Origin of the sequence: Streptomyces glomeratus (assembly GCF_021462825.1) — a bacterium.
Lineage (GTDB): Bacteria > Actinomycetota > Actinomycetes > Streptomycetales > Streptomycetaceae > Streptomyces > Streptomyces glomeratus.
Genome location: NZ_JAKEEB010000020.1, coordinates 1 through 56108, shown reverse-complemented (window position 1 = coordinate 56108; position 56108 = coordinate 1). Strand labels below are relative to the sequence as shown.

General features: G+C 72.1%; 53 protein-coding genes and 2 pseudogenes (1 of these 55 running past the window's edge). 18 read left to right on the top strand and 37 right to left on the bottom strand.

Annotated elements, in window-relative coordinates:
* The 6 genes and pseudogenes from cobT to LZ604_RS22405 form a co-directional block, all read right to left on the bottom strand.
* Positions 1-466, bottom strand: partial view of a nicotinate-nucleotide--dimethylbenzimidazole phosphoribosyltransferase gene (cobT, locus tag LZ604_RS22430; RefSeq protein WP_234517227.1) — the beginning only. It extends 3194 nt beyond the left edge of the window; only the first 466 of its 3660 coding nucleotides appear in the window; the start codon lies at positions 464-466; its stop codon lies off the left edge, out of view.
* Between the two features lie 343 nt (positions 467-809).
* Positions 810-2021, bottom strand: coding sequence for a precorrin-6y C5,15-methyltransferase (decarboxylating) subunit CbiE (gene cbiE / locus LZ604_RS22425; RefSeq protein ID WP_234517226.1), 1212 nt, complete (start codon positions 2019-2021; stop codon positions 810-812).
* Between the two features lie 129 nt (positions 2022-2150).
* On the bottom strand, positions 2151-2789 hold the full coding sequence (locus LZ604_RS22420; RefSeq protein WP_234517225.1) for a GNAT family N-acetyltransferase: 639 nt from the start codon (positions 2787-2789) through the stop codon (positions 2151-2153).
* Positions 2790-2933: 144 nt separating this feature from the next.
* A pseudogene (locus LZ604_RS22415) lies at positions 2934-3764 on the bottom strand (MetQ/NlpA family ABC transporter substrate-binding protein); the annotation flags it as partial.
* Between the two features lie 63 nt (positions 3765-3827).
* Complete coding sequence (locus LZ604_RS22410; RefSeq protein ID WP_234517224.1) at positions 3828-4565, bottom strand: methionine ABC transporter permease; 738 nt, start codon at positions 4563-4565, stop codon at positions 3828-3830.
* Entirely contained in the window at positions 4562-5605 is a 1044-nt protein-coding gene (locus LZ604_RS22405; protein WP_234517223.1) for a methionine ABC transporter ATP-binding protein, read from the bottom strand. The genes LZ604_RS22410 and LZ604_RS22405 overlap by 4 nt, the downstream gene beginning before the upstream one ends.
* A gap of 651 nt (positions 5606-6256) precedes the next feature.
* Here LZ604_RS22405 and LZ604_RS22400 point away from each other — a divergent pair.
* Positions 6257-6616 carry a hypothetical protein gene (locus LZ604_RS22400; protein ID WP_234517222.1) on the top strand — a complete coding sequence of 120 codons (360 nt, stop codon included), beginning with the start codon at positions 6257-6259 and terminating at the stop codon, positions 6614-6616.
* A gap of 1 nt (position 6617) precedes the next feature.
* Complete coding sequence (locus LZ604_RS22395; protein WP_234517221.1) at positions 6618-7046, top strand: hypothetical protein; 429 nt, start codon at positions 6618-6620, stop codon at positions 7044-7046.
* A 49-nt stretch (positions 7047-7095) separates the two neighbouring features.
* Here LZ604_RS22395 and LZ604_RS22390 read toward each other — a convergent pair whose 3' ends face one another.
* From LZ604_RS22390 to LZ604_RS22380, 3 genes are all read right to left on the bottom strand, one after another.
* Positions 7096-7599: a GNAT family N-acetyltransferase gene (locus LZ604_RS22390; RefSeq protein ID WP_234517220.1), complete on the bottom strand. Its 504-nt coding sequence runs from the start codon at positions 7597-7599 to the stop codon at positions 7096-7098.
* A gap of 45 nt (positions 7600-7644) precedes the next feature.
* Positions 7645-8151, bottom strand: coding sequence for a sigma-70 family RNA polymerase sigma factor (locus tag LZ604_RS22385; RefSeq protein WP_234517219.1), 507 nt, complete (start codon positions 8149-8151; stop codon positions 7645-7647).
* Positions 8152-8225: 74 nt separating this feature from the next.
* Positions 8226-9401: a glycerophosphodiester phosphodiesterase gene (locus tag LZ604_RS22380; RefSeq protein ID WP_234517218.1), complete on the bottom strand. Its 1176-nt coding sequence runs from the start codon at positions 9399-9401 to the stop codon at positions 8226-8228.
* A gap of 348 nt (positions 9402-9749) precedes the next feature.
* Here LZ604_RS22380 and LZ604_RS22375 point away from each other — a divergent pair, with 348 nt between their 5' ends.
* The gene (locus tag LZ604_RS22375) at positions 9750-10439 is read left to right on the top strand and encodes a lysophospholipid acyltransferase family protein (RefSeq protein ID WP_234517217.1); all 690 of its coding nucleotides are present in this window, start codon (positions 9750-9752) and stop codon (positions 10437-10439) included.
* Positions 10440-10481: 42 nt separating this feature from the next.
* Here the strand turns inward: LZ604_RS22375 and LZ604_RS22370 are convergent, their stop codons facing one another.
* The 5 genes from LZ604_RS22370 to LZ604_RS22350 form a co-directional block, all read right to left on the bottom strand.
* Positions 10482-12005 carry an MFS transporter gene (locus tag LZ604_RS22370; RefSeq protein ID WP_234517216.1) on the bottom strand — a complete coding sequence of 508 codons (1524 nt, stop codon included), beginning with the start codon at positions 12003-12005 and terminating at the stop codon, positions 10482-10484.
* On the bottom strand, positions 12002-12553 hold the full coding sequence (locus tag LZ604_RS22365; RefSeq protein ID WP_234517215.1) for a TetR/AcrR family transcriptional regulator: 552 nt from the start codon (positions 12551-12553) through the stop codon (positions 12002-12004). The genes LZ604_RS22370 and LZ604_RS22365 overlap by 4 nt, the downstream gene beginning before the upstream one ends.
* A gap of 84 nt (positions 12554-12637) precedes the next feature.
* Entirely contained in the window at positions 12638-13648 is a 1011-nt protein-coding gene (locus tag LZ604_RS22360; protein WP_372482180.1) for an aldo/keto reductase, read from the bottom strand.
* A 73-nt stretch (positions 13649-13721) separates the two neighbouring features.
* Entirely contained in the window at positions 13722-15155 is a 1434-nt protein-coding gene (gene argH / locus LZ604_RS22355) for an argininosuccinate lyase (protein WP_234517213.1), read from the bottom strand.
* A gap of 110 nt (positions 15156-15265) precedes the next feature.
* Complete coding sequence (locus LZ604_RS22350) at positions 15266-16459, bottom strand: argininosuccinate synthase (protein WP_234517212.1); 1194 nt, start codon at positions 16457-16459, stop codon at positions 15266-15268.
* A 345-nt stretch (positions 16460-16804) separates the two neighbouring features.
* Between LZ604_RS22350 and LZ604_RS22345 the strand changes: the two genes are divergently transcribed.
* On the top strand, positions 16805-17392 hold the full coding sequence (locus LZ604_RS22345) for a pyridoxamine 5'-phosphate oxidase family protein (protein ID WP_234517211.1): 588 nt from the start codon (positions 16805-16807) through the stop codon (positions 17390-17392).
* Between the two features lie 3 nt (positions 17393-17395).
* Positions 17396-18103 (top strand): L,D-transpeptidase family protein, encoded by a 708-nt coding sequence (locus LZ604_RS22340; protein WP_234517210.1) that lies wholly within the window; start codon positions 17396-17398, stop codon positions 18101-18103.
* On the opposite strand, the gene LZ604_RS22335 is transcribed toward LZ604_RS22340, so the two are convergent.
* A complete protein-coding gene (locus LZ604_RS22335; protein WP_234517209.1) occupies positions 18090-19559 on the bottom strand; it encodes a sensor histidine kinase in 1470 nt (489 codons plus the stop codon). The genes LZ604_RS22340 and LZ604_RS22335 overlap by 14 nt on opposite strands.
* A 26-nt stretch (positions 19560-19585) precedes the next feature.
* A complete protein-coding gene (locus LZ604_RS22330; protein ID WP_308283619.1) occupies positions 19586-20326 on the bottom strand; it encodes a response regulator transcription factor in 741 nt (246 codons plus the stop codon).
* Positions 20327-20555: 229 nt separating this feature from the next.
* On the opposite strand from LZ604_RS22330, the gene LZ604_RS22325 reads away from it, so the two are divergent.
* From LZ604_RS22325 to LZ604_RS22305, 5 genes are all read left to right on the top strand, one after another.
* Positions 20556-21902 (top strand): ferredoxin reductase family protein, encoded by a 1347-nt coding sequence (locus LZ604_RS22325; RefSeq protein ID WP_234517208.1) that lies wholly within the window; start codon positions 20556-20558, stop codon positions 21900-21902.
* A 7-nt stretch (positions 21903-21909) separates the two neighbouring features.
* Positions 21910-22416 (top strand): FMN-binding protein, encoded by a 507-nt coding sequence (locus LZ604_RS22320; RefSeq protein WP_234517207.1) that lies wholly within the window; start codon positions 21910-21912, stop codon positions 22414-22416.
* 124 nt (positions 22417-22540) lie between these two features.
* Complete coding sequence (locus LZ604_RS22315; RefSeq protein WP_234517285.1) at positions 22541-23878, top strand: ferredoxin reductase family protein; 1338 nt, start codon at positions 22541-22543, stop codon at positions 23876-23878.
* Between the two features lie 28 nt (positions 23879-23906).
* Positions 23907-24707 (top strand): FMN-binding protein, encoded by an 801-nt coding sequence (locus LZ604_RS22310; RefSeq protein ID WP_234517206.1) that lies wholly within the window; start codon positions 23907-23909, stop codon positions 24705-24707.
* Between the two features lie 63 nt (positions 24708-24770).
* The gene (locus tag LZ604_RS22305; RefSeq protein WP_267971686.1) at positions 24771-25508 is read left to right on the top strand and encodes an FAD:protein FMN transferase; all 738 of its coding nucleotides are present in this window, start codon (positions 24771-24773) and stop codon (positions 25506-25508) included.
* 54 nt (positions 25509-25562) lie between these two features.
* Here the strand turns inward: LZ604_RS22305 and LZ604_RS22300 are convergent, their stop codons facing one another.
* From LZ604_RS22300 to argC, 5 genes are read right to left on the bottom strand one after another with little or no spacing between them, the layout of a single operon-like run.
* Entirely contained in the window at positions 25563-26099 is a 537-nt protein-coding gene (locus LZ604_RS22300) for an arginine repressor (protein WP_234517204.1), read from the bottom strand.
* Between the two features lie 7 nt (positions 26100-26106).
* Positions 26107-27351: an acetylornithine transaminase gene (locus LZ604_RS22295; protein ID WP_234517203.1), complete on the bottom strand. Its 1245-nt coding sequence runs from the start codon at positions 27349-27351 to the stop codon at positions 26107-26109.
* Positions 27348-28265 carry an acetylglutamate kinase gene (argB, locus tag LZ604_RS22290; protein ID WP_234517202.1) on the bottom strand — a complete coding sequence of 306 codons (918 nt, stop codon included), beginning with the start codon at positions 28263-28265 and terminating at the stop codon, positions 27348-27350. Before argB ends, LZ604_RS22295 begins: the two co-directional genes overlap by 4 nt.
* Positions 28262-29413 carry a bifunctional glutamate N-acetyltransferase/amino-acid acetyltransferase ArgJ gene (argJ, locus tag LZ604_RS22285; RefSeq protein ID WP_234517201.1) on the bottom strand — a complete coding sequence of 384 codons (1152 nt, stop codon included), beginning with the start codon at positions 29411-29413 and terminating at the stop codon, positions 28262-28264. Before argJ ends, argB begins: the two co-directional genes overlap by 4 nt.
* Positions 29410-30438 (bottom strand): N-acetyl-gamma-glutamyl-phosphate reductase, encoded by a 1029-nt coding sequence (gene argC, locus LZ604_RS22280; RefSeq protein WP_234517200.1) that lies wholly within the window; start codon positions 30436-30438, stop codon positions 29410-29412. Before argC ends, argJ begins: the two co-directional genes overlap by 4 nt.
* Positions 30439-30800: 362 nt before the next feature.
* Here argC and LZ604_RS22270 point away from each other — a divergent pair, with 362 nt between their 5' ends.
* On the top strand, positions 30801-31253 hold the full coding sequence (locus LZ604_RS22270; protein WP_234517199.1) for a DUF6314 family protein: 453 nt from the start codon (positions 30801-30803) through the stop codon (positions 31251-31253).
* Here the strand turns inward: LZ604_RS22270 and LZ604_RS22265 are convergent.
* Positions 31250-31834 (bottom strand): histidine phosphatase family protein, encoded by a 585-nt coding sequence (locus LZ604_RS22265; RefSeq protein ID WP_234517198.1) that lies wholly within the window; start codon positions 31832-31834, stop codon positions 31250-31252. The genes LZ604_RS22270 and LZ604_RS22265 overlap by 4 nt on opposite strands.
* 66 nt (positions 31835-31900) lie before the next feature.
* Positions 31901-33400, bottom strand: a complete 1500-nt coding sequence (locus LZ604_RS22260) for an aminotransferase-like domain-containing protein (protein WP_234517197.1) — start codon at positions 33398-33400, stop codon at positions 31901-31903.
* On the opposite strand from LZ604_RS22260, the gene LZ604_RS22255 reads away from it, so the two are divergent.
* Both LZ604_RS22255 and LZ604_RS22250 read left to right on the top strand, forming a co-directional pair.
* Entirely contained in the window at positions 33399-34349 is a 951-nt protein-coding gene (locus LZ604_RS22255; protein WP_234517196.1) for a DMT family transporter, read from the top strand. The genes LZ604_RS22260 and LZ604_RS22255 overlap by 2 nt on opposite strands.
* Before the next feature lie 96 nt (positions 34350-34445).
* Positions 34446-34652 carry a DUF1918 domain-containing protein gene (locus tag LZ604_RS22250; protein WP_234517195.1) on the top strand — a complete coding sequence of 69 codons (207 nt, stop codon included), beginning with the start codon at positions 34446-34448 and terminating at the stop codon, positions 34650-34652.
* 79 nt (positions 34653-34731) lie between these two features.
* On the opposite strand, the gene LZ604_RS22245 is transcribed toward LZ604_RS22250, so the two are convergent.
* Positions 34732-35952 (bottom strand): glycoside hydrolase family 10-like protein, encoded by a 1221-nt coding sequence (locus tag LZ604_RS22245; protein ID WP_234517194.1) that lies wholly within the window; start codon positions 35950-35952, stop codon positions 34732-34734.
* Between the two features lie 219 nt (positions 35953-36171).
* Between LZ604_RS22245 and LZ604_RS22240 the strand changes: the two genes are divergently transcribed.
* The gene (locus tag LZ604_RS22240) at positions 36172-37032 is read left to right on the top strand and encodes a 3-hydroxybutyryl-CoA dehydrogenase (RefSeq protein WP_234517193.1); all 861 of its coding nucleotides are present in this window, start codon (positions 36172-36174) and stop codon (positions 37030-37032) included.
* A 199-nt stretch (positions 37033-37231) separates the two neighbouring features.
* Positions 37232-37489: a hypothetical protein gene (locus tag LZ604_RS22235; RefSeq protein WP_234517192.1), complete on the top strand. Its 258-nt coding sequence runs from the start codon at positions 37232-37234 to the stop codon at positions 37487-37489.
* 16 nt (positions 37490-37505) lie between these two features.
* Here LZ604_RS22235 and LZ604_RS22230 read toward each other — a convergent pair whose 3' ends face one another.
* The 10 genes from LZ604_RS22230 to infC form a co-directional block, all read right to left on the bottom strand.
* The gene (locus LZ604_RS22230) at positions 37506-38051 is read right to left on the bottom strand and encodes an NUDIX domain-containing protein (protein WP_234517191.1); all 546 of its coding nucleotides are present in this window, start codon (positions 38049-38051) and stop codon (positions 37506-37508) included.
* Positions 38052-38235: 184 nt separating this feature from the next.
* Positions 38236-39576, bottom strand: coding sequence for an NsdA family TPR-like regulatory protein (locus LZ604_RS22225; RefSeq protein ID WP_234517190.1), 1341 nt, complete (start codon positions 39574-39576; stop codon positions 38236-38238).
* A 272-nt stretch (positions 39577-39848) separates the two neighbouring features.
* A complete protein-coding gene (locus tag LZ604_RS22220) occupies positions 39849-41006 on the bottom strand; it encodes a PP2C family protein-serine/threonine phosphatase (RefSeq protein ID WP_234517189.1) in 1158 nt (385 codons plus the stop codon).
* A gap of 252 nt (positions 41007-41258) precedes the next feature.
* A complete protein-coding gene (gene pheT / locus LZ604_RS22215) occupies positions 41259-43778 on the bottom strand; it encodes a phenylalanine--tRNA ligase subunit beta (RefSeq protein WP_234517188.1) in 2520 nt (839 codons plus the stop codon).
* Positions 43778-44899, bottom strand: a complete 1122-nt coding sequence (gene pheS / locus LZ604_RS22210) for a phenylalanine--tRNA ligase subunit alpha (protein ID WP_234517187.1) — start codon at positions 44897-44899, stop codon at positions 43778-43780. Before pheS ends, pheT begins: the two co-directional genes overlap by 1 nt.
* Before the next feature lie 148 nt (positions 44900-45047).
* Positions 45048-46193, bottom strand: coding sequence for a sensor histidine kinase (locus LZ604_RS22205; protein ID WP_234517186.1), 1146 nt, complete (start codon positions 46191-46193; stop codon positions 45048-45050).
* A 90-nt stretch (positions 46194-46283) separates the two neighbouring features.
* Positions 46284-47144 carry a TrmH family RNA methyltransferase gene (locus tag LZ604_RS22200; RefSeq protein WP_234517185.1) on the bottom strand — a complete coding sequence of 287 codons (861 nt, stop codon included), beginning with the start codon at positions 47142-47144 and terminating at the stop codon, positions 46284-46286.
* Positions 47145-47246: 102 nt separating this feature from the next.
* The gene (rplT, locus tag LZ604_RS22195) at positions 47247-47630 is read right to left on the bottom strand and encodes a 50S ribosomal protein L20 (protein WP_006141703.1); all 384 of its coding nucleotides are present in this window, start codon (positions 47628-47630) and stop codon (positions 47247-47249) included.
* A 98-nt stretch (positions 47631-47728) separates the two neighbouring features.
* Complete coding sequence (rpmI, locus tag LZ604_RS22190) at positions 47729-47923, bottom strand: 50S ribosomal protein L35 (protein ID WP_055470308.1); 195 nt, start codon at positions 47921-47923, stop codon at positions 47729-47731.
* Positions 47924-48111: 188 nt separating this feature from the next.
* Positions 48112-48822, bottom strand: a complete 711-nt coding sequence (gene infC / locus LZ604_RS22185; protein ID WP_234517184.1) for a translation initiation factor IF-3 — start codon at positions 48820-48822, stop codon at positions 48112-48114.
* A gap of 350 nt (positions 48823-49172) precedes the next feature.
* Between infC and LZ604_RS22180 the strand changes: the two genes are divergently transcribed.
* Entirely contained in the window at positions 49173-49586 is a 414-nt protein-coding gene (locus LZ604_RS22180; protein WP_234517183.1) for a DUF1844 domain-containing protein, read from the top strand.
* A gap of 25 nt (positions 49587-49611) precedes the next feature.
* Here LZ604_RS22180 and LZ604_RS22175 read toward each other — a convergent pair whose 3' ends face one another.
* On the bottom strand, positions 49612-50343 hold the full coding sequence (locus LZ604_RS22175; protein ID WP_234517182.1) for an SseB family protein: 732 nt from the start codon (positions 50341-50343) through the stop codon (positions 49612-49614).
* A gap of 149 nt (positions 50344-50492) precedes the next feature.
* Between LZ604_RS22175 and LZ604_RS22170 the strand changes: the two are divergent.
* Positions 50493-51454, top strand: a pseudogene (locus LZ604_RS22170) (serine hydrolase).
* Between the two features lie 52 nt (positions 51455-51506).
* Here the strand turns inward: LZ604_RS22170 and mycP are convergent.
* Both mycP and LZ604_RS22160 read right to left on the bottom strand, forming a co-directional pair.
* A complete protein-coding gene (mycP, locus tag LZ604_RS22165) occupies positions 51507-52682 on the bottom strand; it encodes a type VII secretion-associated serine protease mycosin (RefSeq protein WP_234517181.1) in 1176 nt (391 codons plus the stop codon).
* Positions 52679-53626 (bottom strand): hypothetical protein, encoded by a 948-nt coding sequence (locus tag LZ604_RS22160; RefSeq protein WP_234517180.1) that lies wholly within the window; start codon positions 53624-53626, stop codon positions 52679-52681. Before LZ604_RS22160 ends, mycP begins: the two co-directional genes overlap by 4 nt.
* Before the next feature lie 1049 nt (positions 53627-54675).
* Here LZ604_RS22160 and LZ604_RS22155 point away from each other — a divergent pair.
* Positions 54676-55878, top strand: a complete 1203-nt coding sequence (locus tag LZ604_RS22155; RefSeq protein ID WP_234517179.1) for an amino acid deaminase/aldolase — start codon at positions 54676-54678, stop codon at positions 55876-55878.
* The last annotated feature ends 230 nt before the right edge of the window (positions 55879-56108 follow it).

Here is a 56108-nt window from a genome sequence, read left to right as displayed (position 1 = left end):
CCCCGAGGTGCGTCACATCGAGGTACTCGGGCCCGGTCGTCGGCGGCCCCACCGGGCGCATCGGCGCGTCGGCCGGGCCGCGGTCGGAGAGCGAACGCACCGGGCTCAAGGTGGCGTCCGGGGTGGGCGGCCCGAGGTGCAGCGGGCGGCGCGCCGGTGCGGGCTGCGGCACGGACGCCGGAGGCGGCGTACGGACCGCACCGAGGTCGATCGAGCCGCTGTCCCGGCCGGCCGTCTCGTGTGCACCCGGCTCGTGGGGGTACGGCTCCGGGGCCTGGGCGGGCTGCGGCATCTCGGTGCCCCATGCGCCCTGCTGGCCGGGCATCAGAAGCAGGTCGTCGTCCTCGTGTGCGCTGTCGGAGGGGTCGAGGTAGGTGTACGCGCCCGGCGCGAGGACGCCCGGCTGATCCACCATGCCTGCGCTCTCCGGCAGCCCCTCGCCCGGGACCTGGCCGGTGTCGGTCATGCGTACCCCTCGCCCATCGGTTAGTGCCTCTACGACCAGCTCGCCCGGAACGGCGCGCCGACCGCCCGCAGTGAAGAACGAGCGTGCGTGCCCAGCGGCACGAACGACCCGCCAACAATGACGACAAAGCCATTGAACGGCATTGTCGCGGCCGCTTCGCCGTCGCGGCAGCCTGATCCACGACGAGCCGCTGTGGACTGCGCCACGTTGTGCGCGCTCCGGTTCTGCCGTACCACACTGACCCCAAAAGAGGCACGCTTTCCGGACATTGGCTGACGTAGGCCGGATCACCCAAGTGCGGTACAACGGTCGGCCAGCCTACCGCGCCGGTACGACTACCGGATCACGGGGAGCGGTCGGGCAATCGCCCGCTGAGCAGGAACGCGACACTCCGTTCCTTCTCCGTCCAGCCCCGCGTGTCGAGTTCGACGGACTGGAGCAGGGCGCACTCGACGTCGTAGCCGTGCTCCGACAGATCCCTGCCGACGAGTTCGGCGGCGTCGCGGGTGGCCGCGTGCGCGACGATGCGCTGCGGGCGGCGGTCGGCGACGGCGGAGACCACCGCGACTCCCCCGCCTCCGACGCGGACGACGTCCGGTTCGGGGAGGTTCTCGAGGATGTGCGGGGCGGTGCCGTGCACGGTCTGGAGCTGGAGGCCGAAGTGGCGGGCGGCGGCCGCCGTGCGGTCGCACGCGCCGGGGTCGCGGTCGACGGCGATGACGGCCGCCCCGCAGCGGGCGGCCTCCACGGCGAACGCTCCGCTTCCGCTGCCGATGTCCCACACGAGGTCGCCCACCCGGGGCCCGAGGCGGGCGAGTTGGACGGCGCGCAGCAGATCCGTCTCCCCTTCGCCGAGCCCGCCGCCGTACGTCTCGGCGGACAGCGCCCAGCCGCGCGGTCCCGTGCCCGGGTCGCGGCCGGCGATCCAGCCGCCGTCGTCGGTCGCGCTCGCCGGTCCGCCGATGACGATGACGACGTTGGGGTCGCGCCAGGTGTGGTCGGCGGCCTTGTCGGAGGTGACGACGGTGACCTGTTCCCGCTCGGTGCCGAGCTCCTCGCAGATGACGAAGGTGCGGTGGACCCCGTCGAGGAGCAGGCCGAGTTCGGCGGGTCCGGCGCCCGGTGAGGTGAGGACCGCGACTTTGGCATGGGCTCGGCATACGTTCACCGCACGTCGCAGGGTGCGGCGGTGTGCGACGACCACCTGCGCGTCGTCCCAGGGCATTCCGGCACGCGCGAAGGCGGCGGCCACCGAGGAGACGGCCGGAACGACTTCGACCTCCAGGCCGAACTCGGGGGCGCGCAAAGTCCGTACGACGCCGAAGAAGCCCGGATCTCCGTCGGCGAGGACGACGGCGGTGCCGCGGTGGCCGGCGATGCGGCGGGCGGCGAGGCCGAGACTGCCGAGGCGGATGCGCTCGGCCGTCTGCGGCACCTCGGGGAGAGCGAGGTGGTGGGCCGCGCCGGCGACGAGCGTGGCGGCTCCCAGGGCGGAGCGCGCGGCGGCGGTCAGCGGCGAGCCGTCCCAGCCGATCACCGTGACCCGGTCGGCCATCGTCGTCAGTCTCCCAGAAGGTCTTCGCAGGTCGTCAGGGGGCAGCCCGCACGGCGGGCTCCGTGAGAGTACCCCGTCGAGCCGGCTCCGCCCGCCCGGGGCCCGGCCGGTGGGAGTGGATCGCCGGGGTCAGCTCCAGTTCGAGAACGACGTGAAACCGCCGCTGTCGGCCAGCTCCTCGCTGACCCCGTCCAGGTCCTCCGGCAGCAGGCTCCAGACGATGAGGTCGGTGCGTACGTCGGTCCACTCGCCGTTCTCGCCCCGGGCTCGGGCTATCCAGGCGCCGCGCAGGACTCCCTCGCTGATGCAGCCGATCTTCTGCGCGACCTGCTGGGAGGCGGTGTTGTCGGCGGCTGTCCGCAGCTCGAGGCGTTCGAACTTCTGGTCGTGGAAGACCCAGTGCGCGGTGGCCAGGGCCGCCTCGGAGGCGTATCCCTCGCCGCGCGCCCAGGGGGCGATCACATAGGCGATCTCGGTGGAGCGCACCCGCCAGTCGGTGTTCCGGAGGTGGACGATGCCGACCAGGCGCTGGGTGAGGAACTCGTCCACGGCGAAGACGATGCCGCGTCCCTCGGCTCGTTCTGCCGGCGCGAGTTCGGTGATCCAGGCGCGGGCGTCGGCTTCGGTGTAGGGCTGTGGGACCGAGGTCCAGGCGGTGACGAGCTCGTCGTTCATCATCTCGGCGAAGGCGTCGACGTCCGACTCGTCGAAGGGGCGCAGTACCAACCGCTCCGTGCTGATGGAGACGTTGGGAAAGGTGCCAGTCATGCGCCGCTCCGTAACCTCGGAAAACCTTCAGTTCCTGCTGAACTGCCCAGCATGCAGCATGTGAGCACGGAAACGCACCACGGGGCCCACACCCGGTGAGGGAGTGGGCCCCGTGCGTGGCGATACGCGGAGTACGTGCCGTGAGAAGGACGGGATGACCGAGCCCGCGTACTTGTCCTCGATGAACTTCTTCACCTCGGGCGAGGTGAGGAGCTTCGCGAGCTTCTTGACCCGCGGGTCGTTCTCGTTGCCCTTCTCGACCGCGAGGAAGTTGCCGTACGGGTTGTTCTTCGGGGACTCCAGGACGAGGGCCTCCTTGGCGGGCTTGATGCCGGAGGAGATGGCGAAGTTGCCGTTGATCACCGCGGCGTCCACGTCGTCCAGGGAGCGCGGCGTCTGGGGAGCCTCGACCTCCTTGAACCGGAGCTTCCTGGGGTTCTCTGCGATGTCCTGGGGGGTCGCCTCGTTGCCGGCGCCGTTCTTGAGGGTGATGAGTCCCTTGGAGGCGAGCAGCTTCAGGGCCCGCGCCTCGTTGACGGAGTCGTTCGGGACGGCGATGGTCGCACCGCTCTTCAGGGCGTCGGCGCTCTTCACCTTGTGGGAGTAGAGGCCGAGCGGCTCCAGGTGCACCGTGACGACGGGCACGATGTGGGTGCCCCGCTTCTTGTTGAAGTCGTCGAGGTACGGCTGGTTCTGGAAGTAGTTGGCTCCGACGGAGCCGTCCTCGGTCGCCGTGTTCGGCGTGATGTAGTCGGTGAACTCCCTGACCTGGAGGTCGAGGCCCGCCTTCTTCGCCAGGTTGTCCTTGACGAAGTCGAGGATCTCGGCGTGCGGGGTCGGGCTCGCGGCGACGACCAGCGGGCCGCTGGAGTCGGACGCGGAGGACGAGTTCTTGCCCGAGCCGCAGGCGGAGAGCCCGAAGGCGAGGGTTCCTGCGGCGAGGACGGCGGTGGTGGTCTTGGCGGTCTTACGCACGAAAAGTGCCTTTCCTAGGGTGGTGCGACCCCGCCTTGGGTGGCGGGGAGTCTGTGAGGGGCGTCAGGCGGCCTTGCCGGCGCCCGCGGCGGCGGGCTCCTCGGCTTTCAGCAGCCGCAGCTTCGGTACCGGGCCGGAGTGCCCGCCGCGCCGGTGCAGGGAGCGGGCCGCGTAGTCGCCGGCGAACTGGATGAGCGAGATGACGACGGCGAGGATCGCCACGGTGATCCACATCAGCTGTGTCTCGAAGCGCTGGTAGCCGTAGCGGATGGCGATGTCCCCGAGGCCGCCGGCGCCGACCGTGCCCGCCATCGCGGAGTAACCGATGAGGGCGACGACCGTGGTGGTGGCGGAGGAGATCAGCGAGGGCAGGGCCTCGGGGACGAGGACCTTGCGCACGACGGTCCAGGTGTTGCCGCCCATGGCCTGCACGGCTTCCACGAGCCCGCCGTCCACCTCGCGGACGGCCGTCTCGACGAGGCGGGCGAAGAAGGGGATGGCGCCGATCGCAAGGGGCACGATGGCCGCCTCGCGGCCGATGGTCGTCCCCGTCACCCAGCGGGTGAAGCCCATGAGGGCGACCATCAGGATGATGAAGGGCATCGAGCGGGCGATGTTCACGATCTGCCCGAGGACCTTGTTGGCGACGACGCTCTGCAGCAGCCCGCCCCGGTCCGTGAGGACGAGCAGGACGCCGAGCGGAAGTCCGCCGACGACGGCGATGACCGTGGACCAGCCGACCATGTAGAGGGTGTCCCAGGACGCCTGTGACAGCAGCGGCTGCATCTCCGGCCAGGTCACTTGGCACCGTCCTTCACCAGCGCGGGCTCTTCGGCTGCCCGGCCCACGACGTCGATCTGCAGGCCCTGTTCGCGCAGGAAGCCGACCGGCACCACGTTCTCCTCGTAGCGGCCGGGCAGTTCGATGCGCATCCGGCCGACCTGCTTGCCGCCGACTGTGTCCATGGCCGCGCCGAGAATCGAGATGTCGATGTTGTAGGTGCGCGAGAGCTGTGAGATGACGGGCTGGGTCGCGGCGTCCCCGTGGAAGGTGACGTCGACGACGGTGCGGTCGTCGCCGGCCGCGGCGCCGCTGAGCGGGAAGAGTGCGGCGGCCAGTTCCGAGCCGGGGGTGGCGAGCAGCTCGCTGACGGTGCCGGACTCGACGATGCGGCCCCTCTCCATCAGGGCGGCCGAGTCGCAGATGCTCTTGACGACGTCCATCTCGTGGGTGATGAGCAGCACGGTGAGCCCCAGCTGCCGGTTCAGATCGCGCAGCAGCTGGAGGATGGAGCGGGTGGTCTCCGGGTCGAGGGCGCTGGTCGCCTCGTCGGAGAGCAGCACCTTGGGGTCGCCGGCGAGGGCGCGGGCGATGCCGACGCGCTGCTTCTGGCCGCCGGAGAGCTGGGCCGGGTAGGCCTTGGCCTTGTCGGCGAGGCCGACGAGGTCGAGCAGTCCGAGGGCCTTGCGGGAACGTTCCTTCCCGGACAGGCCGAGGATCTCCAGCGGCAGCTCGACATTGTCCTGGACCGTCCGCGTGGACAGCAGGTTGAAGTGCTGGAAGACCATGCCGATACGGCTGCGCGCCTGGCGGAGCTCCTTGCCGGCGCGCGGACCGCGGCCGGCGAGCGCGGTGAGCTCCTGGCCGGCCACGGTGACCGTGCCGGAGGTGGGGCGCTCCAGGAGGTTGACGCAGCGGATGAGCGAGGACTTCCCGGCGCCGGACCGGCCGATGACGCCGTACACCTCGCCCTCGCGTACATGGAGGTCGACGCCGTCGAGGGCGGTCACCTCGCGGCCGCGCGAGCGGTAGACCTTGGTAAGGCCCGATGTGGTGATCACTGGGGTTTCCGTCACTGTCGAGTGCAGGGCGTGGATGTGCGCCGGGCACGGGTGCGTGGGAACGCGACACGGTTCTCGCGATGGCGATCGAACCGGGGAGAACAGGTGCGCGATGGGGTCCCCCAGGCCGTTAGGCGGTGGGGGGCGGCTCAGTCCTGTACGACGGGGGCGTACGGACAGGGCACGGCGGTCTCGCTTCGGGGCGCGAGGCTCGGGATGGTGCAGGGGCCCTCTAGCAGGCGCACATTCGACACATACAACGAGCACCGGGCGTCATGGTCGCCTCGGTCGCGAAGGTGCGGCAGCTCGTCGTGGTCATGGGCCCCAGTAAAGCAGACACATCGCCGGGGCCCGTCACGGCTGTCCGCTATTCGGACGGCCGTGGACAGTGTGGGGCCGTCTCCGGAGGTCGCCGTGGCAGGCGCGTTGACCGGTCAGAACACGGCCGAAAGGCCACGGGCAGCGGATCACGTCCGGCAGCCGGATGGCTGCCGGACCCGGCGGGTTGTGGTCAAGGCCACGGTGGCCGACCGGGCGCGAGCCCGGGCTCCGGTGTCCGCGGGGCGGCTGCCGGGGGCGGGCGCCGGTGTCCGCGGGGCGGCTGCCGGGGGCGGGCGCCTAGGGTCTTTTGGACCGTAATAGGGTCACGGCATGCTTGATGCCCTGACGCCGGCGACCGGTGTCGCCGCGCTGCTGCTCGCCGCCTGGTGCGGCTGGGCGGCCTACCGTGATCAGCCCACGAAGGACTGGCACTTCATCGGCATGGCCGTGGTCACGCTGCTGACCCTGGTCCAGCTGGTCGTCGGCCTTGTCCAGCTGGGGCGCGGCCAGAAGCCGGAACAGGGCACGACAATCTTCGTGGCGTATCTGCTCGGCGCCTTCGCGTGCATCCCGGCGGCGGGTTTCATGTCGCTGGCGGAGCGCACACGCTGGGGTTCGGTGACGGTCGCGGCCGGCGGGGTGGTCCTCGCCGTGCTGGAGGTGCGGCTCTATGACATCTGGGGAGGCTGAGATGGCGGCCACGGAGGAGCGGCCGGCGAAGACACGGCTCATCACCGGGCCCGGCATGCTGCTGGTCTGGCTGTACGGCGTGATGGTGGTCGGGGCGGTGGCGCGCTCGGCGGTGCAGATCTCGACGCAGTTCGACAAGGCCCCGCTGGCGTACTCGCTGTCCGCGGTGGCCGGAGTCGTCTACGGCTTCATCACGTACTCCCTGGTCCGCGGCGGCGAGACGGCCCGGCGGGCGGCGCTGGCGTGCTGCGCGGCGGAGCTGGTGGGCGTACTCACCGTCGGCACCTGGACCCTGCTGGAGCCGTCCGCGTTCCCGGACGCGACCGTCTGGTCCGACTACGGGATGGGGTACCTCTTCATCCCCGTACTGCTGCCGCTGTCGGCCATGTACTGGCTGCGGAAGGCGCACGCGCGGCGGCAGGCCGCCTGAGCCACGACCGCCGGCCGGGGGCGCGCCCCTTGCGGGGCGCGGTGCCCTCTCAGGCCGTCGTCGCGTACGTCGACGCCGGGGCCTGCTTCTCGAGCACGACCATCGGTACGCCGTCGGCGCCCTGGGACGTGCCCGCGGCCTCGTAGCCGAGGCGGCGGTACAGGCGCAGGCTGACCTCGCTGCGGTGGCCGGCGCTGAGGCGGAACTTTTTCGCGCCGCGCTCCTCCGCCAGCGCCGACTCCGCCGCGCGCAGCAGGCGGGCGCCGATGCCGTGGCCCTGCAGCCGCGGGTGCACACACAGCTTGCCGATGGACGCCGCGCCGTCCTCGGTGACGCTGCCGCGCACGGAGCCGACGACCTCCTCACCGAGGCGCGCCACGAAGACGCAGTCCGAGGCGACCTCCGCGCGGACCGAGTCCAGGGTCTGGACGAGCGGGTCGATGCGGTAGTTGCCGTACAGAGCGGCCTCGCTCTGGAAGCACAGGTACTGCAGCCTGAAGATCTGCTCGGCGTCCTGTTCGGTCGCCACAGAGATGGTCACGCTCATGCCCATGTGCGCATGCCTCCCGCTCACCTGATCGCCGGTCGTCCCCCACTCCTATCCCCGCGGTTCACGGGCCGCAACCTCCGCGGCCAGCAATCGACGCAGACATCCCAGGCATTTGGAACGTTCAGGGCCAAGACTTCCCTGTGAGATACCCAACTCCCCCGCGATCTCCCGATAGGTCAGGTCGTGCGGGGACAGCAGCGCCGCCATGAGGCGGGGACAACGGCCGGGGAGACGGCGCACGGCCGCGTACAGCGCCCGGCGCCGGGCCGCCATGAGCGCCTGTTGCTCGGGATCGCGCCCCGTGTCGTCGGCGGGCTCGGCGCTGTACGGGAGTTCGAGGCGGGCGGTGCGGCGGCCGCGGCGCGCCTCGGCGCGGACGGCCCGGCGCAGCCATCCCTGCGGGTCGACGGGCGGCCGGTCCCCCTCCAGCCGCTCCAGCAGTCGTAGCCACACCGCCTGTTCCAGATCGCCGGGCTCCATCCCCGACGCGTGCGCCTCCGCCGACGCCTCGGCGGTGAGCAGGGGGCGCAGGGCCGTCAGCATCTCGTGGGTCATATGCGGCGTGACGCGGCCGTCCCGGCGGCGGGTTGCCGGGACGGCCAGGAATCACCCCAATCGGGGTCTTTGCGTCAGGCGTTGACCCCTCGGCCGCGCAGGAAGTCCTCGCGGGCGAGCAGTCCGGTGTCGGCGTTGTCGGTGAACACCCCGTCGATGCCGGTCGCGAAGTACACCTGGAAGGCGCCGAAGGCATCCCCGTAGGCCGCCGGATCCGTTCCCTTCCGGAAGTTCGCGGGCAGGAAGGTGTTCTCGTTGCGCATCGTGTACGGGTGCAGGATCAGGCCCGCGGCGTGCGCGTCGGCGACGAGCTTGGTCGGCTGGGTGAGATTGCCGTTCGCGTCCTTCGGGATGACCAGGTCGAGGGTCGGGCCGATGCCCTGGGCGTACGAGGCGATCTCCGTCAGGCCCTTGGGGGTGACGAGGTCGGCGACCGTGCGCGGGTCGCCGGTCTCGACGAAGTCCCACAGGCGCGTGTTCGCGGCGGACAGCAGCACGACGAGCGGGTTGTCGACCAGCTTGTTCAGCCGCTGGATGCTGCTCGGCTCGAAGGACTGGATGATGACGGGCGAGTTCTTCCGGTTCTTGCCGTGTGCCCGCAGGATCCTCGCGAGCCGCTCCTCCAGGCCGAGGCCCAGCTTGCGGAAATAGGTGGGGTGCTTGGTCTCGGGGTAGATCCACACCTGCTTGCCGCGCTTGCGGGTCTGCTCGTCCTGCCAGCGCAGCACCTCCTCGAAGGTGGGGATCTCCCAGCGGCCGTCGTAGAGCGTGTTGCGCTGACGGGTGGCCGGGATGCGCTCGACCGCGCGCAGGGTCTTCAGCTCGGCGAGGGTGAAGTCCTCGGTGAACCATCCGGTGGTGGGGACACCGTCCAGGACCTTGGTGGTCTTGCGGCCGGCGAACTCTGGATGCCTGGCGACATCGGTGGTGCCGCCTATCTCCGGCTCGTGCCGGCACACGAGGTGGCCGTCCTTGGTGGGCACCAGGTCGCCGGCCTCCACGATGTCGGCGCCCAGATCGAGAGCCAGCTGGTACGAGCCGAAGGTGTGCTCCGGGCGGTAGCCGCTGGCGCCCCGGTGCCCGATGACGGCCGGCACCGGCAGACCCTTCAGCCCGCCGCCGTGCCGTGTGCCCGCGCTCGCGGCGCCGGGCAGTCCCAGGACGGCACCGCCCGCGCCCAGCACCGCGGCCCCGAGCAGCGCCCGCCGGCCGGTACCTCGCCCCTGCTCGTACGACTCCTGCGTCCCCATGGGTTCCTCCCGCCACGCGTGTCCACAGCAGGTCGATCGTAGGGGCGTGCGAGTGACGGCCGGGAGACGTACACGGGAACGCGCGCCACACGCGGACCGTCCTGCGGGATGCACCGCGATGCATGGGCGCGCCCGTACGGGAAACCCGTGAGGGCGGCTTCCCATGACGGCCCGTCATCCGCCGGGCGCGACGTGCGTCACACCCGCTCGGCGGACGACGAGCGTGCGACGCGACGCCTCCGCAGGTAAACAGTCGACAATGACTCGTATCGACGCGGTGAACCCGATGTGCGGCACACCGGGTCGCGCGAGTATCGTCCTCACCTGCACAGACTCATACCGCATCCCTTGACACCGGAGGGCCCGTTGTCCCGCTTCGCGCTCATCAAGGCAGTGCTCGGACCGATCCTGCGCCTGATGTTCCGCCCACGGGTGGAGGGCGCGGAGCACATCCCGGCCGACGGCCCGGTCATCCTGGCCGGCAACCATCTGACGTTCATCGACTCGATCGTGCTGCCGATCGTGACCACGCGGCAGGTGGTCTTCATCGGCAAGGACGAGTACGTCACCGGCAAGGGGCTCAAGGGCCGGCTGATGGCCTGGTTCTTCACGGGCGTCGGCATGATCCCGGTGGACCGGGACGGCGCGAGCGGTGGTGTGGCCGCGCTGATGACCGGCCGCCGGGTGCTGGAGGAGGGCAGGATCTTCGGCATCTACCCGGAGGGCACCCGCTCCCCCGACGGCCGTCTGTACCGCGGCCGCACCGGCATCGCCCGTCTCACCCTGATGACCGGCGCGCCGGTGGTCCCGTTCGCGATGATCGGCACGGACAAGCTGCAGCCGGGCGGTCGCGGTATGCCGCGTCCGGGCCGGGTCACCGTGCGCTTCGGCGAGCCGATGGAGTTCTCCCGGTACGAGGGGATGGACCGGGACCGCTATGTGCTGCGGGCGGTCACCGATTCCGTGATGACCGAGGTCATGCGGCTGTCGGGGCAGGAGTACGTGGACATGTACGCCACGAAGGCGAAGGCCGCGTAGCGGCAGCCGGGACGCGCCCACGGCAGGGCGCGCCCCCGAAGGTCACGCAGAGCCCTCGAGCCGCTGGCCCCGCAGCAGGAACCACGCTGCCACCGCCGTGGCCAGCAGTACCGCAGCGCCCGCGCCCGTAGCGATCCTCAGGCCCTCGACGAAGGTCTCGCGGGCCGCCGACAGCAGCGCCTCGCCGGTGCCGGTGGGCAGGTGCTGAGTAGCCTGCACCGCGCCACCCAGCGATTCGTGGGCCGCCGCCGGCGTGCCCGCCGGGGCCGTGAAGTCGCGGTACACGCCGGTCACGATGGAGCCGAGCAGGGCGATGCCGAGGGCCGCGCCGAGTTCGTAGGCCGTCTCGGAGACCGCCGAGGCGGCCCCCGCCTGCTCCTTGGGCACGCTGGAGAGGATCACGTCCGCGGTCACGGTGAAGGAAAGGCCGGCGCCCACGCCGACGACCAGCAGTGCGGCCCCGATCAACGGGTAGCCGGTGGCCCGGTCGAGGAGGGTGAGGGCGGCCAGTGCCAGCCCCACCGCGGCGAGCCCGACGGAGACCACCGCGCGCACCGAGAACCGCCGGGCCGCCGCGCCCGCGACGAGGCCCGCCGCCACCGCGCCTACGGCGGCGGGCAGTTCGGCGAGTCCGGCCTCGAAGGGCCGCCTGCCCTGCACCAGTTGCAGGTACTGCGAGAGGAAGAAGACCAGCCCGGACATGCCGAGGACGGTCAGCAGGTCGGCGAGCACCGCGCCGCTGAAGCCGCGGCGGCCGAACAACCGTATGTCCAGCAGCGGCACCGGAAGCGACAGCTGGCGGCGCACGAAGCCGGCGAGCGCGGCGGCGCCGAGGACGCCGGTGGCCGCGACCGGCCAGGTGAGACCGTGTGCGGCCGCCTCCTTGACCGCGTACACGATGCCGACCATGCCGACGAGCGACAGCCCGACGCTGATCAGGTCCCAGGGGCCGGGGTCCGGATTGCGGGACTCGGGCAGTGTGCGGATGCCGACGAGGACGAGGACCACCATCACCGGCACGTTGATGAGGAAGACCGAGCCCCACCAGAAGTGTTCGAGCAGGAAACCGCCGGTGATCGGGCCGACCGCCGTACCGGCCGAGGCGGTGGCGCCCCAGATCCCGACCGCGAGGCTGCGTTCGCGGGGGTCCTGGAAGATGTTGCGGATCAGGGCGAGCGTGGCGGGCATGAGGGTCGCGCCCGCGACACCGAGCAGCGCCCGCGCGAGGATCATCGTCCCCGCCGTCGCCGCGTAGGCGTTGAGGACGGATATCAGACCGAAGGCCGTGGCACCGCCGAGCAGGATCCGCTTGCGGCCGATGCGGTCGCCGAGGCTGCCCATCGACACGAGCAGACCGGCGATGACGAACGAGTAGACGTCCCCGATCCACAGCAGCTGGGTGCCGGACGGCTCCAGGTCCTCGCTGATGTAGGGGGTGGCGAGGCCGAGGACGGTCGCGTCCACGGCCACCAGCAGCACGGCGAGCACGAGGACCGAGAGCGCGAGCCACCGGCCCGGACGCTTCTCCGCCCGGGCCGCGAGCGCCGGCTGCAAGGTGCTGGTCATGGTTCCTCTCTCCTGAGGGCGCCGCCGAGGAACAGCTCGACGATCATGTAGGTGAAGTCCTTGGGGGCCAGACGGCCCTCCGTCGTGGCCCAGGCGCCCGAGGCCAGCAGGCCGTAGAGCGCGTCGGTGAGCCAAGCGGGGGTGAGGTCGATGCGGAACTCGCCGCTCGACTGGCCGCGCCGGAACAGCGCCGCCATCCGGGCGTCGATCCGGGCCCAGCCCGCGTTCTGCTCCTCGCCCTCGTAGAGCTGGTTCTCGCTGTAGAGGAAGGCGAGGAGGGCCGCGGCGGGCTCGATCTCCGTCACGAACCGGCGCAGGGCTTCCCGCGCCGGGCCGTCATCGAGCCGTGCGGCGTCCAGCGCCGCCTCGCACTCCTGGATGCCGAGCGTCTCCAGGGCCCGTACGAGCGCGTCGCGTCCGGCGAAATGGCGGTGCAGCGTGGCCCGGCTGATCCCGGCCGCCTTGGCGACCTCGTCCATGGTGGCGGTGGACTTCCGGGTGAGCAGGGCGGCTGCGCTGCGCAGCACGTGGTCACGATCGACGGCCATGAGACGATGTTATCGCACATGAGACTTCTTTGTCTCACACGAGGCGTGAAGGTCTCAGTAGTCGTGCCTTCGGACCGGAGTCGATCAGTGCCAGGGCAACCGTCCGCGCCGCTCCCAGTACGCGCGCGGTTCCTCGGCGAGGGCCTCCAGCCGGGCGAGCTGGTCCTCGTCGAGGTCCACGGCGGCGGCGTGCAGGTTGGAGGCGAGCTGGTCCGTGGTGGCGGCACCGGAGAGAACGACATCGACCCAGGGCCGGCCCAGGACCACGGCGAGGGCGACCGCATCGGAGCCCAGCGACGTCTCCTCGGCCACGGCCCTCAGCGCTTCGGGCGCATACGGGCCCGCCAGCCTGCCGTTGGCCATCCCCTCCTTGACGATGACGGCGACCCCGGCGTCATGGGCCTCGGCGAGCGCCGGGGCGGCCGAGGTCTCCAGGAGGTTGTACGTGGACTGGACGGTACGGAAGAGGGGTTCGCCGTCCACGGTCACGGCGAGCGCGGCACGGATCGCGTCGGCCTGCGCCGGGCCGCTGGTGGAGAAGCCGATCGTGAGGCCCTCCGCGGCGGCCTCGGCGAGCCTCGCGTGGAGTTCCCTGTCGGTGAGCGCGGGGCTGTCGGGCGTCACCGAGTGGATCTGGTAGAGGCCGAGCCGGTCGCCGAGCAGGGCGGCGGTCTCTGCACGCTGCCGCTGGTAGGTCGCGACACTGTGGTCCTTGACCTCGTGCCGCTCGGCGTCGGTGGTCCAGCCCGCGGTGTAGGTGTACCCCCACTTGCTGCCGACGACGACGTCGTCGATCTCGGGGCGGGCGTTCAGCCAGCCGGCGAGGAACTCCTCGGAGCGGCCGTAGGAGCGGGCCACGTCGACGTAGCGGACCCCCTGGGCGTAGGCCGCGTCCAGCAGTTCGTGGGTACGGACGCGCAGGGCGTCGACACTGCGGACGGCCGGGAGGTCCTGCTCGCGGCCCAGGTTGATGTAGCCGGGGCGGCCGACGGCGGCGAGACCCAGGCCGAGGCGGCAGGTGGGCGTGGTGGCTGAGGCCATAGGGGTCTCCCCTGCTCGAGCGAGGCCCGGAGCTGAGGGAAGGGCGAAGGGCATCGCGGGCTCCGTTCGGTCGGCTCCTTGCGGCTCGGACCAACGTAACCCGGCCGCCCTTCCCCCGTACGACCGGCTACTTCTTCTGCTTCGCGGTGGCCCACGCGTGCTGCGCCGCCAGGTCCGCCTTCACCTCGGCGAGCTGGACGGCGACCGCCTCGGGTGCCGTGCCGCCACGGCCGTTGCGGGAGGCGAGGGCACCGGGGACGTTGAGGACGGTACGGACCTCCGGGGTGAGATGGGCGCTGATCTTGGTGAACTGTTCGTCCGTCAGCTCGTCCAGCTCCTTGCCCTCGGCCTCCGCCGCCTTCACGCACTCACCGGCGACTTCGTGCGCCACCCGGAAGGGCACACCCTGCTTGACCAGCCACTCGGCGACATCCGTGGCGAGCGAGAAACCGGCCGGGGCCAGCTCCTCCAGACGCTCGCGGTGCACGGTCAGCGTGGCCATCATGCCGGTGAAGGCCGGGAGCAGGACCTCCAGCTGGTCGATGGAGTCGAAGACGGGCTCCTTGTCCTCCTGAAGGTCGCGGTTGTACGCGAGCGGCAGGGCCTTCAGGGTGGCCAGGAGGCCGGTCAGATTGCCGATCAGACGGCCGCTCTTGCCGCGCGCCAGCTCCGCGATGTCCGGGTTCTTCTTCTGCGGCATGATCGAGGAGCCGGTGGAGAAGGCGTCGTGGAGGGTGACGAAGGAGAACTCCTTCGTGTTCCAGATGATGACCTCCTCGGCGATCCTGGAGAGGTTCACGCCGATCATCGCGGTGATGAAGGCGAACTCGGCGACGAAGTCGCGCGAGGCCGTGCCGTCGATGGAGTTGGCCGAGCTGCCGTGCTCGAAGCCGAGGTCCCTGGCGACCGCCTCCGGGTCGAGACCGAGGCTGCTGCCCGCGAGGGCGCCCGAGCCGTACGGCGAGACGGCCGTGCGCTCGTCCCACTGGCGCAGCCGCTCGGCGTCCCGGGACAGTGCCTGGACGTGTGCGAGCACATGGTGCGCGAAGAGCACCGGCTGGGCGTGCTGCAGATGTGTGCGACCGGGCATCGCCACGTCCGGGTGGGCCTCCGCGAGGCCGACCAGGGCGTCCTGGAGGTCGGCGATCAGGCCGCCGACGATGCGGGCGTGGTCGCGCAGATACATCCGGAAGAGGGTGGCGACCTGGTCGTTGCGCGAGCGGCCGGCGCGCAGCTTGCCGCCGAGGTCGGGGCCGAGGCGCTCCAGGAGGCCGCGTTCCAGGGCGGTGTGGACGTCCTCGTCGGCGATGGTGCCCACGAAGTCGCCCGAGGCCACGTCGGCCTCGAGCCGGTCCAGGCCGCCGAGCATCCGCGTCAGCTCGTCGTCGGTGAGGAGCCCCGCGCGGTGCAGCACGCGCGCGTGGGCGCGGGAACCCGCGATGTCGTACGGCGCCAGCCGCCAGTCGAAGTGGACGGACGCGGACAGCTTGGCCAGGGCCTCGGCGGGTCCGTCGGCGAAACGGCCGCCCCAGAGCCGTACGTCACCGCTGTTGCTGTTCACTGCTGTACTCCTCGGAAGGTGGGGATGTGCCACCGCCTCCCCACCCGGGAGTGAGGAGGCGGCTGTCAGGCTCATGCGTGTGTGCCGGGCGATGCGAAAGGCCCGGCGCCCTACGCGAGGTCCCGCTTGGCGGCGATCTTCGACGACAGGCTGTAGATGTCGATGAAGCCCTTGGCCGCGGACTGGTCGAACGTGTCGCCGGTGTCGTAGGTCGCGAGGTCGAAGTCGTACAGCGACTCCTGGGAGCGCCGGCCGGTGACGACCGCGCGGCCGCCGTGCAGGGTCATGCGGATGTCGCCGGAGACGTGCCGGTTGGCCTCGTCGATGAAGCCGTCCAGGGCGCGCTTGAGCGGGGAGAACCACTGGCCGTCGTAGACCAGCTCGCCCCAGCGCTGCTCGACCTGCCGCTTGTAGCGGGCGAGTTCGCGCTCGACGGTGACGTTCTCCAGCTCCTGGTGGGCGGTGATCAGGGCGATCGCGCCCGGAGCCTCGTACACCTCGCGGGACTTGATGCCGACGAGCCGGTCCTCGACCATGTCGATCCGGCCGATGCCCTGGGCGCCGGCCCGCTCGTTGAGCTGCTGGATGGCCTGCAGGACCGTGACGGGCTTGCCGTCGATGGCGACCGGGGCGCCCTCCTTGAAGGTGATGATCACCTCGTCGGCGTCGCGGAGCTCGGCCGGGTTGGACGTGTACTCGTAGATGTCCTCGATCGGGGCGTTCCAGATGTCCTCGAGGAAGCCGGTCTCGATGGCCCGGCCGAAGACGTTCTGGTCGATGGAGTACGGGGACTTCTTGGTGGTCGCGATGGGCAGGCCCTTGGCCTCGCAGAAGGCGATGGCCTTGTCGCGGGTCATCGCGTAGTCGCGGACGGGGGCGATGCACTTGAGGCCGGGGGCGAGGGCGACGATGCCGGCCTCGAAGCGGACCTGGTCGTTGCCCTTGCCGGTGCAGCCGTGGGCGACCGTGGTGGCGCCGTGCTTCTTGGCGGCGGCGACCAGGTGCTTGACGATCGTCGGCCGGGACAGGGCGGAGACCAGCGGGTAGCGGTCCATGTAGAGGGCGTTGGCCTTGATCGCCGGGAGGCAGTACTCGTCGGCGAACTCGTCCTTGGCGTCGGCGACCTCGGCCTCGACGGCACCGCACGCGAGCGCGCGCTTCCGGATGACGTCCAGATCCTCGCCGCCCTGGCCGACGTCCACGGCGACGGCGATGACCTCGGCGCCGGTCTCCTCTGCGATCCAGCCGATGGCGACGGAGGTGTCCAGACCGCCGGAGTAGGCGAGTACGACGCGCTCGGTCACGGGTTTCTCCCTCACAGTGCATTCGCTGATATGCATGAGTATGCAGGGTCCTGCATGGTTCGTCAATCTCCTCATCGTCGTGGCGAGATTTCGAAAGGAGGCTTGAAAACTCCCTGAACGCCGAAAGCCGCTCACCCGTATCTCCCGCCGGACACAGACGCCGCGTCGGCCATCCCTCACGCCGCAGGGCCCGACCTCCCCGGCCGCCTGCACGCTCACCGAGTGACGTGACAGGCACCGTGGCCGCCCCGCGCGCCGGCCGGGGCGGCCGCGGACCCTCCTCCGGGACTCACCGAGGCCGCAATTCCTTAGACGGCCGAAAGACCTTCCCCGATAATCGGCGGCATGGGAAAGACCTATGAGCGCATAGACGGCAGACTGCGGACGTTCATCGAGGCACAGCCCCTGTTCTTCACCGCCACCGCCCCTCTCGGCGCCGACGGCACGGTCAACCTCTCCCCCAAGGGCCTGAAGGGTTCGTTCGCCGTCGTCGACGAGCACACCGTGGCCTACCTCGACTTCGCCGGGTCCAACGCCGAGACCATCGCTCACCTGCGGGAGAACGGCCGGATCACCCTGATGTGGTGCGCCTTCCAGGGCCCGCCGAACATCGTGCGGGTGCACGGCCGCGGGGAGCCGGTCTTCCGCGACGACCCGCGCTTCGGAGATCTCCTCGCGCACTTCCCGGGCATCGACCCGGCCCCGCACGGCCTGCGCGCGATCATCGTCGTGACGGCGGAACACATCCGGGACACCTGTGGCTACGCGGTCCCCTTCATGGCGTACCAGGAGGACCGCGAACTGCACGCCCAGCGCTTCGCGCGCGAGGACGACGCCTCACTCGATGCGTACTTCCGGAGGAAAGAGCACGTCGAAACCAGCCTCGACGGCCTGCCGGGACTTCCGCTGCCGCTGCCGCCGTCTACGTTCTGAGCCATGCGCTCCGGTGCCGTCGCCGCCCTCGCCTCCGCCTCCCTCCTCCTGCTGCCCGGCGCCGCGCCGTACCCCGCCGGGGAGGTCCCGCTGCCCGGGCGGATGGCGGACACCGGCGGCGGCACCCAGCTGATCACCGCGGAGGCGTCGACGACCGCCGCGACCTCGGGCACGGTCACCTGGTGGGACCTCCGTGGCGGGCAGTGGATGAAGTCCGGTTCGGCGGTGGCGCGCTTCGGCGCGCGAGGCCTCGTGGAGGGCACCTCGCGCAGGCAAGGCAGCGGCACGACCCCGACGGGCCTGTACGACCTGCCGTACGCGTTCGGCATCGCGGCCGCTCCCGCGGGGACCAGGGAGCCGTACCGCCGGGTGCACCAGGACTCCTGGTGGTGCCAGGACAACAACGCGCGCTCCTACAACCGCTGGACGGAACCCCTCCCGGCCGACTGCCGGGCCGCGGAGGCGGAGCACCTGATCGCGTACGACCCCCAGTACTCCCACGCCTTGGTCATCGGCTTCAACTACCACGCCCCGGTGCGGGAACGCGGCGCCGGTATCTTCCTGCACGTCAACGGCAAGACGGCGACGTCGGGCTGTGTGTCGGTGCCGCAGGACGCCATGCGGAGGATCCTGGTGTGGGCGGATCCCGCGCGGGCGCCGCACATGGCGATCGGAACGAGCGGCGGGGCCACCGCGCTCACGCGCTACTGAGCGCGCCGACCGGCAGCCGTACGGTGAACGTCGTCGCACCGGGGCGGGTGTCCAGCCCCACCGTTCCTCCGTGCGCCTCCGTCACCGCCGCCACGATCGCCAGGCCCAGCCCCGCGCCGCCGCCGTGGTGGTCCGGGCGGCGCCGGTGGTCGGCCCGGGTGAAGCGTTCGAAGACGCCGGAGCGGATGTCGTCGGGCACTCCGGGACCGTCGTCGTGGACCCCGAGGACGGCCGTCGTGCCCTCGGTCTCCAGCGTGGCCACCACCGCGGTGCCCGCAGGTGTGTGCAGACGCGCGTTGGCCAGCAGATTGGCCAGCACCTGCTGCAGCCGATGCGTGTCGCCGACCACCGTCACCGGTTCCTCGGGCAGCTCCATCGTCCAGCGGTGGCCGGGACCCGCGGCCCGCGCGTCCGTGACCGCGTCGAGTACCAGGCGGGTGAGGTCGACGGGACGGCGCTCCAGCGGACGGCCCGCGTCCAGCCGGGCCAGCAGCAGCAGATCGTCGACCATCTCGCCCATGCGCGCCGACTCCGCGGCGATCCGCTCCAGGGCACGGTGCACCTCGGGCGGGACCGGACCCGGGTTCAGCAGCGCCAGCTCGGCATGGCCGCGGACCGAGGCGACCGGCGTGCGCAGCTCGTGGCTGGCGTCGGCGGCGAAGCCGCGCAGCCGTTCCTCGACGGCGTGGCGCTTGGTCAGCGCGTCCTCGACATGGCCGAGCATGCGGTTGAAGGCGGTGGCGACCCGGCCCACCTCGCTGCGCGGATCACTCTCGGGTGCCCTCGGCGGCAGCGCGACCTCGCCATCGGCGAGCGGCAGCTCGCTGACCCGGGCCGCGGTGTCGGCGACCCGGCTGAGCGGCCGCAGGGACCAGCGCACCCAGAGGGCGCCGGCCACCCCGGTGACCGCGAGGGCCGCGCCGAAGACGACGGCGGCGACGAGTTCCAGCCGGTGCACCGTGGCCTGAACCGGTTCCAGCGGAAGCCCGGTGAGCAGGACGTCGCCGTCCCGGCCGGTCGTAGCCATCACCCGGTAACCGCCCAGAGCCGACAGATGGACGCTGTGGCCCCTGCCGTCCGTGCGGACCGCCGTGAGTGTGCGCACGTCCCGGGCGCTCAGCGGAGCGGTCAGATCGGTGCTCTGGTCGCCGGGGCGCACCACCGCCGCCTGGGTGACCGTGTCGCCGACCAGCCGGGCGCCGAACGTGCCGGCGGGCTGCTTGCGCGTGTCACCGTGTTCGTCACCGTCGTGGTCCGAGGGTCTGACGCCGTGCTCGAGGCTCGCCGGGAACCGCGGGCCGGTCTCGCGCAGCTGCTGGTCCAGCCGCCCGGTGAGAAAGCCGTCGAGTTCCACCACGGCGGCCACCCCGACGGCGGCGCAGCTGAGCGCGAGCAGCACGACGAGCCCGGCGGTGAGCCGGGCCCGCAGGGTGCGCGGCCGGGGCAGGCGCCGCACCCGCCGTACCCCCGCCGGTCCGGCCCTCACCGGGTCACCGGCTTCATCACGTATCCGGCCCCGCGCACGGTGTAGATCATGGGGTCGCGGCCGGCGTCCACCTTCTTGCGCAGGTACGAGATGTAGAGCTCGACGACATGGGCCCGGCCACCGAAGTCGTACGACCACACCCGGTCGAGGATCTGTGCCTTGCTGAGCACGCGCCGGGGATTGCGCATCAAGAAGCGCAGCAGTTCGAACTCGGTGGGCGACAGGTCGATCAGCTCACCGGCCCGGGTCACCTCACGCGCCTCCTCGTCCATGACCAGGTCCCCGACGGTCAGCCGGGGGCCCTCCTCCAGCTGCCGGGCCATTCCGGCGCGGCGCAGCAGCCCGCGCAGCCGGGCGACGACCTCCTCCAGGCTGAACGGTTTGGTCACGTAATCGTCGCCGCCCGCGGTGATGCCGGCGATACGGTCCTCGACGGCGTCCCGCGCGGTGAGGAACAGCACACACACATCCGGCTTCACACCGTGCAGGGAGCGCAGCACCGCGAAACCGTCGGTGTCCGGCAGCATCACGTCCAGGACGACGGCGTCGGGCATGAGGTCGCGGGCCTCGGCGAGGGCGGTGGCCCCGTCGCCGGCCGTGCGGACGTTCCAGCCCTCGTAGCGCAGGGCCCCGGACAGCACCTCGGCGAGGTCCGGGTCGTCGTCGACGACGAGGACACGCACGGGCGTGCCGTCGGGACGGGACAGGGCGGGGCGGCCGGTTCTGGGTGTGTTCATCGCACTCACCAGGATCCCTCCCGTCCCGGGCGGCCGGTGCCGCCGGAGCCTCTGAGTTCGCTGTGAGTGTCCGGCGCCCTCCACCCCGCGTGCCCGGCACCTCGCGCCGGGTGACGTGCGCGGCCACCCCTCGCCGGCTGCTCCGCTCAGGACGGACTCATGTTCCTCAGAGCGGCCTCAGAGGTTCCGCCTGCACAGTTGCGTCCTCGACGCCCGAAAGGAACCGCCCATGACCACGGTGTACGAGCAGCAGGCGCCACCGGTGCCGATCGTCCGGCGCTCCCCGGCCCCCCTGCTGCCGGCCGTCCTGTGGGCCGGGGCGGCCGCCGTCCTCGCCCTGTGGTGGCAGAACACCGGATCGGTGGTGGGCACGGCCGGCCGGCTCACCGGGGCGGGCCGGATCGCCGGGCTGCTGTGCGGGTACGCCTGTGCGGTGCTGGTCGGGCTGATGGCCCGGGTGCCGCTGCTGGAGCGGCGGATCGGCTCGGACCGGGTGTCCCGATGGCACGCGATGGCCGGACGGTACACGGTCTGCCTGCTGGTCGCGCACATCGCCCTGATCATCGCCGGGTACGCCGCCCAGGACCGTGTCTCGCTCGTGCACGAGACGCTCACGGTGGTCCTCGACTACCCGGAGATGATCAAGGCGACTCTTGGGACGGTCATCCTGTTCGCCGTCGGGGTCACGTCGATGCGCGCCGTCCGCCGGCGGACCCGCCACGAGTTCTGGTACTACGTCCACCTGCTCACCTACGCCGCGGTCTTCCTCGCGTTCGGTCATCAGCTGGCTCTGGGCGCGGAGTTCGCCGGGAACCCCCTCGCGCAGGGTTTCTGGTACGCGCTGTACGTGGGTGTCGCGGCCCTGGTGATGTGGTTCCGGATCCTCGCCCCCGTGCGGCTGAACCTGCGGCACCGGCTCCGGGTGGAGGCGGTGCACCAGGAGGCGCGGGGGGTGTGGTCCGTGGTCGTGCAGGGCCGGCGGCTGGACGAACTGGGCGCGGAGCCGGGGCAGTTCTTCCGCTGGCGGTTCCTCGCGGACGGCTTGCGCTGGACGTCGACACCGTACTCCCTGTCGGCGCCGCCTCGCCCCACCCGGCTGCGCATCACCGTCAAGGCGCTCGGCGACCACAGCACATCGGTCGCCCTGTTGCGGCCGGGCACCCGGGTGTGGGCGGAGGGGCCGTACGGATCGCTGACCGCCGACCGGCGGACCACCGGCAAGTCGCTGCTGATCGCGGCCGGTGTCGGGATCACCCCGCTGCGGGCCCTGTTCGAGACGCTGCCGGGCGAGGTGACGCTGCTGTACCGGGCACGCTCGGCCGACGACCTGGCGCTGGGCGGCGAGTTGGAGGCCATAGCCCGGTGGCGCGGCGCCCGGGTGCTGTACGCCCTCAACGGTGCGGACGGCTCGCGCCCTCGCCTGACACCGGGTGCGCTGCACGGTGCGGTGCCCGAACTCGCCGACCACGACGTCTTTCTGTGCGGTCCGCCCGGATTCGCCGAGGACATGTACGAGGCGCTGCGGGCGGCCGGGATCCCGGACCGCCGTATCCACCACGAGTCGTTCGAGCTGTGAGGACGTCATGCACCCGTTGAAGAGGAAGAGCCCGCTGCGGCGGATCGTGCTGGCGAGCGCCGCCACGGTGTCCGGCACGGTGATACTGCTGTCGCTGAAACCGCACACGTCACCGTCGGTCGCGCTGGGAGCGCACGCGCCGTCGGGTTCGAGCGCGTCGAGCGTCCCGGGCGGCTCGAAGGGTTCCGACGGATCGAGCGGCCCGACCGGTTCGGGCGGATCCGGCGGGTCCGCCGGCAGCAAGACCGTCACCGGGACCTCCGTGCCGACCCGGTGGGGTCCCGTCCAGGTCCGCGTCACGATGACGAAGGGCAGGATCACCGACGTCACGGCGGTGGACTATCCCCAGGACAACCCCAGGGACCAGGAGATCAACGGCTATGCGCTCCCGCAGCTGAGGAGGGAGGTCCTCGCCGCGCAGAGCGCGAGCATCGACACGGTCTCCGGGGCCAGTTACACCAGCGAGGGTTACCGCCAGTCACTCCAGTCGGCCCTGGACTCCGCGGGCCTTTGAACGCGGGGCAGGTCCCGCACGTACCTCTGGGCCAAGGGGGCCGATGGCCTCACCCGTCCCACGCAGGACCACGGAGGAGACCGTGTCCACGATCGCCGGTGGCCGCGCCGCGCGGCGCCAGACGATGCGCGCCATCCGCCCACGCCGCTCCCCTGCCGTACCGTTGCTGGCCGCCGTCTGGGCGGGCGCGGCGGGCGTCATCTGGCTGTGGTGGATGAACACGCCGTCCATCGCCGACAACAACAGCAGAATCCTCAACGCGGGGCGGATCACCGGCCTGCTCGCCGGCTATCTGATGGCCCTCGTCGTGCTCCAGATGGCGCGGGTGCCCGCTCTGGAGCGGCGGGTCGGCTCCGACCGGGTCGCGCGCTGGCACGCCATGACCGGCCGGTACACCATCTGCCTGGTCCTCGCCCACCTCTTCCTGACGATGTGGGGATACGCCCTGCAGAACGGCAAGGGGCTGGGCGGGATCGTGCAGCAGACCATCGACTCGGTCAACCAGCTGCCGGACGTGGGCAAGGCCGCCATCGGCACGGGCCTGCTGGTGCTCATCGGCCTGATCTCGATCGGCCCGGTCCGCCGCGGGATCTCGTACGACCTGTGGTACCACGTCCATCTGCTGACCTACGCGGCCACGTATCTGTCGTTCTGGCACCAGCTGTCGACCGGCAACGAGTTCGCCGTCCAGCCCGAGGCCAAGACCGCCTGGTACGCCCTCTACGGCTCGGTGACCGCGCTGGTGATCTGGTTCCGGATCCTGACGCCCATCCGGCTGAACCTGCGGCACCGGCTGCGGGTGGAGGCGGTCATCGAGGAGACGCCCGGCGTGGTCTCGGTGCTGATGACCGGGCGGAGGCTGCACCGGATGGGCGCGGAGGCCGGGCAGTTCTTCCGCTGGCGCTTCCTCGCGCCCGGCATGCGGTTCAGCTCGCACCCGTACTCGCTGTCGGCGGCGCCCCGCCCGCAGATGCTCCGCATCACGGTGAAGGCGATCGGCGACCACAGCTCCGCGCTGCGGGACCTGAAGCCCGGCACCCGGGTGTGGGCGGAGGGCCCCTACGGCGCGCTGACGGCGGACCGCCGCAGCCGCGGCAAGGTGCTGCTGGTGGCCGGTGGCGTCGGCATCACGCCGATGCGGGCGCTGTTCGAGACACTGCCCGGCGCGCCCGGCGACCTGACCCTCCTCTACCGGGCCAACACCACCCAGGACCTGGCTCTGTGGGACGAGCTGGCCCAGATCGCCGAGGAGCGCGGCGCCCGGCTGATGTACGCGGTCAACAGCCCGGACGGGGAGCGCCCGGACATCTCGGCCGACACCCTGCGCCGGAAGCTGCCGGACATCGACCACCACGACGTCTTCATGTGCGGACCGCCCGGCTTCGCGCAGCAGGTGTACGAGGCACTGCGCGGCGCGGGCGTTCCCGCCCGCCGCATCCATCACGAGTCGTTCGAGATGTGAGCGACGGGACTCAGGAGCTTTGGGAACGATGAGGAAGAGCCACCCCATTCGGCGTGCCGTGCTCGCCGGCGCCGCCACCGTGTCAGGCATCGTCCTGCTGCTGTCGCTGAAGCCGGCGTCGGATCCGGCCTCGGCCCAGGCGGCGGGCGGAGCCGCACCGCAGCAGACCGCCGCGTCCCAGGAGTCGCCCCAGGGCGGCAGCGGGCAGCAGACAGGCGCACAGACGGTCACCGGCGACGTGGCCAAGACGCAGTACGGCAGTGTGCAGGTGCGTCTGACGCTGAGCGACGGGAAGATCACCAAGGCCGAGGCCGTCCAGGCACCCAAGGGCGGTCTCAGCGACCAGAAGACCGCCATGTCCGTGCCCAAGCTCAACCAGGAGGCCGTCGCCGCGCAGAGCGCGCAGATCGACGCCGTCTCGGGCGCCACCTACACGAGCGGCGGCTACAAGCAGTCGCTCCAGTCCGCGATCGACAAGTCGAAGGCCGCCTCGGGTGCCGCGGGCGGTTCCGGCTCCGGGGGCGGTTCCGGGTCGTCGTCGGGGTCGTCGGCCCAGGCGCGTACGGTCACCGGTAACGTGGCCCAGACCCAGTACGGCAGCGTGCAGGTGCGTCTGACGCTGAGCGGCGGAAAGATCACCAAGGCCGAGGCCGTCCAGGCACCCAAGGGCGGTCTCAGCGACCAGAAGACCGCCATGTCCGTCCCGCGGCTGAACCAGGAGGCGGTGAGCGCGCAGAGTGCGAACATCGATGCGGTCTCCGGCGCGACGTATACCAGCGCCGGGTACAAACAGTCCCTGCAATCGGCCCTGGACAAGGCCGGTGGCTGAGTGGCCGGACAGGTGACCGATCCCGCCGGGGCCCCGCCCGCGCTGCGCCACGCGGAGGAGGTGATGGGCACCGTCGTCTCCTTCGATGTGCGCGGCGGCGAATCCCAGGCCGTGCGCACGGCGCTGGAGGAGGCGATCGCCGGACTCCACCGCGTGGACGAGGTGTTCAGCACCTACCGGGAGGGCAGCCAGATATCGCGGCTCGCCCGAGGCGAGGTGACCCTCGAGGAGTGCGACCCGGAGGTCGCCGAGGTGCTTGCGCTGGGTGCCGAGGCGGAGCGGCTCAGCGACGGCTGGTTCAGCACACGCTACGAGGGACGGGTCGACCCGACCGGGATCGTCAAGGGCTGGGCGGTCGAACGGGCGGCCCGGCGGCTGTCGGCGGCCGGGGCGAGCGGAGTGAGCGTCAACGGCGGCGGGGACGTCCAGCTCTACGGGATGCCCGGGTCACACCGCCCGTGGCGGGTCGGGGTGTCGGATCCGCTGCGTCCCGGCGGGCTCGCGGCGGTGGTCTCCGCGGCCGGCACCGAGGAGCTGGCCGTCGCCACGTCGGGGACCGCGGAGCGCGGCGCGCATATCGTGGACCCGCGCACCGGCCGCTCGGCGGTGACCGACCTGGTCGCCGTGACGGTGGTGGCCCCCCGGCTTACCTGGGCGGACTGCTGGGCGACGGCCGCGTTCGCCATGGGCTCGCGGGAAGGGCTGGCCTGGCTGGAGTCGCTGCCGGACGTGGAGGCGCTGCTGATCACGGCGGGCGACGAGGTGCGCTGCACGGGCGGGCTGGCGGCACGCCTGGGATGACCGCGGACGGGCAGGGCGCACCGGAGCCGGTGCGCCCTGCCCGTATGTACCGGCTCAGTGCCCGGTCTGGGCCAGCCGCAGCAAGTGGTCCGCCAGCGCCTGGCCCCCGGTCGGATCCCGGCTGATCAGCAGCACGGTGTCGTCACCCGCGATCGTGCCGAGGATGTCGTGCAGTTCCGCCTGGTCGATGGCCGAGGCCAGGAACTGCGCCGCGCCCGGCGGGGTGCGCAGGACCACGAGATTCGCGGACGCCTCCGCGGAGATCAGCAGCTCCTGGGACAGGCGCCGCATCCGCTCCTCCTTGGCCGACCCGCCGAGCGGTGCGCGCGGAGTGCGGAAGCCGCCCTCGCTCGGAACCGCGTAGATGAGGTCGCCGTCGGTGTTGCGGATCTTCACGGCGTTCAGCTCGTCCAGGTCCCGGGAGAGTGTCGCCTGGGTGACGTGCAGCCCGTCGTCGGCCAGGAGTTTCGCCAACTGGCTCTGGGAGCGCACCGGTTGCCGGTTGAGGATGTCCACGATCCGGCGGTGGCGCGCGGTGCGGGTCTGCGGCACGGCGGGTCCCGTGTGCTCGTGGTCCTGCGCCTGGGTCATCGTCGTCTCATTCTCCGGATCGTCCGTCCCCGTTCACTGCGTCGAGGACACCGGGAAGCACCCGGAGGAAGGCCGCCGCGTCGTCGTCGCCGAGGTTCAGCGGCGGCATCAGCCGTACGACGTTCGGGGCGGGCGCGTTCACCAGGAAACCGGCGTCCTGAGCCGCGTGCTGCGCCTGCTGCGCGAGCGGCTCGCTGAGCACGATACCCAGGAGCAGGCCGGCACCCCGGACGTGGTCGATCAACGGGTGCCCCAGCGACTCGATTCCCTCCCGCAGTCGCTCGCTCTGCCGCTTGACGTTGTCCAGCAGCCCCTCGGCCGCGATGGTGTCCAGGACGGCGAGCCCGGCGGCGCAGGCGACGGGGTTGCCGCCGAAGGTCGTGCCGTGCTGGCCCGGCTGGAGCAGCTCGGCGGCGCGGCCGAATGCGACGGTGGCGCCGAGCGGCAGCCCGCCGCCGAGGCCCTTGGCGAGCGTGACCACGTCCGGCAGGACGCCCTCGTGGGCCTGGTACTCGAACCAGTGTCCGGTGCGGCCGATACCGGTCTGCACCTCGTCGAGCACGAGCAGCGCCCCGGTGGCGGCGGTGATCGCCCGGGCCGCCTTGAGGTAGCCGGCCGGCGGGACGACCACCCCGTTCTCGCCCTGGACGGGCTCGATGATCACGAGGGCGGTCTCCTCGGTGACCGCGGCGGCCAGCGCCTGCGCGTCGCCGTAGGGGACGTGCGTGACCTCGCCGGGCAGCGGCAGGAACGGTTCCTGCTTGCCGGGCTGGCCGGTGAGCGCGAGGGCGCCCATGGTGCGGCCGTGGAAGCCGCCGTCGGTGGCGACCATGTGGGTGCGCCCGGTCAGCCGGCCGATCTTGAAGGCGGCCTCGTTGGCCTCGGCGCCGGAGTTGCAGAAGAACACCTTGCCGTCCCGGCCGAAGAGCTGGAGCAGCCGTTCGGCGAGAGCGACGGGCGGTTCGGCGATGAACAGGTTGGAGACATGGCCGAGGGAGGCGATCTGCCTGCCGACCGCCTCGACGACCGCGGGGTGGGCGTGACCGAGCGCGTTGACCGCGATGCCGCCGACGAAGTCGAGGTACTGCTTGCCGTCGGCGTCCCACAGCCTGGTGCCCGCGCCGCGCACGAGGGGCAGCCTGGGGGTGCCGTAGTTGTTCATGAGCGCGCCCCGCCACCGCTCGGTCAGCTCCCCGTTGGCGGAGTTCCCGGCACCTGCGGAGTCTGCGGTGATTTCCGTCGTACCGGTCATGCGGACGCCCCCTGTGCGAATTCGTCGGGCACGACCATCGTGCCGATGCCCTCGTCGGTGAAGATCTCCAGCAGGATCGAGTGCTGCACCCGGCCGTCGATGACGCGGGCGGTGGTGACGCCGTTGCGCACGGCGAACAGGCAGCCCTCCATCTTCGGGGCCATGCCGGAGGACAGCTCCGGCAGCAGCTTCTCCAGCTGGGAAGCGGAGAGACGGCTGATCACCTCGTCGGAGTTCGGCCAGTCCTCGTAGAGCCCTTCGACGTCCGTGAGGACCATGAGGGTTTCGGCGCCCAGTGCCGCAGCGAGTGCCGCAGCCGCCGTATCAGCATTGACGTTGTAGACATGTCCGTCGTCCTGACTGCGTGCGATCGAGGAGACGACCGGGATGCGGCCGTCGGCGAGCAGCGCCTCGATCGCTCCCGTGTCGATCTCGGTGATCTCGCCCACCCGCCCGATGTCGACCCGTCGGCCGTCGATCCGGGGCCGGTGTCTGGTGGCGGTGATGGTGTGCGCGTCCTCGCCGGTGATACCGACGGCGAACGGACCGTGCTGGTTGAGCAGCCCGACCAGCTCGCGCTGCACCTGACCGGCCAGCACCATGCGCACGACGTCCATGGCGTCCTCGGTGGTGACCCGCAGGCCCGCCTTGAACTCGGTGGGGATGCCGTGCCGGTCGAGGGCCGCGCTGATCTGGGGTCCGCCGCCGTGCACGACGACGGGCCTGAGACCGGCGTGCCGCAGGAAGACGACGTCCTGGGCGAAGGCGGCCTTGAGCTCCTCGTCGACCATGGCGTTCCCGCCGAACTTGATCACGACGATCTTGCCGTGGTGGCGGGTCAGCCAGGGCAGCGCCTCGATGAGGATCTTGGCCTTGGGCAGGGCGGTGTGCTTACGCGTCGTTCCGTTGCTCATGAGGAGTAGGCGCTGTTCTCGTGGACGTAGTCGGCGGTGAGGTCGTTGGTCCAGATGGTGGCGGTCTCCGTACCGGCGGCGAGGTCGGCGACGATGTGCACCTCGCGGTAGCGCATGTCGACCAGCTCGCGGTCCTCGCCCACGGAACCGTTCTTGCAGACCCAGACGCCGTTGATGGCGACGTTGAGCTGGTCGGGCTCGAAGGCGGCCCGGGTGGTGCCGATCGCCGACAGGACACGGCCCCAGTTGGGGTCCTCGCCGTGGATCGCGCACTTGAGGAGGTTGTTGCGGGCGATGGAACGGCCCACCTCCACCGCGTCCTCCTCGGTCGCGGCGCCCACGACCTCGACCTTGATGTCCTTGCTGGCGCCCTCGGCGTCGCCGATGAGCTGGCGGCCCAGGTCGGCGCAGACCTCCCGGACGGCCTCGGCGAACTCCTCGTCGCCCGGGGTGATGCCGGACGCTCCGGAGGCGAGGAGCAGGACCGTGTCGTTGGTGGACATGCAGCCGTCGGAGTCGACCCGGTCGAAGGTGACCTTGGTGGCGGCCCGCAGGGCCCGGTCCAGGGTCTCGTTGTCGGTGTCGGCGTCGGTGGTGAGGACGACGAGCATGGTGGCGAGGCCGGGCGCGAGCATGCCGGCGCCCTTGGCCATACCGCCCACGGTCCAGCCGTCCCTGGTCACGACGGAGGTCTTGTGGACCGTGTCGGTGGTCTTGATGGCGATGGCGGCCTTCTCGCCACCGTGCTCGGACAGCTGGGCGGCGGCCGCGTCGATGCCCGGGAGCAGCTTGTCCATCGGGAGCAGGACGCCGATGAGGCCCGTGGAGCAGACGGCGACCTCGATGGCGCCCCGGCCCAGGACGTCGGCGGCCTTCTCCGCCGTCGCATGGGTGTCCTGGAAGCCCCTGGGACCGGTGCAGGCGTTGGCACCACCCGAGTTGAGGACGACCGCGGAGACCTGGCCGGCCTTGAGGACCTGCTCGGACCACAGCACCGGCGCGGCCTTCACACGGTTGGAGGTGAAGACGCCCGCGGCGGCGCGGCGGGGCCCGTTGTTGACGACGAGGGCCAGGTCCGGGTTGCCGTTCTCCTTGATTCCGGCGGCGATTCCGGCCGCCGTGAACCCCTTTGCTGCCGTGACACTCACGGTGCGACTCCGATCGTGGAAAGCCCGGTGGTTTCGTCGAGCCCGAGGGCGATGTTCATGCTCTGGACGGCACCGCCCGCGGTGCCCTTGGTCAGATTGTCGATGGCGCTGATCGCGATGATGCGGTGCGCGTCGGCGTCGTACGCGACCTGCACCTGAACGGCGTTGGAACCGTAGACGGACGCGGTGGAGGGCCACTGTCCCTCGGGGAGCAGATGGACGAAGGGCTCGTCGGCGAAGGCCTTGTGGTAAGCGGTGCGGACGGACTCGGCGCTGACGCCGGGCTTCGCCTTCGCACTGCACGTGGCCAGGATGCCGCGGGACATGGGCGCGAGGGTGGGGGTGAAGGAGACGGAGACGGTCTCCCCGGCGGCCGCACTCAGGTTCTGGATCATCTCGGGGGTGTGCCGGTGCACGCCGCCGACGCCGTACGGGGACATCGACCCCATGACCTCGCTGCCGAGCAGGTGCGGCTTGGGGGCCTTGCCGGCGCCGGAGGTGCCCGAGGCGGCGACGACCACGGCCTCGTTCTGGGCCAGGCCCCCGGCGTATGCGGGGAAGAGCGCGAGCGAGACGGCCGTGGGATAGCAGCCGGGCACCGCGATGCGCTTGGACCCCTCCAGAGCAGCGCGGCCACCCGGCAGTTCGGGAAGGCCGTAGGGCCAGGTGCCGGCGTGCGGTGAGCCGTAGAACCTCTCCCACGCGGCCGAGTCCTCCAGCCGGAAGTCCGCCCCCATGTCGATCACGAGGACATCCGTGCCGAGCCGGTCGGCGACCGCCGCGGACTGCCCGTGGGGCAGGGCGAGGAAGACCACGTCGTGCCCGGCGAGCTGCTCGGGGCCGGTCTCCTGGAGTACGCGGTCGGCCAGGGGCAGCAGATGCGGCTGCAGCGCGCTCAGCCGCTGACCGGCGCTGGAGTTCCCGGTCAGGGCGCCGATCTCGACCTCGGGGTGGGCCAGGAGCAGACGCAGCAGCTCCCCGCCCGCGTATCCGCTCGCTCCGGCGACCGCCGCACGTACCCTCACTGGAACCTCCTCCTGGATGGCATGACTATACGTATCGCTGCACGTTTATGCAATCCTGGAGGCCGAGCCTCTCTCTCGATGGTGACGGGCGGAGCGCGTCACCGCAGAGGAGCACGTGAGGGGGCCCTCCCGTCCTCGGGGAGCATGATCGCGCGGGAGACGACGAAGATTGCGGGTATCGCAGCGGCGGAGGCGAGCGGCGGGGCGGACTTGTTCCCCGCATGGAGGACGCCGACCACAACGTACACGCCCGCCGTCGTCTCCGGTCCTCGGCGGCGCTTGGCCGAGCGGGGGCTGCCGCCCGACGGGCGGCGGCCCCCGACGGGATCCCCGCCTCTGTCCGATCGCCTAGGCTCGCACGCATGGAATCCAGGTTCTGGCCCGTGCAGGACGTGCTCGCCCATCTCGCCGGGCGGTGGAACGTGGAGCGTGCCGTCCGCGACCTCGCGAGCGGTGAGGAAGGGCGCTTCAGCGGGACGACGGTGTTCTCACCGCTGGAGGACGGCGGCGACGGGCTTCTGCACCACGAGTCGGGCACGTTCCTCTGGCGGGGCACGCCGCGCCCCGCCGAACGGACGCTGTGGTTCCTGCCCGGGGACTCCGCCGGCACGGCGCGGGTGCGGTTCGCCGACGGCCGCCCGTTCCACGACCTCGATCTCACCACCGGCCGCCATGTCGCCGACCATCCGTGCGCGGCGGACCTGTACCGGGGCGAGTTCACGGTCCAGGACGCGGACCACTGGCGCACGGTGTGGCGTGTCGGCGGGCCCGCCAAGGACCTGGTCCTGACGACCGGCTACACGCGCGCCGGCTAGCCCCGAGAGGCGCCCTGCTCCAGGCGGAGGTTCCAGCGCCCGTCACGTCCGGCGAGCGTGACCGTCGACAGGGGGCGGACGTCGATGTTCCAGTACGACGACGGCTGAGCCCTCAGCGCGTACACCAGGGCGGCCCGCACCACCGACGGCTCCGCCACGGCCACGACGCGGCTGCCGTCTTCCACCGGACGGGTCTCCAGCCAGCCGCCCACCCGGGAGATGAACGAGGCCAGCGACTCGCCGCCGTGCGGCGTGGAGCGAGGGTCGGCGAGCCAGGCGTCCACCGCCGACGGCTCCCGGGCCATCGCCTCGCCCAGGGTGAACCCGCGCCAGCGGCCCATGTCGCAGTCCCTCAGCGCGAGCTGCACCAGCGGGGCGTAGCCGAGCGCGTCCCCGGTCGCCCGGCTCCGCGGCGTCGGCGAGCAGTAGCGCAGCTCGGCGGCCGCCAGCGGCACCAGATGCCCGGCGGCCCGCTGCACCTCGTCCCAGCCCGCCTGGTCCAGCGGGCGGTCGTCCTGGAAGCGCTCCGCGAGCAGCGAGGAGCTGCGCGCGGCGGCGACGAACGTGACCCGAACATGCACAGGCCGATCGTGAGACCCACAAGTACGCAGGTCAAGAGGGCGTTACTCAGGAGTTACCAAGGGTATTCAGCGAGCAACGCCCGGTGCGTGAGGCAGCGCGCTGCCCGGCGCACGGGCTTCGTTCCCGAGAGGCCCGAACACCTCGTCGCATGCGGTACGCAGCCGCCGTACGCCCTCCATGATCTCCCCTGCCCCGGCGACGGCCGCGAAGCTCAGCCGCAGGTGGGCGGCTGGGGGTTCGGCGCTGAAATAGGGGCGTCCGGGGGTGACCGCGACGCCCGCGCGCAGGGCGCCCGCGACGAGGGACGGCTCGTCGGTGCCGTCGGGCAGGCGCGTCCAGAGGTGGTATCCGCCGCAGGGGATGTGCGGCAGGGCGAGTTCGGGCAGGTGCAGGCGGAGGGCGGTGGTCATGGTGTCCCGGCGGCGCTTCAACTCGGCGGCGACGGCCCGCAGATGGCGGGGCCAGGCGGGCGAGCCGACGAGTTCGAGCGCGGCCTCCTGCATAGGGCGGGGCACGAAGAACGTGTCGACGACCTGGATCGCTCGCAGCCGCTCCAGGACCGGGCCGCGTGCGGCCAGCGCGCTCACCCGGAAGCTGGGCGAGGTTGCCTTGGTGAGCGAGGAGACGTGCACGACGACACCGTCGGGGTCCTCGGCGACCAGGGGGGCCGGCAGCGGACCGGCGTCCTCGTGCGCCAGCCTCCGTACGAAGTCGTCCTCGACCACGAACGCGCCGGCCTCCCGCGCGATGTGCAGCACCTCGCGCCGGCGCTCGGGCGCGAGGACGGCGCCGGTCGGGTTCTGGAACAGCGGCTGGCAGACCACGACACGGGCCCCGCTCACCCGGAAGGCGTCCGCGAGCAGGGCCGGTTTCATCCCGTCCGCGTCCACCGGTACGGGCACGGGCCGCAGGCCCGCCGCGCGGGCGATGGCCAGCATGCCGGGGTAGGTGGGCGACTCGACCAGCACCGGCGCGCCGGGCGGTGCCAGTGCCCTCAGTGCGGTGGTCAGTGCGGACTGGCCGCCCGCCGTGATCAGCACGTCGGCTGCGGTGATCGCGCCGCCGATGCCACGGGCGAACCACTCGCGCAGCTCGGCGACGCCCTCCACGGGCGGCCTGGCCCACACGCCGGGGCGACGCCCGGCCCGGGACAGGGCCGCGCCCATCGCACGCTCCGGTTGCAGGGCCGGGTGCAGATAGCCGCCGTTGAACTCGACGACACCGGCCGGCGGGGCGGCCAGCGAGTCCAGCACGCCGGAGGCATCGACGCTCCTGGGCACGAGTTCGGCGGCGGCCTCCGCGCTGAGGGCGACCTCCTGCCAGGCGGTGTCCCCCACCGTCGGGGCGGCCGCACGCGGCTCGGCCCGGAAGGCCCCGGCTCCGGGCCGCGTCACCACGAGCCCCTCGGCGGCCAGCTGTGCGAGTGCGCGCGACACGGTCACCGGGCTGACCCGGAACCGCTCGACGAGCACCCGACTCGACGGCAGCTTCTCCCCAGGGGAGTAGCGCTTCACCTCCGACCGCAGTCTGCCCGCCAGCTCAGCGACACTGCTACGCTCTTGCATGAGAGCACACGATAGCGCTACCGGTACTCCGGCGATAGCGGCGGCACAGACGGACGGCGGCACGGCCCCGGCCCCGGCCCCGGCCCCGGCCCTGCGGTACGCGGGCACGATGCAGGCCGCACTCGGGGTCGTCGCCTTCTCCCTCACGTTTCCCGCCACCGCCTGGGGGCTGGAGGGTTTCGGGCCCTGGTCGCTCGTGGCGGTGCGCAGTGCGCTGGCCGCGGTCATCGCCGGAGGCTGTCTGCTCGCGCTGCGGGTCCCGCCGCCCGCGCGGCCGCACCGGGCGGGTCTCGCCGTGGTCGCGGCCGGAGTCGTGCTCGGATTCCCGCTGCTGACCACCCTCGCCCTGCGGACCTCGACCACCGCGCACGCGGCGGTGGTCGTCGGACTGCTTCCCCTCACCACGGCCGTCTTCTCCGCCCTGCGCGTCGGCACCCGCCCCTCCCGTACCTTCTGGCTGGCCGCCCTGGCCGGCGCGGCGGCCGTCCTCGCGTTCACCGTGCAGCAGAGCGGCGGCGCGCTGACCGGCGCGGACGCCTATCTCTTCGGTGCGCTGCTGGTCTGCGCCGCGGGCTACACCGAGGGCGGCCGGCTGGCCCGGTTGATGCCCGGCTGGCAGGTCATCGGCTGGGCCCTGGTGCTGTGCCTGCCGCTGAGCGTGCCGGCTTCGCTCATCGCCCTCTCCTGCGAGCCGGTCCACCTCACGGCGCACGCGGTGACGGGACTGCTGTGGGTGGCGGCCGGCTCCCAGTTCCTCGGACTGGTCGTCTGGTACCGGGGCATGGCAACCGTGGGAATCCCCCGTGCCAGCCAGTTGCAGCTGGCACAGCCGCTGCTCACACTGGTGTGGTCGGTACTGCTCCTCGGCGAGCAGCTCACCCCGGCCGCACCGCTGACGGCTGCCGCGGTGCTGGTGTGCATCGTGGTCACCCAGCGGGCGCGGGGCTGACCGGGGCGGGGCGCGCGGAGCGGGTCGGCCGGCGCCACCGGCCGTGGATCGCGGCCACGGACCGATACTTCCGCGTGCGACGAGGAGGCCCCCCAGATGCGCGCAACTGTGGGCGACAAGCTGGTGCAGCACGGCAGGATCGTCGGGCAGCACGACAAGGTCGGCGAGATCGTCGAAGTCATGGGCACGGACGGCAACCCGCCGTATCGCGTCCGCTTCCAGGACGGGCACGAAGGTGTGTGCTCCCCGGGGCCCGACACCGAGATCCGTCACAAGGAAATGGGTCAGCAGGTCGGGCAGTAGGGCGAATCGGGCAGAGGCCCGGGCCGGAGCGGGGCCCGGGCCTCTGCCTCGGACCGCGCACCGCGGTCCGGGCTCCGGGTCAGCGCGGAGGCTGCGCCGGCTGCCCGTAGTGGTCGGCGACGACCCGGGCCATCGCCCCGGCCGGGTCCGCCCCCACCTCCTTGGCGGCGAAGAAGACATGTCCCCGCGCCTGCGGGTATCGCTTGGCGAGCGTGAGATGGCGCGAGAGTTCCGCGGGATCCCGCCAGGCGGCGGGCTGCGCCGGGTCACCGGCCCTGTAGAGCGCCTCGCCCACGTACAGCCGTGTGGGCGTGCCCTGGGCGACCCCTGCCCACCAGGGCAGGAGCGTGGCGTAGTCGGCGGCGCGGAAGCCGATGTTCCAGTAGATCTGCGGGCAGATGTAGTCCAGCCAGCCGGACCTCACCCATTTCCTGGTGTCCGCGTACAGGTCGTCGTACGTCTGCACCCCGGCCCAGGTGTCCGAACCGCGGGGGTCGGTCTCGGCGTTGCGCCACACACCGAAGGGGCTGACACCGAAGCGCGCGGCCGGCCGGAGCGTGCGCACGCGCGCCGCGGTCTCCTGGACGAGGAGGTCGATGTTGTGCCGCCGCCAGGCCGCCCGGCTGGTGAACCCGCCGCCGTAGGCCGCGTACGCCCGGTCGTCGTCGAAGACGCCGCCCTCGACGGGGTACGGATAGAAATAGTCGTCGAAGTGGACGCCGTCGACCGGATAGCGGCGTACGGCGTCCAGGATCGCCTCCTCGACGAACGCCCGGACCTGCGGCAGTCCCGGGTTGTAGAAGAGCCTGCCGCCGTAGGGCACCACCCAGTCCGGGTTCCGGCGGGCGGGATGCCCGGCGGCGAGCCGTGTCAGGTCGGTGTGGGAGGCCACCCGGTACGGGTTGAACCAGGCATGCAGCTCGAGCCCCCGGGCATGTGCCTCCTCCACCGCCGTGCCGAGCGGGTCCCAGCCCGGGTCCTCTCCCTGGGTGCCGGTAAGGAACTGGGACCACGGCTCGTAAGGCGAGGGCCAGAACGCGTCGGCCATCGGCCGTACCTGGAAGAAGACGGTGTTCAGCCGGCGCCGCACCGCGGCGTCGAGGTGGGCGCACAGCTCGGCGCGCTGTGCGGCGGCCGGCAGTCCGGCCCGAGAGGGCCAGTCGCGGCGGAACACGGTCGCCAGCCACATCCCCCGCATCTCCCCGGGCCCCGCGCGACGCGGCCGGGCGGCGGCATCGGCCGCCGGCACCAGGGTCGACAGGGCGGCTGCCGTGAACACCCGGCGTGACAGTCGTCGCATGCACTCGTCCCCATACGTTCCGGATTCATACGGTCACGGATCGTATCCCCTGGGGGTGGGGCCGACCCGGATGATCGATCACCGGCACGCCGGGAGTAACGTGCAGGGTCGAGAGCAGGTACCGAACCACGGGGATCTGCCGGAGGGTGTCCTGTGATCGCGCGAGCCGGTGTGGTGCGCGGACCCTCCCCAGGCTCGATGATCAGCGAAGGGGACGATGTGACCGACATCGAACGCGTCGGAGTGGTGGGCTGCGGCCAGATGGGAGCGGGCATCGCCGAGGTGTGCGCCCGCGCCGGGCTCGAGGTGAAGGTCGCCGAGACCACCGGCGAGGCCCTGGAGTTCGGCCGGACCCGTCTGTTCGGCTCCCTGGCCAAGGCGGCGGAGCGCGGCAAGATCTCCGAGGAGGAGCGGGACGCGACGCTGGCGCGCCTCACCTTCACCACCGACCTCGGGGAGTTCGCGGACCGCGACCTGGTGATCGAGGCCGTCGTCGAGAACGAGCAGGTGAAGACGGAGATCTTCCAGGTGCTCGACCAGGTCGTGACCCGCCCGGACGCCATCCTCGCCTCCAACACCTCCTCCATCCCGCTGGTGAAGCTCGCGGTCGCCACCTCGCGGCCGGACCATGTGCTCGGCATCCACTTCTTCAATCCGGCGCCGGTGCAGCAGCTCGTCGAGCTGATCCCTGCGCTGACCACCTCCGAGGGCACGCTGGGCCGGGCCCAGCTGTTCGCCGAGAAGCTCCTCGGCAAGCACGCGATCCGTGCCCAGGACCGCTCCGGCTTCGTGGTGAACGCGCTGCTCGTGCCCTACCTGCTCTCGGCCATCCGCATGTTCGAGTCGGGCATCGCGGGCCGCGAGGACATCGACAACGGCATGGAGCTGGGCTGCGCGCACCCGATGGGTCCGCTGAAGCTCGCCGACCTGATCGGCCTGGACACCATCGCCTCCATCGCCCACTCGATGTACGAGGAGTACAAGGAGCCCCTGTACGCCGCTCCCCCGCTGCTCCAGCGCATGGTGGAGGCGGGCCGGCTCGGCCGCAAGACGGGTTCCGGCTTCTACACCTACAGCTGATCCCCGCTCCTCACGGACCGTGAGTTCCGGGTCGGCACGGGCCCGGCGCCGTTTCCGGTGCCGGGCCCGTGCCATTCACACACCGTGTGTGACAAGGACACGCATATGCCTTTCGCACACGCTCCCCACGGGCCCACCAGGCGAGTTGACTCCTCATGCGCATGCAAGGAATGAGTCGACTACGGAAAGGAGTGGACCCGTGACCGCCGACCCCGAGCATCCCGTGGTCCATGGAGAAGTCGCAGAGTTACGCCGTCGCCTCGATGTGGCGCACGCCCGGGTCGAGGGAGGGCTGGCGCTGCTCGGTCATCGAGCCGAACAGACCGCCAAGGATCTCGACGAACTGAGCCTGCGGGTCGTGGCGCTGGAGCACACACGCTGGCCGCTGCCCGCGGTGGCCGCCCTCACGGCGGTGGGCGCACTCGTCGTGGCGATCTGGCAGGCCCTGGGCCGCTAGCCCACCGGACCAGGGGTCAGGGCAGTACGTCCTGTCCGAGCCTGAGGTGGTGCAGCAGGAGTAACGCGGCCGCCATGTTGGCGGCCGGGACCTCTCCGCGGGCGACCAGGTCGGGGACGACCTTGAGGGGAACCCATTCCCGGCGGTCCGACTCGAAGTCGTCCACGGGGTGTCCGACGTACTCTCCCTCGTCGGCCCAGTAGACGTGGTGCCGGGCGTCGGTGAGTCCGTTGGAGGGCTCGACGCTCATGAGATGGCGCAGAGGTCCCGGCCGCCAGCCGGTCTCCTCCTCGAGTTCGCGGGCCGCCGCGGCGACGATGTCCTCGCCGTCGTCCACGACCCCCGCCGGGAGCTCCCACCCCCAGCTGTCGGTGATGAAACGATGCCGCCACAGCAGCAGTACTTCGTTGGCCTCGTTCACGACGGTGGCCACGGCGACGGGCCGCAGCCGTATCAGGAAGTGGTCGAGGTGCCGGCCGTCCGGCAACTCCACATCCGCCAGATTGACCCTGAACCAGCGATTTGCATACACAGTTTGTTCGTTCAGTTTCGTCCACTGCACGGTTCTGCCACCTTCCGCTGAGTAAGTGGCAATATCGCAGCAGGAGCGGTGACTCAGCAGGCTCACAGTGGCGCACGCGAGGCGCAGTGGCGGGCGCAGTGGCGGGCGCAGTGGCGGGCGCAGCGGTCCGCGCCGACGGGAAGCCGGGGGCGAGACCGCGTTCCGGCAGCGGCCGGCCCGGGCTCTACAGCGGTACGCGCAGGGCGCCGTCGATGAGTTCGGCTGCCTCGGCCGTTCCGGCGCAGCCGCTGCGCACCAGGTGTTCGCGTACCGCCCGCAGTCTGTCGCGCAGCCGCATGGACTCCATCCCCCGCGCCTGCTGCGCCATTTCGACCGCCGTGGCCACAGCCTTGTCGGCATTGCCCTGCCGCAGTTCGATCTGGCTGAGCATCGCGAGCCGGTGCACCCGGCCACGGTCGTGCGCTGGCGTGTCCACGGCGGCCGCGGCATGCTCTCCCGCCGCCGTCAGATCGCCGAGGCTGAGCAGCGCCTCCGCGACCTGGACGTTGACCAGGCCGGGCTGGACATAGCCGGTCTCGTCCGGTTCGCGGCCGCGCCGGATGCGCTCGGCGGCCGACTCGGCCCGCCGGATGCAGGACAGCGCGCTCGTCGCGTCGCCCAGATGCGCGTACGCCTTCGCCTGCATCGCGTAGAGGTCCGAGGCGAGAGCAGGGGTGATGTGCCTGCCCGCGGCGCGAAGGGCGGCCTCGGCGAAGGCGACGGCCTGCCGGTACTCCCTCATGAACAGCGACTGGTTGACCAGCAGCGCTATCACATACGCGCCGAGTCCGCGGTCCCCGCTGGCCTTCGCCAGGCGCAGGGCCTGGTGGAAGTAGCGCTGGGCGAGACCCTGGGCGTCCGAGTCGTACGCGCAGATGCCGGCGACGGCCACCAGACCGCCGGTGGCACGGTGCAGTTGGCGGCCCATGGCGTCGGTGTAGCTGCCGCGCAGCAGCGGCGCCGTCTCGGAGTTGAGGAAGCCGACGATCCGGCTGCGGGTCGCGATGCCGCCCGCCTTGCGGTACATCTGCTCGTAGTGGGCCCGGGCGGCGCGCAGCATCTCGACGTCGGCGGGGGTGACCCGGTGCCGGCCACCTCGCGAGACGTCGACGTCCTCGGGCGGGTTCTCCCACTCCCACACCGGCATCACGGCGGGTGTGCCCGTGACCGCGGGGGCCCCGAGGATGTGCGGGCGCTGCTGTTCGTCGGAGCGCCACAGCGCCGTGGCCCGTTCGACGAAGCCCGAGAGGCTGGAACCGTGCGGGGCGGCCGGTTCGCCGGGCACGCCGAGGCCGATGTCGTCGAGGGTCACCGGGCGGTGCAGCCTGGCGGCGAGCACCTCACAGATCAGGTCCGGCACCTGGCCGCGCGGACGCTGGCCCTTCAACCACCGTGCCACGGCGGTGTGTTCGTACCTGAGCGCGAGTCCACGCGCCCGCCCCGCCTGGTTGACGTGCGCGGCGAGTCCCGCGTGGGATATCCCGGCCTCGTCGAGGATCGCGTCGAGCAGGGTGTTGGGCTGCATGGGAGGCCCTCCGGTGGCTCGGTGCGGACAGCGTAGTGCGTCCGGGTTCACACGGGGTGTGAACGGAGTGCGCGCATCCGCGCTGTGCGTACGCTGTTGCACAGAGTTTCCGGCCGGTTGACTGAAACCCCTCGCAAGAGGCCGGCGGGCCGCCGGCTCCCCCTCGTACAGTGCGGCGGCCCGACTCCGCGCCGTCCGCCCAGCTGCCTGCCCGACACTCCGTGGCGGGGCGGACGGCGCGACGGCGCTCCGCGGGGCACACCGGCCCGCTGCTACCGGTGGTTCGCCGGGTGCGGATCCGTCGCCACCGGGCGTGCGTTTCCCCGCGTGCCCGACGGGGCGCCCCCGCGGCGGTCGTTGCGCAGGACCAGGAGGGCAACGTCGTCGGTGAGGCGTGCACCGGCGTGGCGGAGCAGGGCGGCGAAGACGGTGCGCAGTACGGTCTGGGGTACGACGTCGTCGCGGACGGCCTCGGTCAGGGCCGCGAACAGGGGGAAGAAACGCCCGTGTGCGTCTCGGGCGTCCTCGGCTCCGTCGGTGTGCAGGAACAGCGCCTGCCCGGGCAGCAGTCGCCCGCAGTCGGTGACGGGCAGATCCTCAGGGAGGGCGAACGGCCCCAGCGGAGGCAGGGGTTCGGTGCGGTCGAGGGGGACGGCCCCGCCGCGCTTCAGCAGATACGGCCACGGATGGCCGCAGTTGAGGGCCCGCAGCTCGCCCTCACGGCCGACCTCCAGCAGCAGGAGGGTCACGAACTCCTCCGCGACCGGGTTGTCCGGGTCCCGGCCGGACGAGGGGTGTTCCGCCCGGACCCGCTCGCGCAGGTGCCGGGCCAGGGTCCGGTCCAGCCGGCGCAGCACCGGGGCGAGCTCGGGCTCGTCGTGCGCGGCCTCGCGGAAGCTGCCGAGCACGGCGGCGGCCGTGGCGAGCGCCGCGAGTCCATGGCCACGCACATCGCCCATCACGATGCGGACGCCGTGCTCGGTGGCGATCACCTCGTACAGGTCGCCGCCGACGGTGGCCCCGCGGTCCGCGGACACCTGGGCGGCGGCCACGCGCAGCCCGTCGATCCACGGAGGCGGCGGGCGCAGCAGCACGCTCTGGGCGGCGCCCGCGACCCTCCGGGCCTGTCTCAGTTCGCGCAGGTACGCATGCCGTACGTGCAGGAGCAGCCCCGCGCCGGCCGCCAGGAACACCGCGCTGCCCACGATCCGTGCTCCGAGGGCGTGCTGCTGGGCGAGCGGACAGGTCAGTTTGTACGTGATCGCGGTCGCGCCCCACGCGGCGGGCAGTCCCACCGTGAACGCCCGCCGCAGACGCCGGGAGCCCCGGCCGTCGTGGCCGACGCCTCGGGCGACGACCGAGCCCAACCGGCCGCGGGAAGGTACACCGGGTCGCGGCCCGCGAGGGGGCCCAGCCTTGATACGGATCATGCCGGCCCCCCATGAGAGCCCTGAGTGCGCAGAACGGGCCCGCGGAGTCCCATCTCACGCCCCGGACCGGTCCGATTCTGTCGACCGGACCGCCCGCCTGTAGGGATCACTCGGACTCGCCACCCTAATGAGTGAGGCGGGCGAGGGGTGCGTGAGGTCGCCGAGGGGGCACGGACGCCTCCCGGGCACGGGTGAGGGGAGCCGCGCGGCCGGAGAACGGCTGCGCGGCTCCCCTCGATCGGGTTCCGGCGACTAGCTGCGCAGCGCCGCCCCGGTGCGCTCGGCCGCCAGCGCGATCGCCGCGTCACGGGCCGCGGAGGCCTCGTCGACGGTCAGAGTGCGGTCGGGGGCGCGGAATCGCAGCGCGTACGCCAGCGACTTCTTGTCCTCACCGAGCTGCGCGCTCTCGTAGACGTCGAACAGCCGGATCGCCTCCAGCAGCTCGCCGGCGCCGTCGCGCAGCGCGGCCTCGACGTCCGTGTGCGGGACCGCCTTGTCCACGACCAGGGCGACGTCCTGCGTGGCGACCGGGAAGGCGGAGATACGCGGTGCCTGCGGGGCACCGTCGCCCGTCTGCTCCAGGACGTCCAGGTTCAGCTCCATGGCGCAGGTGCGCTCCGGCAGACCCAGCGCCTTCACCACGCGCGGGTGCAGCTCGCCCGCGTGGCCGACGACCCGCTCGGTGCCGGCCACGGCGACCGCCAGTTCCGCGCAGCGGCCCGGGTGCCACGGCCCGTACTGGCCCTTGCGGACGATCAGCTCGGCCCCGGCCTCGCGGGCGACGGTCCGCGCCGCCTCGACGGCGTCGGCCCAGTCGGCCGGGCGGCCCTTGCCCCACCAGCCGGCCTGCTCCCGGGCGCCCGCGAGGACGACGGCGACGTGGCGCGGCTGCTCGGGCAGCGCCGCGTTCAGCTTCGCGATCTCCTCGTCGGTGGGGCGCCGGTCGACGGACAGATGGACGGCCGCCTGCCGCTCGTCGGCAGCCTGCGGACGGAAGACCAGGCCGGTCTCGAACAGCGCCAGGTCGTGGTTGCCGCGGCCGTCGTTGCGGCGCAGCGCGCCGAGCAGGCCCGGCAGCAGCGTCGTACGGAGCGCGGGCTCCTCGTCGTTGAGCGGATTGACCAGCTTGACGACCCTGCGGGCCGGGTCGTCGGCCTCCAGGCCGAACTGGTCGAAGACCTGCTCGCTGACGAACGGGTAGTTCGGCGCCTCGACGTAGCCCTCTCCGGCGAGGACGCGGCCGACCCGGCGGTGCAGCCGCTGGCGGTGGGTCAGCCCGCGGCCCGAGGGGAGCCTGGGCAGCGTGGAGGGCAGGTTCTCGTAGCCCTCCAGGCGGATGACCTCTTCGGCCAGGTCGTTGGGGTCGGTGAGGTCGGGCCGCCAGGACGGGGCGGTGACGATCAGCTCGTCCTGCCCGTACACGTCGCAGCCGACCTCCTGGAGGCGGCGGACGACGGCCTCACGGCCGTACTCGACGCCCGCGACCCGGTCCGGGTGGTCGGCGGGCATCGTGATGGTGTGCGGCGCGGACGGCGCGACGACCTCGGTGACCCCGGCGTCGGCCGTGCCCCCCGCGAGCAGCACCAGCAGGTCGACGGTGCGCTGGGCCGCCGCCGAGGCGGCCTGCGGGTCGACGCCGCGCTCGAAGCGGCGGGACGCCTCCGAGAGAAGCTTGTGCCGGCGGGCGGTGCGCGCGACGGAGATCTGGTCGAAGTGGGCGGCCTCGATGACCACCTCGGTGGTCGCGTTCTCCGGGTCGTCGGCGTGATCGGCGATCTCGGTGTTGGCGCCGCCCATGACACCCGCGAGGCCGATGGGGCCGCGGTCGTCGGTGATCACGAGGTCCTCGGCGTGCAGGGTGCGCGTGACGCCGTCGAGGGTGGTGAGCTTCTCGCCCTCCTGGGCACGGCGGACGCCGATCGGGCCCTGCACCAGCCGCCGGTCGTAGGCGTGCAGCGGCTGGCCGACCTCCATCATCACGTAGTTGGTGATGTCGACGGCGAGCGAGATCGGGCGCATGCCGACCTTCTGCAGCCGGCGCTGCAGCCAGATCGGCGAGTGTGCCTGGGGGTCGAGGCCCGTGACCGTGCGGGCGGTGAAGCGGTCGCAGCCGTGCGGCTCGGAGATCGTGACCGGGTGGCCGAAGGCGTTCGGGGCCGGGACGTCGAGCAGCGCCGGGTCGCGCAGCGGCAGGCCGTAGGCGATGGCGGTCTCACGGGCGACACCGCGGATGGACAGGCAGTCGCCGCGGTTGGCGGTGACGGCGATGTCGAGCACCTCGTCGACCAACTCGAGCAGCTCGACGGCGTCCTTGCCGACCTCGGTCTCCGGCGGCAGCACGATGATGCCCTTGGTGCCGTCCTCGCCCATGCCCAGCTCCTCGCTGGAGCAGATCATGCCGTGCGAGTTCCGGCCGTACGTCTTGCGCGCGGAGATCGCGAAACCGCCGGGGAGCACGGCACCCGGCAGGACCACGACGACCTTGTCGCCGACGGAGAAGTTGCTTGCGCCGCAGACGATCTCCTGGGGCTCGCCGGTGCCGTTGGCCCGGCCCACGTCGACGGTGCAGAAGCGGATCGGCTTCTTGAAGCCCTCCAGCTCCTCGATGGTCAGCACCTGGCCGACGACCAGCGGCCCCTTGAGGTCGGCACCGAGCTGCTCGACGGTCTCGACCTCGAGTCCTGCCGAAATGAGCTTGGCCTGGACGTCGCGCCCGGTCTCAGTCGCCGGCAGGTCGACGTACTCCCGCAGCCAAGAAAGCGGGACCCGCATCAGATCTCCATCCCGAACGGCCGGGTGAACCGAACGTCACCCTCGACCATGTCTCGCATGTCTTCGACGTTGTGGCGGAACATCAGCATCCGCTCGATGCCGAACCCGAAGGCGAAGCCGCTGTACTTCTCCGGGTCGACGCCGCAGGCGGCGAGCACCCGCGGGTTGACCATGCCGCAGCCGCCGAGCTCGATCCAGCCCTCGGACGAGCAGGTACGGCAGGGCCGGTCGGGGTTGCCGACGGACTCGCCCTTGCAGACGTAGCAGAGCATGTCCATCTCGGCGCTCGGCTCGGTGAAGGGGAAGAAGTTCGGCCGCAGCCGGGTCTTCATGCCCTCGCCGAACAGCGACTGGACCATGTGGTCCAGGGTGCCCTTGAGGTCGGCCATGGTCAGGCCCTGGTCCACGGCGAGCAGCTCGACCTGGTGGAAGACGGGCGTGTGGGTGGCGTCCAGCTCGTCGGTGCGGTACACGCGTCCGGGGCAGATCACGTACACCGGCAGCTCACGCTCCAGCAGGGAGCGGATCTGCACCGGCGAGGTGTGGGTGCGCAGCACCACATCCGAGTCGCCCCCGCCGTCGGGGCCCTGCACGAAGAACGTGTCGGCCTCGCCGCGGGCCGGATGGTCCGGGCCGATGTTGAGGGCGTCGAAGTTGAACCACTCCGCCTCGACCTCCGGGCCCTCGGCGACCTCGTAGCCCATGGCCACGAAGACGTCCTCGATCCGCTCCGAGAGCGTGGTCAGCGGGTGGCGGGCGCCGGCCGGGACGCGGTCGTGGGGCAGCGTGACATCCACCGACTCCTCGACCAGCACGCGGGCGTCCCGCTCGGCCTCCAGCTCGGCCTGGCGGGCGGCGAGGGCCTTGTTCACGGCGCCGCGGGCCATGCCGACGCGCTTGCCGGCCTCGGCCTTGGCGTGCGGGGGCAGCGCGCCGATCTCGCGGTTGGCGAGGGCCAGCGGCGAGGCGGGGCCGGTGTGGGCGACCTTGGCCTCGTGGAGGGCGTCGAGGGAGTCCGCGGCGGCCAAGGCGGCGAGCGCCTCGTCCCGCATGCGCTCGATCTCTTCCGGTTTCAAGGCCTCGACCTCGACAGGGTCGTACGACTTATTGGGTGCCGACATCTCTTCCCGTGCTTCCGATTGGCTGGCTGAGGGTCCCCGTCACCGAGTCGTGGGTGAATCGTCTCCGTCTTCGGGACGCAAAGGTGCCAAAGGCCGAGTCTAACGGTGCCGGGGAAAGCGAACGCGCCCGTGGGTGCTCGACCGGCGCCTACAACAGGTGCGCCGGGGTCCCCACGGGCAGGGTAAATCGGAACTCCGCGCCGCCGCCGCGGGCGCGGCCGACCGTGATGGTGCCGCCGTGGGCCTCGACGATGCCCTTGACGATGTAGAGCCCGAGGCCCGTGCCACCGCGCTTGCTGCCCCGCCAGAAGCGGGTGAAGACGCGGTTCATGGATTCCTCCGGGATGCCGGGACCCTCGTCGCTCACGGTGACCGACGTGGCGGTGTTCTGTTCCTCTTCCCCTTCACGGGGCGCCACCGCGGGTGTGACGTCAATCGTGACGGTTCCCTCGCCGTGGCGCACGGCATTTTCGATGAGGTTGCTGAGCACCTGGTCGATCTTGTCGGGGTCGGCCCACAGGGCGGGCAGCGGCTGCTCGATGCGGAGCAGGAAGCGGTCCGCGGGCTGCCCCGCGGCGACGTAGGCCTGGATGTGCCGGCCGACCGCCGCGCCCATGTCGACGGGCTGCCGGCGCACCTCCAGCCGTCCGGAGTCGATACGGGAGATGTCGAGGAGTTCGGCGATGAGCCGGGTGACCCGGTCGGCGTCGGCGTCGACGGTCTCCAGCATCAGGCGCTTCTGGTCGTCGGTGAAGCGTTCCCACTTGGCGAGCAGGGTGGCCGTGAAGCCCTTGACGGAGGTGAGGGGCGAGCGCAGCTCATGGGCCACGGTGGCGATCAGCTCGGCGTGGCTGCGCTCGGTGCGGCGCCGCGCCTCGGTGTCGCGCAGGGAGACGACGACGCGGCGGACGGGCCCGGTCGGGTACGCGCGCACAAAGCGGGCCGAGACGAGGACCTCGCGTCCCTGGGGCAGCAGCAGATTGCGCTCGGGCTGCCGTACCCGGATGGCGAGCCCGCCGTAGGGGTCGGTCAGCTGCCACCAGCGCCGCCCCTCCAGGTCCTCCAGGGGCAGTGCCTGTTCGAGGCGTCTGCCGAGGGCCTCGGCGGCGGGAACGGCGGTGATACGGGCGGCCGCGGCGTTGAAGCAGATCACCTGGCCGTACTCGTCGGCGACCACGAGTCCGTCGGGGAGTTCGTCGGGGTCGATGCCGAGTTCGGCGAGATCACCGCGCCGGGACGCGGGCGCGCGGCGCGCGTCCCGTCCCCCCGGTGCTCTGCTCGTGCCGACGCTCATCCCCGTACCCCACCTCTCGTCTGGCGTGGGGAACCTGCCTCCCTGCTCAAGCCGAGAGCTGGGGGGAGGGCCCCCGAGCCCGCCACCCTACTAGCCGGGGGTGACGGAGCGGCACCCTCCGACGGCGCGCTGTGCACGGGCGGACGCATAGAGACATACGGCGGCGGCGGTCGCGAGGTTCAGGCTCTCGGCCTTTCCGTGGATGGGCACCCGCACCACCCCGTCCGCCAGGGCGCGTGTCTCCTGCGGGAGCCCCCAGGCCTCGTTGCCGAACACCCAGGCGGTCGGGCCGCCCATGGTGCCCTCGTCGAGTTCGTCGTCGAGGTCGCGGTCTCCGGCCCCGTCTGCGGCCAGGATCCGCACACCGCCCTCCTTCAGGCCCGCCACGGCGCGCTCGACGGGAACGCCGACGGCGACGGGGAGGTGGAAGAGGGACCCGACGGAGGCCCGGACGGCCTTGGGGTTGTAGAGGTCGACGGAGGCGTCGGTGAGGACGACGGCCTCGGCCCCGGCGGCATCGGCGCACCGCAGCACCGTTCCGGCGTTGCCGGGGTCGCGGACGTGCGCGAGGACCGCGACGAGGCGGGGGGCGGCGCCGAGGATCTCGTCGAACGGGGTGTCGAGGAAGCGGCAGACGCCGACCAGTCCCTGCGGGGTGACGGTGGTGGAGATGTCGGCGATGACGTCCTCGTCCGCGAGGTGGACACGGGCGCCGGCGTCCAGGGCCTGCCCCACGATGTCGGCGTAGCGCTTCGCGGCGTCCGGGGTCGCGAACAGCTCCACGAGGGTGGCGCCGTCTGCGGTCCGGTGCCCGGCGGCCTCGCGTACCGCCTGTGGCCCCTCCGCGAGGAACAGCCGGTCCTTGCCCCGGAAGTTCCGCTTGGCAAGCCGCCGCGCCGCGCTGACGCGGGGCGAGCGGGGGGAGATCGGCTCGGGGGCGGCGGGCGTCATGTGTTTCACCTTCGGGAGTTCAGGAGTGCGAACACAGTCGGACCCGCAGGCTGCATCAGCCTGCGGGTCCGTTCAGTCACGTCGGCTGGGCCGGCGGGGCGTTCAGGCCGCCTTCGGGGCGTTCACGTCCGACGGCAGCGCCTTCTGGGCGACCTCGACGAGCGCGGCGAACGCGTTCGCGTCGTTGACGGCCAGTTCCGCGAGGATCTTGCGGTCGACCTCGACGTTGGCGGCCTTCAGACCCTGGATGAAGCGGTTGTAGGTGATGCCGTTGGCGCGGGCAGCGGCGTTGATGCGCTGGATCCACAGCTGACGGAAGTCGCCCTTGCGCTTCTTGCGGTCGTTGTAGTTGTAGACCAGCGAGTGGGTGACCTGCTCCTTGGCCTTGCGGTACAGGCGCGAACGCTGACCGCGGTAGCCGGAGGCCTGCTCGAGGATCGCCCGGCGCTTCTTGTGGGCGTTGACTGCCCGCTTGACGCGTGCCACTTGTTAACTCCTTGTAGCGGGGCCGCGGTGGAACTCACACGGCCCGGAAACGATATGGGTCCCGGTTCGGACGTTCGGCGCTCGCAAGCGCCGCCGCGTCACTTGCCGAGAAGCTTCTTGATCTTCTTGGCGTCCGCCGGGGCCATTTCGGCGTTGCCCGTGAGGCGACGCGTCAGACGGGACGACTTGTGCTCGAGCAGGTGGCGCTTGCCGGCGCGCTCGCGGAGCACCTTGCCGGAGCCGGTGACCTTGAAGCGCTTGCTGGCACCGCTGTGCGACTTGTTCTTCGGCATAGCGCCGTTCTCTCCTCGTCGGTGGCGCTCCCGTGCCCGGTCGTGAAAACCGGGCACGATGGAGCGTCGCTCTACTATCGGTTACATCCTGGGACGGGCGTCCCGGGCTTTCCGGGGTCCGTACGTCCGCCGTGCGGCGGTCGTACGTCCGTACGTCCGGCGTTCCCCCCGGGACCTTCGCCCCGGGATCAGGCCTCGGCGGAAGCCTCGGCCGGGGCCTCGGCGGTCTCGGCGTCGGCGGCGTTCTGCGAGCGGCCGGGATTGGCCTTCGCCTCCGCCTTGCGGGCCTCCTGCGCCTGACGAGCCTCGGCCATCGCCTCGGTCTTCTTCTTGTGCGGACCGAGAACCATGATCATGTTGCGGCCGTCCTGCTTCGGGTTCGACTCGACGAAACCGAGGTCCTGGACATCCTCCGCGAGGCGCTGCAGCAGTCGGTAGCCCAGCTCGGGCCGGGACTGCTCGCGACCACGGAACATGATCGTGATCTTGACCTTGTCGCCCTGCTTGAGGAACCGAACGACGTGACCCTTCTTGGTGTCATAGTCGTGCGGGTCGATCTTCGGCCGGAGCTTCATCTCCTTGATGACCGTGTGCGCCTGGTTCTTGCGCGCCTCACGGGCCTTCATGGCCGACTCGTACTTGAACTTCCCGTAGTCCATGAGCTTGCACACGGGCGGACGGGCGTTCGCCGCGACCTCGACCAGGTCCAGGTCGTACTCCTGCGCAAGCTCCAGGGCCTTGGCAAGCGGCACGATGCCGACCTGCTCGCCACTGGGACCGACAAGTCGCACCTCGGGAACGCGAATCCGGTCGTTGATGCGGGGCTCGGTGCTGATGGATCCTCCTCGGTAGCACCATACGGCCGCCTGGCAGACAGCCGCGTATGTCTGGATTGACATAGGAACCAACCGTCGCGGCGCATCAAAAATGCCCCGGACGGTGCACAGGCGGGACTCCGAACCTTCCGGAGCACCGCCGCGGTGACCGCGGGGCGCGCTTCGGGCGACTCCACCGTCCGTACGGAACGGTGGTGGCCGCCTGACCGGTGACCCGCCGTCCCGGAGGACGGTCAGGTGGGAGATCGGAGCCTCCACTTGTGGGCCGGGCACAGCCGTGCTCGGCCGGTCGTCACACAAGGTTAGCAGCTCCCCGGGGGAGGTGCGAATCGGCGTGCACCGGGCATCCGCGGCCCCGGCGGCCGTGGCCTCCCGCGCGCGGGAGGGGGCGCTCCGGGGCCTATGGTGTGGGCATGAGTGACACCTCCCCCGAGGAATTCCGGGCTTCCGCAGAGTCCGCGGCCGCCGCAGAGTCTCCGGCCGCCGCCGGGAACCCCGACTTCGACGCCATGACCCGTGACATCGCGGAGGTCCCCGCGGTCGAGGTGATCGTGACCGTCGCCGTCAACCTCATGAGCGCCGCCGCCGTGAAGCTCGGTCTGACCGAGGAGGGCGACAAGTACAAGGACCTGGACGAGGCCCGCAAGCTGGTGCACGCCCTCGCCGGCCTGCTCGACGCGAGCGCGACGGAGATCAGCTCCTTCCACGCGGCTCCGCTGCGCGACGGTCTGAAGTCGCTTCAGCTGGCGTTCCGCGAGGCGTCGATCGTCCCGGACGAGCCGGGCCAGGGACCGGGCGAGAAGTACACCGGGCCCGTCTACGGCTGACCCGGCCACCGTCGGGACGGCTGATTCACCCGCGTACGTACAAGGGCTCGCCCGGAGGCGTCACCCCGGCCGGCAGCAGTGCCAGGTCGAGACCGCGCACCAGGCGGGCCCTCAGCGTTTCGTCGGCCGCCAGCCGACCGGCCAGGGCGCGGGCGGCCTCAGCCGGGGCCGCCGACGGGTCGAGGACGAGCGCCAGGGTGCCGTCGGCCTCGCCGGGGCCCAGATGGGCACGGACCACCGACGGCTCGGCGGCGACGGCGGAGCGCACGGCCTCGACCACCGCGGGATCCGCCAGCGGGTCGGCACTGGTACGGCCCTCGGCGAGCGCCAGCAGCGCAGGGCCCGTCAGCTCGAAGGGCACCGGCCCGGACACGTCCAGCACGATCGTGTCGGCCTTCTCGTGCGCCGCCGCCTGCAGGGCCCGGTGCAGCGGCACGGCGACGGGGCGGGCGGCCGGGTCCCAGCGTGCCAACGCCTGCGTGGACGTGAAGGCGGGCAGCGCCGTACGGCCGCCGGCCCGGAGCGTCGGTACCGCCATGTCGCTGGTCTTCTCGCGGCGCAAGCCGTTCTCGTCCTCCTCCACCTCCCCGAGGACCGCGACGACGGGCACGAGGAGCCGTGCGTCCTTCAGCGCCCGAAGGACGGGCCCCACGGCACCGCGGTCCTCGGCCCACCCGGCGAGCGCCGCGCTCAGCCGGGGGTCGGCCGCGCCGTCGTCGCCGGAGAAGCCGGAGTCGGGAATGTTCTTGTTCGCCACGGTCACCGACCCTATCGGGCGGTCTCTGCCGAGTCGGTGCCGACCCTGGAACACGGCGGTCACCTGTCTCACGGGTTTCCCAGACCGAGCCCACACGGATTCACGTCCGCCGAACGGCGCGAACAGCGGCCGCCCCCAGCATCGCGGGCATGGAGTCCCGCGGAGCCCACCGTCGCCGCCGTGCCCGCCCCAAGCGGCGCCGCCCGCTGTTCTGCACGGCGCCGGCGTCGGCCGTCATCGCCGGCGGTGCGGCCGCCGCGATGCGTATGTGAAAAGGCAGGCCCACGCCGGCGGGGGCGCCGTATCGTCGCAGTCGTCCGCGACGCCCCCGGCGTCGGCCGCGGTGAGCGAGGAGGCATCGGTGGAACCTGCGGCGAAGCCCTCGGCGGACCGTGACGCCCTGCTGGCCAAGGCCATGAGGACGGTGACCGTCGAGGACGGCGCGGACGTGGCGGTGGCGGTGCTGGAGACGGACTCCGGTGAGAGCGCCGTGTACGGCGACGGCACCTTCGACACGGCCAGCATCGTCAAGGTCGACATCCTGGCGACGCTGCTGCTCCAGGCACAGGACGCGGACCGGCACCTGACCGAGCAGGAGCGGACGTACGCCACCGCGATGATCGAGAACAGTGACAACGACTCCGCCTCGGCCCTGTGGACGGCGATCGGGCAGGCGGACGGCCTCGACACCGCGAACAAGCGTTTCGGCCTCACGGACACCGCGGGCGGCGACGGCGGGCTGTGGGGGCTGACCCAGACCACGGCGGCTGATCAGCTCACGCTGCTCCGGCAGGTCTTCGGGGACGCGTCGGAGCTGAGCGAGGCGTCGCGGAGGTATCTGCGGGGACTCATGGACGGCATCGCCGAGAACCAGCGCTGGGGCGTTTCGGCGGCCGCGGACGGCGCGCGGTGGGCACTGAAGAACGGCTGGCTGGCGCGCAGCACGACCGGACTGTGGGACATCAACAGCATCGGGCGCATCACGGCAGGCGGACACGACTACCTGGTGGCGGCGCTGTCGAACGGCAACTCCACGAAGGCCGGGGGCATTTCCCTGGTGGAGGCGGCCGCGCGAGCGGCGGTTTCCGCGTTCACGGGCGCCCCGGCCTGACAGCCGGGCGGAAGGCGGGCGCGCCCTGTCCCCTCAGGGGTACGGGCGTGCCTCAGAACCCCGCGGAGCGTGTCCTGGTACGGCCTCGCCACAGCACCACCGACACGGCCAGCAGCGCCGCGCCCAGTCCGCCCGCCAGCAGACCGGCCCAGTCCGGGGACCCGCTGCCGTCGCCGGCCGAGTCGGGGCCGGGGCCGAAGTACTTGCCGTCGTACTCCGCCGGCCGGGTGTTCTCCGGCTTGAGCTTGGCGGCCGCCCTGACGGCCGCCGCGGGATCCACGAAGCCGAAGCCGCGGGAGTCGTCGCGGCCGCCGGTGGGGGCGTCGCGGGCCGTCCTCTCCACGAGCTGCTTGATCTGGGCCGGGCCCAGGCCCGGACGGGCCGCCTTGATCAACGCGACGACGCCCGAGACGAACGCGGAGGCGGCGCTCGTGCCCCAGCCTTCGTAGTACTTGCGGTCGGGGTCGGCGATGACGACGTCGTCGCCGGGCGCGCTGACCGTGGCGTACCAGTGGCGGGTGGAGAAGGAGGCGCGGGTGCCGTTGCGGTCGACGGCGGTCGCGGCGATGACACCGGGGTAGGCGGCCGGATACGAGATGTGGTCGCCCTTGTCGCCGCCGTTGCCCGCCGAGGCGACGACGACGGCGCCCTTCTTCAGGGCGTACTGCACCGCCTCGTCCTCGGCGGCTTCGGGGTGCGCCGAGTTGGAGTCGTCGCCCAGGGAGAGGTTGATGACGTCGGCGCCGTGGTCGGTGGCCCAGCGGATGCCCTCGGCGAGGGCGTTGCCCCGGGTGTTGCGGGCCTTGGAGCGGGCCGGGTCGCCCTCCTCGAGGATGACCCGGACCGGGAGGATCTTCGCCTCCGGGGCGATGCCCATGACACCGTCCGAGTCGCCGATGCCATGGCCGTGACCGGCGATGAGGCCGGCCATGGCGGTGCCGTGCCGGGCCCAGGGACGGTCGCCGCGCCGGGCTCCGAAGCCCACCATGTCCTTGTCGGCGAGCACGTTGCCCACCAGGTCGGGGTGGGTCGCGTCCACGCCGGTGTCCAGGACGGCGACGGTGACGCCCCGGCCCTTGGTCGTCTGCCAGACCTCCTGGGCGTGCAGGGCGTCCAGGGCCCACTCCTGGGCACGGATGCTGTCGGCGCGCGCGGCGGTGGACGGCACCAGGGCCAGTGAGCCGGCGAGCAGGACGGTCAGGAGGCGGGCGGTCTTGCGGGGCTTCATGACGGCTTCTCCGTGGCCGCGGTGACGGTCTTGCGGAGGGCGGCCTCGATGCGGTCGGCGAGGCCCCTCGCCTCGTTGCCGAGGCCCGCCTGGGCGGGGGCGGTGGTCGCGCCCGTCTTCACGGCGTCCTCCGCGGGCTGCGGTTCGGTGACGATGCGGCCGTCGGCGAAGCCGGAGACGGCGTAGACGACGACCGGGACGTCCGTGCGGACCGAGATGGTCCAGGAGGCGCGCTGGGTGTCGCCGAAGTCCGCAGCGACGGTGCCTTCGGCCGCGTACGGGCGGGGCATCAGGTCGGGGCGCCGGCCGAGGCCCTCCTTCTTGAAGCGGCCGGCCAGGGCACTCATGGCGGCGGAGTCGGCGCGGGTGAACAGCAGGCCGACGGTGGTGACCTCGCTGCGGGTGGCGTCCGTGTAGGTGGCGCGCAGCAGCCGAAGACAGCCGGCGGGGGCGAGGGCCTTGCGCAGCAGCGGGTCGAAGGCGTCCTTGCAGCCGCTGTCGGGGGCGACGGCGACACGTGTCCAGGTGCGGTCGGCGCCGCCGGGGCCCGCGCCCGGGCCGTGGACGGTGGGCGGGAAGAGCTGGTCGACCGGCACGTCGTGCCAGAGGCTTCCGGCCACGGTATACGCCCCTTGCGCACCGTCGCCCGGGCCCTCGCCGATGAGCCAACTGCCGGTGACGGCACCGCCGATGAGTCCGATACCGAGGACCAGGCACAGGGCGGCCGCGGCGGTGCGGGGGCCTGTCAGGGCGCCGAGGAGCCGTGGGCGCGCGGTGTCGGCGCCACGGGTGTCGGGCTGGGCGAAGGTGATGATGGGGCGAGACGAGGTGAGCGGGTGGGACGAGGCCGGGGGGTGGGACGAGGTGAGGGGGCGGGCCTGGTCGGGGACGGGCCGCAGGCGCGCGGTGGTCTCCACGATGCCGTCGACGGGCAACGCGGCCACGACGTCCGCCGCGCCACCCGCAACGGCCGAGCCGACGACGGGCGGGGTATCGGGAAAACGTGCGGAGGCCGCCGGCGGAGGTGGGGCGTCGCGACGCGGATCCGAGGGCCGGTGGCGGCCGGCGGCACCACCCGGGTAGGCCTCCGGGTCTCCGCCAGAGACCGGGGCGGAGGCAGGGGCGGGGCGCCGTGGGTCGGACACGCGGGAAGCGGGGGCGGTCGTGGGACCCGAAGCCGGGGCAGGACGCCGGGGGTCGGACACACCGGGAGCCGAAGCCGCCGTGGTCCCGGAAGCCGGGGCAGGACGCCGGGGGTCGGACACACCGGGAGCCGAAGCCGCCGTGGTCCCGGAAGCCGGGGCAGGCTGCCGGGGGTCGGGCGCGCCGATCCGGAAGGGCCGCGATATCGCACCGGAGCGGGGAGGCGCATCGGAACCGGAAGCCGCATGGGACCCGGAAGCCGCATCGGGCCGAGAAGGGGTCGTCGGGCGGGACGCAGCCGCGCGCGGCGGCCCGCTCGGCCGAGGCGGAGTGCCGGGGCGGGCGGAGACGTCCCGCCCGGGTGCGCTGCCCGCAACGGGCGGCTGCTCGGGACGGGGCGGAACCACGCCGCGCTCGCGCGGCGCCGGCACGGGCGGGACCTGCGCGGCGGGGGACGCGGGGTCGGTCCCCGCGGGCGCTGTGCCCGGCGGGCCGGACGGGCGGGGCGGGTTCGCCGGACGCGGAGGGATGGAGGCGCGGCGCGCTTCCGTACTCATGCACCCCCCGTTTCGTTGTGGCCGGGCCGCCCCGGGGTCTGTCGGGGCGTTCGACCGCCCGTGGGGAGCGGTCCGTACGCGCGGTGCGGGCCGCGCCACCCGTCCCTGGGCAGGGCTACCCGCGCGGACGGACACCCATCCCCGGCATACGCGCCCGGGCCGGGCCGTCACCACCCGCGTGCGCGTCACTCTACGGGTTGATCCCCCTCGAACGGGAACCAGTCGGCGGCACCGGGGCATCTGCCCGGATCGTCCCTCTACCCTGCGGAATTCGCATCTGGCAGGCTTCGTTCATGACTGCCCGCGCCGCAGACCGGGTCCGCTACGACCGGGCCACCGCCCCTCTCGACGCGCCTGTCGCGATCGTGGATCTGGAGGCGTTCGACGCCAACGCCGAGGACCTCCTGCGCAGGGCCGGCGGCAAGCCGATCCGGGTCGCCAGCAAGTCCGTGCGGTGCCGTGCCCTGCTCGAGCGCGTCCTGTCCCGGGAGGGTTTCGCGGGCGTCATGTCCTTCACGCTCGCCGAGTCGCTGTGGCTGGCCCGGTCCGGTTTCGACGACGTGCTGCTCGCCTATCCGTCCGCCGACCGTCGGGGATTCGCCGAACTGGCGGCCGACCCGAAGCTCGCCGCCTCCGTCACGGTGATGATCGACGACCCCGCCCAGCTGCGCCTCATCGACGAGGCCCGCGGCGGCGGCAGTGAAGTGGTGCGTGTCTGCCTGGAGTTGGACACCTCGCTGAAGCTGCTCGGCGGGCGGGTCCGCGTCGGCGCGCGGCGCTCGCCGCTGCACTCGCCCGCCCAGGTCGCGGAGATGGCCCGGGTGGTGGCGCGCACGCCCGGTTTCCGGCTGGTGGGCCTCATGGCGTACGAGGGCCATATCGCCGGTGTGGGCGACGCGGTGGCGGGCCGGCCGGTGCGGTCGCGGGCCGTCCGGCTGATGCAGGCCACGGCGCGCAGCGAGCTGGCCCGGCGGCGTGCCGAAGTGGTGCGTGCCGTCCGGGCCGTGGCGCCGGACCTGGAGTTCGTCAACGGCGGCGGGACGGGCAGTGTGCAGTACACGGCCGCCGAGGACGCGGTGACCGAGATAGCGGCGGGCTCGGGACTGTATGTGCCGCGGCTGTTCGACAACTACACCTCCTTCCGAGGGCGCCCTGCCGCGCTGTTCGCGCTGCCGGTCGTGCGCCGGCCGGGGGTGGGGGTGGTGACCGTGCTGGGCGGCGGCTACCCCGCCTCCGGCGCCGCGGGACGCGACCGGCTGCCCGTCCCGTATCTGCCCGAGGGGCTCGTCTACGACCCCCAGGAGGGCCCGGGCGAGGTGCAGACGCCGCTGCTGGGCGCACCCGCCGACGACCTCCTCATCGGCGACAAGGTGTGGTTCCGGCACGCCAAGGCGGGCGAACTGTGCGAGCGGTTCGACCTGCTGCACCTGGTGGAGGGCGACCAGGTCACGGCGACCGTGCCGACCTACCGCGGCGAGGGACACACCTTCCTGTAGGGGGCCGGATCTCTCGCAGGGAGCCCGGTTTCCCGCGAGGGTCCGTGGTCCCCGGCCGCTCTCCGGCCGGGTGCGGGCGGTGCGGGCGCCGCGGGCCCCCGGGGGCCGCGGGCCCGGCCCGGGGGCCAGGGGGGAAATGTGCCCCCCCCCCAGGGCCCCCCCCCCGGGGCCCCAGAGCCCGTGGGGTTTTAACAAATGGCGCGGGCGGCGCGTTGGGGTGTGGTGGTATG

What these genes read in the sequence shown, in the direction of transcription:
- pheS (WP_234517187.1), bottom strand. Translation starts at nt 44,899, where the DNA reads ATGTCGGCACCCAATAAGTCGTACGACCCTGTCGAGGTCGAGGCCTTG.
- LZ604_RS22310 (WP_234517206.1), top strand. Translation starts at nt 23,907, where the DNA reads ATGAGGAAGAGCCACCCCATTCGGCGTGCCGTGCTCGCCGGCGCCGCC.
- pheT (WP_234517188.1), bottom strand. Translation starts at nt 43,778, where the DNA reads ATGCGGGTCCCGCTTTCTTGGCTGCGGGAGTACGTCGACCTGCCGGCG.
- LZ604_RS22365 (WP_234517215.1), bottom strand. Translation starts at nt 12,553, where the DNA reads ATGGCCGTCGATCGTGACCACGTGCTGCGCAGCGCAGCCGCCCTGCTC.
- LZ604_RS22295 (WP_234517203.1), bottom strand. Translation starts at nt 27,351, where the DNA reads ATGACCGGTACGACGGAAATCACCGCAGACTCCGCAGGTGCCGGGAAC.
- LZ604_RS22340 (WP_234517210.1), top strand. Translation starts at nt 17,396, where the DNA reads ATGCGCTCCGGTGCCGTCGCCGCCCTCGCCTCCGCCTCCCTCCTCCTG.
- LZ604_RS22360 (WP_372482180.1), bottom strand. Translation starts at nt 13,648, where the DNA reads ATGCCCTTCGCCCTTCCCTCAGCTCCGGGCCTCGCTCGAGCAGGGGAG.
- LZ604_RS22220 (WP_234517189.1), bottom strand. Translation starts at nt 41,006, where the DNA reads ATGATCCGTATCAAGGCTGGGCCCCCTCGCGGGCCGCGACCCGGTGTA.
- LZ604_RS22345 (WP_234517211.1), top strand. Translation starts at nt 16,805, where the DNA reads ATGGGAAAGACCTATGAGCGCATAGACGGCAGACTGCGGACGTTCATC.
- LZ604_RS22400 (WP_234517222.1), top strand. Translation starts at nt 6,257, where the DNA reads ATGCTTGATGCCCTGACGCCGGCGACCGGTGTCGCCGCGCTGCTGCTC.
- argB (WP_234517202.1), bottom strand. Translation starts at nt 28,265, where the DNA reads ATGAGCAACGGAACGACGCGTAAGCACACCGCCCTGCCCAAGGCCAAG.
- LZ604_RS22305 (WP_267971686.1), top strand. Translation starts at nt 24,771, where the DNA reads ATGGGCACCGTCGTCTCCTTCGATGTGCGCGGCGGCGAATCCCAGGCC.
- cbiE (WP_234517226.1), bottom strand. Translation starts at nt 2,021, where the DNA reads ATGGCCGACCGGGTCACGGTGATCGGCTGGGACGGCTCGCCGCTGACC.
- LZ604_RS22325 (WP_234517208.1), top strand. Translation starts at nt 20,556, where the DNA reads ATGACCACGGTGTACGAGCAGCAGGCGCCACCGGTGCCGATCGTCCGG.
- LZ604_RS22300 (WP_234517204.1), bottom strand. Translation starts at nt 26,099, where the DNA reads ATGACCCAGGCGCAGGACCACGAGCACACGGGACCCGCCGTGCCGCAG.
- LZ604_RS22420 (WP_234517225.1), bottom strand. Translation starts at nt 2,789, where the DNA reads ATGACTGGCACCTTTCCCAACGTCTCCATCAGCACGGAGCGGTTGGTA.
- LZ604_RS22245 (WP_234517194.1), bottom strand. Translation starts at nt 35,952, where the DNA reads ATGCGACGACTGTCACGCCGGGTGTTCACGGCAGCCGCCCTGTCGACC.
- LZ604_RS22270 (WP_234517199.1), top strand. Translation starts at nt 30,801, where the DNA reads ATGGAATCCAGGTTCTGGCCCGTGCAGGACGTGCTCGCCCATCTCGCC.
- LZ604_RS22380 (WP_234517218.1), bottom strand. Translation starts at nt 9,401, where the DNA reads ATGGGGACGCAGGAGTCGTACGAGCAGGGGCGAGGTACCGGCCGGCGG.
- LZ604_RS22205 (WP_234517186.1), bottom strand. Translation starts at nt 46,193, where the DNA reads ATGAGCGTCGGCACGAGCAGAGCACCGGGGGGACGGGACGCGCGCCGC.
- LZ604_RS22320 (WP_234517207.1), top strand. Translation starts at nt 21,910, where the DNA reads ATGCACCCGTTGAAGAGGAAGAGCCCGCTGCGGCGGATCGTGCTGGCG.
- rpmI (WP_055470308.1), bottom strand. Translation starts at nt 47,923, where the DNA reads ATGCCGAAGAACAAGTCGCACAGCGGTGCCAGCAAGCGCTTCAAGGTC.
- LZ604_RS22395 (WP_234517221.1), top strand. Translation starts at nt 6,618, where the DNA reads ATGGCGGCCACGGAGGAGCGGCCGGCGAAGACACGGCTCATCACCGGG.
- LZ604_RS22250 (WP_234517195.1), top strand. Translation starts at nt 34,446, where the DNA reads ATGCGCGCAACTGTGGGCGACAAGCTGGTGCAGCACGGCAGGATCGTC.
- LZ604_RS22385 (WP_234517219.1), bottom strand. Translation starts at nt 8,151, where the DNA reads ATGACCCACGAGATGCTGACGGCCCTGCGCCCCCTGCTCACCGCCGAG.
- mycP (WP_234517181.1), bottom strand. Translation starts at nt 52,682, where the DNA reads ATGAAGCCCCGCAAGACCGCCCGCCTCCTGACCGTCCTGCTCGCCGGC.
- LZ604_RS22155 (WP_234517179.1), top strand. Translation starts at nt 54,676, where the DNA reads ATGACTGCCCGCGCCGCAGACCGGGTCCGCTACGACCGGGCCACCGCC.
- LZ604_RS22180 (WP_234517183.1), top strand. Translation starts at nt 49,173, where the DNA reads ATGAGTGACACCTCCCCCGAGGAATTCCGGGCTTCCGCAGAGTCCGCG.
- LZ604_RS22370 (WP_234517216.1), bottom strand. Translation starts at nt 12,005, where the DNA reads ATGACCAGCACCTTGCAGCCGGCGCTCGCGGCCCGGGCGGAGAAGCGT.
- LZ604_RS22255 (WP_234517196.1), top strand. Translation starts at nt 33,399, where the DNA reads ATGAGAGCACACGATAGCGCTACCGGTACTCCGGCGATAGCGGCGGCA.
- LZ604_RS22260 (WP_234517197.1), bottom strand. Translation starts at nt 33,400, where the DNA reads ATGCAAGAGCGTAGCAGTGTCGCTGAGCTGGCGGGCAGACTGCGGTCG.
- LZ604_RS22315 (WP_234517285.1), top strand. Translation starts at nt 22,541, where the DNA reads ATGCGCGCCATCCGCCCACGCCGCTCCCCTGCCGTACCGTTGCTGGCC.
- LZ604_RS22390 (WP_234517220.1), bottom strand. Translation starts at nt 7,599, where the DNA reads ATGGGCATGAGCGTGACCATCTCTGTGGCGACCGAACAGGACGCCGAG.
- infC (WP_234517184.1), bottom strand. Translation starts at nt 48,822, where the DNA reads ATGTCAATCCAGACATACGCGGCTGTCTGCCAGGCGGCCGTATGGTGC.
- LZ604_RS22330 (WP_308283619.1), bottom strand. Translation starts at nt 20,326, where the DNA reads ATGAACACACCCAGAACCGGCCGCCCCGCCCTGTCCCGTCCCGACGGC.
- LZ604_RS22225 (WP_234517190.1), bottom strand. Translation starts at nt 39,576, where the DNA reads ATGCAGCCCAACACCCTGCTCGACGCGATCCTCGACGAGGCCGGGATA.
- LZ604_RS22200 (WP_234517185.1), bottom strand. Translation starts at nt 47,144, where the DNA reads ATGACGCCCGCCGCCCCCGAGCCGATCTCCCCCCGCTCGCCCCGCGTC.